The sequence below is a fragment of the Nocardiopsis lambiniae genome, from assembly GCF_031845465.1.
Taxonomy (GTDB): Bacteria; Actinomycetota; Actinomycetes; order Streptosporangiales; family Streptosporangiaceae; genus Nocardiopsis; species Nocardiopsis lambiniae.
In genome coordinates this window covers 344970-393973 of the sequence record NZ_JAVREP010000002.1, presented here as the reverse complement: position 1 = coordinate 393973, position 49004 = coordinate 344970, and the positions used below count along the sequence as shown (strand labels likewise).

Below are 49004 nucleotides of genomic sequence, written 5' to 3'. Positions count from 1 at the left end.
GTCACACCCGGTCTCATTCCGAACCCGGTCGTTAAGTCTCCTTGCGCTGATGGTACTGCCCTGTGGTGGGGTGGGAGAGTAGGTTGCCGCCACGGTTTTTCTTGGGGGTCGAGGCCCGTCTCTGTTGGGGCGGGTCTCCCTTCGTGGGTGGGGTTGGTGTGTGGGGGTCGCCGGGGGCGGCCCCCCTTTTTTTTGTGTTGGGGTGGGGGGTGGCCGGGAGCCACCCCCCTTTTTTCGTGTTCTTTTCGGCCACGGGGGGCGTGCGGGCCCCCGCACGCCCCCCATGGCCGGGAACATCGATGGCCGAGGAGTTCACCTGTGCTCACGCACTCCGGGACTCCAATGCCAGCAGGAACCTCTTGCGTTCCAGTCCGCCCGCGTACCCCGTGAGGGTGCCGTCGGCGCCGATGACGCGGTGGCAGGGGACGATGATGCTGATGGGGTTGCGCCCGTTGGCCATGCCGACCGCCCGGGAGGCGGTGGGGCGCCCGATCTCACGGGCGAGTTCACCGTAGCCGGCGGTCTCGCCGTAAGGAATGGTGGTGAGCGCGGCCCACACCTGCCGCTGCCAATCGGTGCCCGCCGGTGCCAGCGGAAGGTCGAAATCCCTCAGCTCCCCCGTGAAGTAGGCGCGCAGCTGGGTGATCGCGTCGGCGAGCACGCCCGTGTCGTCGTCCTCCCGGATCCAGTCGGTGGGAACGTGCCGTTCCTTTCCGTCCCTGGCCGGGGTGAGCACGCCGCCCAGGGCCTTTCCGTCGCCGTACAGGGTCAGCTCCCCGAGCGGGGAGTCCATGGTGGTGTACCGGGTCGGGCCGGGGGTGGGTCGCACGAGCACCACGGGGGTGCTGCGCGCGGGTGCGGGCATCTCGATGTCGAAGGGCAGCATGTCCATATCCGTGCTCATCTCCACGTCGTCGGTCTCCGTGTCCTTCACAGCGAGGCCCACAGGAGGTGGGTGGCGTACGACCGCCACGGGCTCCAGGTCTTGTCATCGGGGGTGCCGGTGAGGGCCTTCCTCACCCCGAGGTCGGTGCCCAGGAAGACGTCCGGATCGCCCAGGCCGCGCATGCGCACGTAGGCGGCGGTCCACGGTCCGATGCCGGGCAGTTCCAACAGGCGGTGCTCGGTGGCGTCGCGGTCGCAGCCCGGACCCAGGTCGACGCGGCCGGAGGCGATGGCGTCGTTCAGACCGACCAGGGTCGCGGCGCGACGTCGGGGCATCGGCAAACCCTCCGGATCGAGGGCGGCCAGGACGTCCGGGGTCGGGAACAGGTGGGTGAGGCCGCCGGTGCGCAGGGCCGGTGCGAGCGGTGTCCCGTACCCCTCGACGAGGCGGCCGGCGAGCGTGCGCGCCGCGGCCACGGAGATCTGCTGGCCCAGCACCGCGCGCACGGCCAGTTCGGCCGGGTCGGTGTGGCCAGGGGAGCGCAGCCCCGGGAACCGGGCGGCGAGCGGACCGAGCAGGGCGTCGGCGGCGAACACCTCGGTGACCGCCTGCGGATCGGCGTCCAGGTCGAGCAGGCGACGGCAGCGGCGCACCGCCCCGGTCAGGTCGCGGGTGTCGGTCAGGCGCAGTCGGCACACCGCGTGCCCCGGGCCGGCCGACAGTTCCACCGTGCCGGGGCCGTGCGGCAGCGGAAGGGTGCGCCGGTACACGCCGTCGCGGTACTCCTCGATGCCCGGGACGGCGCGGGTGCCCAGGAATCCCAGGGCCCGCTCCAGGTCGATGGGCTCCCGGTAGGCGAGACGGAGCGTGATCGTCCCGGAGCCGCCGCGGGCGGTCCGGCAGCCGCGCATCTCGCCGGGTGCCCGGTCGAACACGGCCCGCATGGTCTCGTTGAACTGCCGCACGCTGGAGAACCCGGACGCGAACGCGATGTCGGTCATCGGCATGTCCGTGGTCTCCACGAGCGTGCGCGCCGTCCTGGCCCGTTCGGTGCGGGCCAGGGCCAGCGGGCCGGCGCCGAGTTCGCCGGTGAGCAGCCGGTTGAGCTGGCGTTCGCTGTAGCCGATCGCGTCGGCCAGGGCGCCGACGCCGCCGCGGTCCACGGCTCCGTCCTGGATGAGCCGCATCGCGCGGCCCACGACGTCGGCGCGGATGTTCCACTCGGGTGAGCCGGGGGTCGTTTCGGGGCGGCAGCGCTTACAGGCCCGGAATCCCGCCTCCTGGGCGGCTGCGGCGGTCGGGTGGAACACGACGTTCTCCCGTTTCGGGGTGCGCGCGGGGCAGCTCGGGCGGCAGTAGATCCCGGTCGTTCGCACGGCGATGTAGAACATCCCGTCGAAACGGGAGTCCCTGCCGTGTACGGCGCGGTAGCGCTGGTCGTCGTCCATCACGACTCCATGGTCGCCGATCCCGGGCGTCCGGACCGGCGGTTTTCGGACATCGCGGTCAGGCCGGTGTGAGTGCCGTCCTCACGCCCCGCCGGGCGTCACTCCCGCTCGCGCAGGTAGTCGATGTAGACGGGGCGCAGTGCCTCCTGGACCTCGGGGTCGTTCTCCGCGGACAGCGCCTCGTACACGAATCCGGAGAGCTGGGCGACGCTGGCGTCGCTCGCCTCCTGGTTGCCGGCGATGGCCTGGGCGGCGGGGATCAGTCCGAGCAGCTTCCAGAAGAAGCGCAGGTCCCACTGTTGACGTGCCAGTTCGACGGCGCGCTCACGCAGTTCATCGGTGTCGAGCCGATCGAGGTCCTGTTGCTGTGTCATGTTCCGGACGATACCCGTCCCCGCACCCGGCCGACGGCAGTGACCTGGGTTACTCTTCACACCATCGGAATGTTCTCGCACAAGGGTCCTCACAAGGGGCCGTGAGGGGTTGGACCATGGCTGGTGCAGCACGGGTCGTCGTCGCCAAACCGGGACTGGACGGACACGACCGTGGAGTGAAGATCGTCGCCCGAGTGCTGCGCGACGCCGGTGTCGAGGTCATCTACACGGGGTTGCGGCAGACACCGGAGATGATCGTGGCGGCAGCCCTCCAGGAGGACGCCGACGCGATCGGCCTGTCGGTGTTGTCGGGGGCGCACATGACCATGTTCTCCCGGGTGCTGGAACTGCTGCGGGAGAACGACGCGCAGGACATCCGGGTGTTCGGCGGCGGGATCATCCCGGACGAGGACATCGAGGAGCTGGAGCGGCTGGGGGTCGCGAAGATCTTCACACCCGGCGCCCCGACGGCGGAGATCGCCGCGTGGGTGAAGGAGAACGTACGTCCCGCGCACGCCGCCTGAGGGGCAGCGTGATGTTCATCGCACGCCCGTTCCGTGTCGTTCCGGGACCAATGGTCGCCTTCGGGGTGTTATAGAGCGTGGCGCTGATCACAGATTTTCCCATGGGGGACCCCTTCAGGGCCGCGTGTGCGGCGTTCGGCGGGGTGGGACGCCCGGGGAACGCGCCCCCGGTGTCCGGCGGTCGGATCTCGGGCGACTAGGCTTTGTGCATGTCGCGGGTGGCTAAGACGCCGCGGCGATCTCGATCTCTGTAGACGGCTCGCCCCACCGGGGCGCCCGCGTCGTGTGACACGCATCAGTGGTCACAGCCGGATCCGGACGAGGCCACCCCGGTAGACATCCTGAGCCAGCGAGTTACAAGGACGGACCCTCGTGGACCTGTTCGAATACCAGGCGAAGCAACTCTTCGCAGAGTACGGGGTTCCCGTACCCCAGGGGAAGGTGGCGAGCACGGCCGCCGAGGCACGTGCGATCGCCGATGAGTTCGCCGCTGCCGGCAAGCCCCGCGTCGTCGTCAAGGCGCAGGTCAAGACCGGTGGTCGCGGTAAGGCCGGTGGCGTGAAGGTCGCCGAGGGCCCCGAGGACGCTCAGGCCAAGGCCGAGCAGATCCTCGGCATGGACATCAAGGGCCACACGGTCCACCGTGTCCTGGTCGAAGAGGCCTCCGACATCGCGGAGGAGTACTACTTCTCCTTCCTGCTGGACCGGGCCAACCGGAACTTCCTCTCGATCTGCTCCGCCGAAGGCGGCGTGGAGATCGAGGAGGTCGCCGAGACCGACCCCGACGCCGTCGCCAAGATCGCGATCGATCCGCTGACCGGGGCCCCCGAGGCCGTCGCGGCGGAGATCGTCAAGGCCGGTCGCCTCCCCGAGGCCGCCGTCGCCGGCGCGACCGAGGTCGTCACCAAGCTGTGGAAGGCCTTCGTCGGCAAGGACGCGACGCTCGTCGAGGTCAACCCGCTCATCCTCACCAAGGACGGCCGTGTCGTCGCCCTGGACGGCAAGGTCACCCTGGACGAGAACGCCGAGTTCCGCCAGGACCTGGAGAGCCTCGCCGTTCCCGAGGAGGGTGACCCCCTGGAGGTCGCCGCCAAGGAGAAGGGCCTCAACTACGTCAAGCTCGACGGCGAGGTCGGCATCATCGGTAACGGTGCCGGTCTGGTCATGTCGACCCTCGACGTGGTCGCCTACGCCGGTGAGGACTTCGGCGGCGTCAAGCCCGCCAACTTCCTCGACATCGGTGGCGGCGCCTCCGCCGAGGTCATGGCCAACGGTCTTGAGATCATCCTCGGCGACCCGGCCGTCAAGAGCGTCTTCGTGAACGTCTTCGGTGGCATCACCGCCTGCGACGCCGTCGCCAACGGCATCGTCCAGGCCCTGGAACTGCTCGAAGAACGTGGCGAGGACGTCACCAAGCCGCTGGTCGTCCGACTGGACGGCAACAACGCCGAACTGGGCCGCCAGATCCTCACCGATCGCGCCCACCCGGCGGTGCGACAGGTCGACACGATGGACGGCGCCGCCGCGCAGGCCGCCGAGCTCGCGGCTAAGTAGGGGGACCGACACACCATGGCCATCTTCCTCACCAAGGACAGCAAGGTCCTCGTTCAGGGCATGACAGGCTCTGAGGGCACCAAGCACACCCGCCGCATGCTCGCGTCCGGCACCAACATCGTCGGCGGCGTGAACCCGCGCAAGGCCGGCCAGAAGGTCGACTTCGACGGCACCGAGGTGCCGGTGTTCGGCTCCGTCGCCGAGGGCATCGAGGCGACCGGCGCCGACGTCACCGTGATCTTCGTTCCGCCGAAGTTCACCAAGGACGCCGTCGTCGAGGCCATCGACGCCGAGATCGGTCTGGCCGTCGTCATCACCGAGGGCATCCCGGTGCACGACACCGCCGAGTTCTGGGCCTACGCCCAGTCCAAGGGGAACACGACCCGCATCATCGGCCCGAACTGCCCCGGTCTCATCACCCCGGGTCAGTCCAACGCCGGTATCATCCCGGCCACGATCACCAAGCCGGGTCGCATCGGTCTGGTGTCGAAGTCGGGCACGCTGACCTACCAGATGATGTACGAGCTGAGCGACATCGGCTTCTCCTCCGCCGTCGGCATCGGTGGCGACCCCATCATCGGTACCACCCACATCGACGCCCTGGCGGCCTTCGAGGCCGACCCGGACACCGACGTGATCGTGATGATCGGTGAGATCGGCGGCGACGCCGAGGAGCGCGCAGCCGCGTTCATCAAGGAGAACGTGACCAAGCCGGTCGTCGGCTACGTCGCGGGCTTCACCGCCCCGGAGGGCAAGACCATGGGCCACGCCGGTGCCATCGTCTCCGGTTCCTCCGGTACGGCCGCCGCCAAGCAGGAGGCCCTGGAGGCCGCCGGCGTCAAGGTCGGCAAGACCCCCAGCGAGACCGCCAAGCTGGTGCGCGAGCTGTTCTAGTCTCGACGGTCGTCACGGCCCCGTTCCACCTCCGGGTGGGCGGGGCCGTCGCCGTTCCCGGGCTCAGCCCCGGGTGACCTCGCCGGGGCCGGGGTCGTGCCGACGGCGGCGGCGGGCGAGGGCGGTGATGAGGCCGGGGACCACCATCAGGCAGAAGAAGCCGAGGAAGACGCTGATGGCGGTGACGTTCCCGGAGACGAACGTGGGGACGCCCCACACGAACAGCAGGAAACCGCCCCATCCCAGCACGCCGGCGAGGTTGTCGCCGTCCTTCTTCTTCCTTCTCTCGACCTTCGCCGCGGTCGCGGCCAGGTCGACGGGTCCGGACTCGGAGGCGGGTACGGCCAGGGCGGCCGGGCGCGGGCGCAGGTGGTCGGGCAGATCCTCGAACAGGGGGACCAGGTCCAGGTTGGTGACGGCGCGCAGGGCCGTCGCGGAGCGCTCCTCGTGTTCGTCGAGGGTGAGCCGTCCTTCTTGGACCGCGGTGCGCAGTGACTCCAGCGCCTCGTCGCGTTCGCCGTCGGAGATGCGGTAGGAAGCGGGTTCTGGGCCTGCCATGGGCGTCCATTCGAGCGGGGAACGATCCGGTCTCTCATGGTAGGACGGGCATTCCGGTCAGGCGGTTCCACCGGGACGGGGAAGTACGACACGCCCGGGTGAGGATGGCGCGGAGCATTCCCGTCCCTGGCAGCATAAGTCGGGTGAGCACGCCAGGATCTCCCCCCGAAGCGCCACGGCCGATCTACTCCACCGGTGGTGTGGCCGCCGCGACCGCCGCCGGTATCGGATTGGCGATCATCGTCACCCTCACGATGATCGGGTGGGTGGCCGCGCCCCACGACACGTTCGGCGAGGAGATCGTCGACCTGTTGCAAGGGGCGGTGCTGGCCTGGCTTGTCGGCCACCACGTGTCGTTCTCCGTGCCCGACGGGGAGATCAGCCTGCTCCCCCTCGGCTTCGTGCTGCTGCCGGGGCTGCTGCTGTACCGGTCGGGCCGGTGGGTGGCCCGCAACTGTGAGATCGCCCGGCTGCGGCACGTGCACCGGGCGGCGACCGCGATCGCCGGGCCCTACGCGGCGATCGCCGGAACGCTCGCGCTGCTGGCCCGCACCGACGTGGTGGAGCCGAGCATGCCGCGCGCGCTGCTCATGGGTTTCGTCATCGCGTTCCTGGCCGGCGGGCTGGGCGTCCTGCGCCAGCTGATGCGTGACAAGGGCGTGGTGGCCCGGGACCTGTTGGGGTTGATGCCGGCCCGTTCGCGCTCGCTCCTCGTGGGGATGCTGGCCTCGACCGGGACCCTTCTGCTCGGTGGGCTGCTGCTGTTCACGATCGCTTTGGCGGTGAGCCTGCCCGAGGCGGTGGAGACCACCCGCCTGCTGGGTCCGGGCTGGGTGGGCGGGGTGTTGCTGATCCTCATCCAGCTCGCGTACCTGCCCAATGCCGTGGTGTTCGCGGTCTGCTACGCCTTGGGTCCGGGGTTCGCGGTGGGGGAGATGACGGTGGTGGCGCCGACCGGGGTGTCGGTGGGCCCTTTGCCGATGCTGCCGATGCTGGCGGCCCTGCCGGAGAACGGGGCGGCCCCGGTGGTGTCGTTGTCGGCGCTGTTGGTGCCGTTCGTCGCCGGAGCGGTGGGCGGTGCGCTCACCCAGCGCAGTGCCCCGGACGTGGTGAGCGAGGCCGCTCCGCTGTGGGGCTTCGTGTGCGGGGTGACCACGGGCCTGCTGTGCGCGGCCCTGGGCGCGCTCGCCGGGGGATCCCTGGGCGGGCAGCGGCTGTCCGACGTCGGACCCTCGGCCTGGCAGGTGGGTCTGGTGGCCGCCTTGGAGGTCGGGCTGGCGGCGGCGATCGCGGCCTGGGTCGCGAACTGGTGGTACACCCGCGCCGGGCTCGCCACGGCGGAGACCGGGGCGGCCGAGAAGCCCGCGGCCGAGGCGCCCGCGGCACCCCGCCCGACGGTGGAGTTGCCCGCCGACGTCCCCGTCGGCAAGGGGTTGGCCACCGTCACGCCGCTGCGCCCTCGGGAGGACCCGCCGGAGGAGCCCGTACGGGACAGTCCGGTCCCGGAGGAGGCGGCGCCCTCCGCGGAGGAGGAGCGCGAGAGTCGGGAGCGGGAGCGCCGCGAGCGTGCCGAGGCCAGGGCGGCCCGCAAGGCCGCCAAGGCGGCCCGCAAGGCCGCCAGGGCGGCCCGCAAGGCCGCCAAGGCGGCCGAGCGCGAGCGGCGGCGCCGGGAGCGGGCCGAACGCCCCCGGTGGTGGCGTCGCGGACCCGCCGAGGAGGACTCCGAGGACCTGTACGGCATCACCTACGAGGCCGACCCCGAGGAGGTCGAGACCCCCCGGAACTGAGCCCCGGCCCGGTGTCCGGATCGCCGTCCGCGACGCGCGGGGCCCTCCGTCGAAGCGGAACGCCCGTTGCCGCCCGCCGTCACCGTCGACGACCCCCGCCACGCGACGCGGGGCCGCCCCCGTGGGGACGGCCCCGCCACTGGGCCTCTCAGTCGTTCGGGATCGGCGGCTTGCGCTTACCCGGCTCGAAGATCGCCGCGACCAGTTCCGAGCACCACGCCAACAGCTCCAGGTCGCGCAGCGGCTTGCCGCCCATGCCGCCCGCCTTGGGCACCGGCACCAACAACGTGCGCGTGACCTCCTTGAGCAGCGACTTCGGGTACATGCGCCGCAGCCGCAGCTCCTGCGACTCCCTCAGGTCCACCGGCGTGAACCGGATCTGGTTGCCCTGCAACACCACGTCCTGCAACCCGGCCGATCGCGCCAGCACCCGGAAGCGGGCCACCGCCATGAGGTTGTCCACCGGTTGCGGCGGGGTGCCGTACCGGTCCGTCAACTCCTCGTAGGCGGCCAGCACGTCCTCCTCGCACGTGACACCCGCGATCCGCTTGTAGGCCTGCAACCGCAGTCGCTCCCCCGGCACGTAGTCGTGCGGGATGTGCGCGTTGACCGGCAGTTCCACCCGGGTCTCGGTCTCCTCGGCCGCGCCCTGGCCGCCGTCGCCCTTGAGCTCGGCGACGGCCTCGCCCACCATGCGCACGTACAGGTCGAAGCCGACCCCGGCGATCGTTCCCGACTGCTCCGCGCCCAGGATGTTGCCCGCGCCCCGGATCTCCAGGTCCTTCATCGCCACGTACATGCCCGCACCCGTCTCCGTGTGCTGGGCGACCGTCGCCAACCGCTCGTAGGCCATCTCGGTGAGCGGCTTGTCCTGCGAGTACAGGAAGTACGCGTAGGCGCGCTCGCGCCCCCGCCCTACGCGTCCCCGCAGCTGGTGCAGCTGCGACAGTCCGTAATTGTCGGCGCGGTCCACGATCAGGGTGTTGGCGTTGGGCACGTCCAGCCCGGACTCGACGATGGTCGTGGAGACCAGTACGTCGAAGTTCTTCTCCCAGAAGTCCACCATGACCTTTTCGAGCTGCTGCTCGTTCATCTGACCGTGGGCGTAGGCGACCCGCGCCTCGGGGACCAGCCGCTGGATGTCGGCGGCGACCTTGTCGATGGACGCCACCCGGTTGTGCACGAAGAACACCTGGCCCTCGCGCATCAGCTCCCGGCGGATCGCCGCGGTGATCTGCTTGTCCTCGTACGGCCCCACGAACGTCAGCACCGGGTGGCGCTCCTCCGGCGGGGTGAGGATGGTGGTCATCTCCCGGATGCCCGTCAACCCCATCTCCAGGGTGCGCGGGATCGGGGTCGCCGACATCGCGAGCACGTCCACCTGGGTGCGCAGCCGTTTCAGCGACTCCTTGTGCTCGACGCCGAACCTCTGCTCCTCGTCGATGATGACCAGGCCCAGGTCCTTGAAGCGGGTCTCGGACGACAGCAGCCGGTGGGTTCCGATGACCACGTCGACCTCGCCGTTGCGCAGCCCCTCCCTCGTCAGCTCCACCTCCGTGTCCGTCTGGAACCGCGACATCGGCTTGACCGTCACGGGGAACGACGCGTACCGCTCGGTGAACGTGGACAGGTGCTGCTGCACCAGCAGGGTCGTGGGCACCAGCAGTGCCACCTGCTTGCCGTCCTGCACCGCCTTGAAGGCGGCGCGCACCGCGACCTCCGTCTTGCCGTAGCCGACGTCGCCGCAGATCAGCCGGTCCATGGGGACCGACCGGGCCATGTCCTTCTTGACCTCCTCGATGGCGGCGAGCTGGTCGGGCGTCTCCACGTAGGGGAAGGCGTCCTCCAGTTCCCGCTGCCACGGGGTGTCGGGGCCGAAGGCGTGCCCGGGTGAGGCCTGGCGCGCCGAGTACAGCCGGATGAGGTCGCCGGCGATCTCGCGGACCACCTTGCGGGCGCGGCTCTTGGCCTTGCTCCACTCGGCGCCGCCCATCTTGGACAGCGTGGGCGCGTCGCCGCCGACGTACCGGGTGACCTCGCTCAGCTGGTCGGTGGGCACGAACAGGCGGTCACCGGGTTGGCCGCGCTTGGAGGGCGCGTACTCGATCAGCAGGTACTCGCGTGTGGCGCCCTGGATCTGGCGGCTGACCATCTCCAGGTAGCGGCCCACACCGTGCTGTTCGTGCACCACGTAGTCGCCGGGCTTGAGCTGGAGCGGGTCGACGGTGCCCTTGCGGCGGCTGGGCATGCGCCGCATGTCGCGGGTGGAGGACTTCTGCCCGGCCAGGTCGGTCTCGGTGAGCACCACGGTGTGCACGGTGCGCAGGAGGAAACCGTGGTCCACCAGTCCGGTCGTCACGGTGGCGACGGCCGGCGCGGGCGGTTCGGTCAGGTCCTCGACCAGGTGGGCGCCCAGCCCCGCGTCGCGCAGCATCGCCACGAACCGCTCGGCGGGCCCGTGCCCCTGGGTGACCAGGACGACACTCCAGTCGTCGTGCAGCCAGCCCTTGATGTCGGCCAGGGCGCGCTCGGTGTCGCCGCGGTAGGACTCGGCGGGCACCGCGCCCACCACCACCGCGTCGTCCTCCTCGGTGCTCGCGCCCTCGCCCGCGCTGAACGGGGTCAGGCCCCACCAGGGAAGGTCCTGCTCGGCGGCGATGGAGCGCAGGTCGGCGATGGACATGTACGCGGAGGCGCCCAGGTCGATGGGGGCCTCGCCGCCGGACGCGGCGTTGATCCAGGAGGCGTCGAGGAACTCGGCGCTGGTGGCCTCCAGTTCCACGGCACGGGTGCGGATGCGCTCGGGGTCGCAGCCGACCACCATCGCGCCCTCGGGCAGCAGTTCCAGCAGCGGTTCCATCCGCTCGGCGAGCACGGGGGCGAACGCCTCCATGCCCTCCACCGCCACGCCGTCGGCCATCTTGGTGAGGGTCTCCGCCAGCGACGGGTGTTCCGCGGCCAGGGCCCGGGCGCGCTCGCGCACCGTGTCGGTGAGCAGCAGTTCCCGGCAGGGCGGCGCGAACAGCCCGGACGCGGCGTCACCGTGGCCACCGGCGCCCTCCCCGGCGGTGATGGATCGTTGGTCGGCGACCTGGAAGTAGCGGATGTCCTCGACGTTGTCGCCCCAGAACTCCAGGCGCAGCGGGTGCTCCTCGGTGGGCGGGAACACGTCGAGGATGCCGCCGCGCACGGCCATGTCGCCGCGTTTCTCCACCAGGTCGACCCGGGAGTAACCGGTGTCGGCCAGCGCTTGGACCACGTCTTCCAGGGCGATCTCGTCGCCGGGGCGGACCCGCACCGGTTCCAGGTCGCCCAGCCCGGCCACCAACGGCTGGAGCACGCCGCGCACGGGTGCGACGATGACCCGCAGTGGCATGGTCAGCGGGTCGGAGGGGTCGGGGTGGGCCAGTCTGCGCAGGACCGCGAGGCGTTGGCCGACGGTGTCCGAGCGCGGGGACAACCGTTCGTGCGGCAGGGTCTCCCACGCCGGGAACGACGCCACGGAGTTCTCGGGCAGCAGTGACCCCAGGGCGTCGGCGAGGTCGGTGGCCTCCCGCTCGGTGGCGGTGATCGCGAGCACCGGTCGTCCCGCGCCCACGGGGCCGTCGGCGGCCAGCGCGCCCACCATGAAGGGGCGCAGGGCCGCCGGGGCGACGAGGTCGAGGTGGGGATCGTGGCCGCCGCGGGCGGTCTCGATCGCGCTGTGCAGTGCCGGGTCCCGGGAGACGTCGGCGAGAAGTCCAATGAGGCTCATAGCACCAAAGAAAGGAAGAAGAAGGTCCGGTTCAGGCGGATGTTCGCGGCCTGCACGGTGAGGGGGCGGCGGCACGGACAGGAGGCGCCGCCCAAGTCTGTTCAGACATGTTCAGAGTATCGAGTCCGGGGCTCGCGCGCGGGCGGGGTGTGGACGGACGGTGGTGGGTTCCGGCTCCGTGGCGGCTGTGGACCGTCCCCGGGCGGACCGGGCGGTGCCTTCATGGGAACCTCTCATGACCTGCCGGTATTCCGTTCGGAGTGGTTCGGCGCGGTCTCCTGGAACGGGTCGGGCATACGCTAGTGGCGATTTCGGTGAACTCCGATGGGACCGTGGGAGAGGAAGCGCGTGGTGAGTGCCGAGAGGCGTGGGAGTGCGTCGGACGGGGCCGTGGGTCGGCCGGACGCACCGGTCTTCACCCCAGGTCCGGACGCGCTCGCCCACCTGGAACTGATCCTCAGCGGGGCCTACCCGCTGCCGGGTTTCATGACACGTGAGCAGGCCGTGTCGGTGGAGCGCGGCGGTCGGCTGCCCGACGGGCGGCCCTGGCCGGTTCCGGTCACCCTCCCCGTCCCGGCCGACCTCGCCGCCGACACCGACACGGTGGTCCTCACCGACCCCGAGGGCGCCCCGCTGGCCGAGCTGGTGGTCGCCGAGCGTTGGGAGGACGACCGGGGGCGGCCTCACCTGGCGGGCGACGTGTCGTTGCTGCGGCCGCCCACCTACGGTGTGCTGCGCGAGCTGCGGGCGACCCCGGCGGAGGTGCGCGCCCGTCGCGACCTGGAACGGGGGTCGTCCGGCCCGCTGCTGGCCGTGGTCACCGACCGGCCCCTGCATCACCGGGCCCTGCACCAGATCCGGGCGGAGGCCGAGGCGCTCGGTCGGGCCCCGGGCGTGGAGGTGGACCGGGCCGAGGTGCTCGTCCTCATCGACACCGGCCTGGAGGAGGAGGGGATGACGGCGGCGGTGCTCGCGGCCCGGCCCCTGCTGCCGCCGCGCACCTCCTTCGTGGTGTGCACGTTGCCGCGCGCGGCGGACCGCGTGAGCGGGCCGTTCGGAGGCCCGTGGAACGACCGGACGGTCCTGCTGGCGGCGCACGTGGCCGCCGCCCACGGGGCCACCCACCTGATGGTGGAGGCCGGGGAGCGGGGACCGGACGTGGAACGGGTCATGGCCCGACGTCCGCCGGTGACGGTGCTGGACCCCGAACCGTGGCGGTTCGACGCCGAGGAGGGGCTGTGGGAGTCGTTGACCCGGGTGGATCCGGTGCGTGCCCGCCGTGACCTGACCGACGACGAGGTGGAGACGGAGTTGGCGCACGGGCGTGAGCTGCCGGTGTGGTTCACCCCGGCCCGGGTGGGCGCGGAGCTGGCCCGGTTGCGGCCGGCGCGTACCCGGCGGGGTCTGACCGTGTTCTTCACCGGTCTGTCGGGGTCGGGCAAGTCGACGATCGCGCGCGGTGTGCGCGAGGGGATCCGGCGGTCGGGGCGGTCGGTGACGCTGCTCGACGGCGACGTGGTCCGGCGCATGCTGTCGCACGGGTTGACGTTCTCCCGTCAGGATCGGGAGCTGAACATCCGCCGTATCGGGTACGTGGCCGCCGAGATCGGCCGGCACGGCGGGGTGACGGTGTGCGCGCCGATCGCCCCGTACGCCCGTGGGCGGGCCGAGGTGCGGGCGCTGGCGGAGGAGGCGGGCGGCGACTTCTTCCTGGTGCACGTGGCGACCCCGCTGGAGGTGTGCGAGGCTCGCGACCGCAAGGGCCTGTACGCCAAGGCGCGGGCGGGGGAGATCCCCGAGTTCACCGGGATCTCCGATCCCTATGAGGAGCCCGTCGACGCCGACCTGGTGGTGGACACCGTGGACACCGCCCCGGCCGATTCGGTGGCGGTGGTGCTGTCGGCGCTGCGCGCGGGCGGCTGGCTGCCCGAGCAGGACCACTGAGCCCCCTTCCCGGATTCGGCGCCCCCCGTAACCCCCGAGACACGGACACGAGGACACGACGCATGACCGAACCCCAGCCCGTCGGGCACCGTCTGCTGCGCCTGGTCGAGGTGATGGACACCCTGCGCCGCGCGTGCCCCTGGGACCGGAGCCAGACCCACGAGAGTCTGGCGAAGTACCTCATCCAGGAGGCCTACGAGACCCTGGAGACCATCGAGGAGGGCGACGTCGCGCTGTTGCGCGAGGAACTCGGCGACGTGCTGTTGCAGGTCGTGTTCCACGCGGCGATCGCGGCCGAACGCCCCGAGGGGGACCCGGAGCGGTTCACGGTCGACGACGTCGCCGACGCCATCATCGACAAGATGACCCGTCGCCATCCGCACGTGTTCGGCGGGGTGGAGGTGTCGGGCACCGACGAGGTGTGGTCCAACTGGGAGGCCATCAAGGCCGCCGAGCGGGCCGCCAAGGCCGAGGCGAGGGGCGGCGCCGAGGAGGTCTCCGTCCTGGACGGGGTGCCCTTCGCCCAACCGGCCGTGATGTTGGCGGCCGAGGTGCAGGGACGTGCGGTGCGCAACGGTTTTCCCGCGGATCTGGTGGGGGACGACGGCGGTGAGGGCGGGGGGCTGTTCGCGGCGGTGGCCGCCGAACGCGATCGCGACCGTGACGCCGAGACCGACCTGCGGGCGGCGGCCCGGCGCTTCGACGCGCACGTGCGGGCGGCCGAGGCGGCGGCCCGGGCCGACGGTCGCGATCCCCGTGATCTGTCGGAGGGGGAGTGGCGGTCCTACTGGGCGGCCACCGCCTGAGGGGCGTCGGGCCGTGAGGCCCGGTGCCGTGCCCGTCGGTGGGTGATCGTCCCCGTGTCCCGGGGAGCGGGCCCCGAGGGCCGCGTCCGGGCCCGTGGGCGGCCGGTGCGGCGCGTGCGACCACGGCCGCCGTGGGGTGCGGCCGGTGGGCGAGGGCGGGTGGCGACGCCCGCGCCGGAGATCGGGACGTCGCCCACGGCGGTCATGGAGGTCCCCCACGGGGGTGCGGCGTGAGGTGCCGTGCTCTCCACGGTGGAGGACCACCCACCGGCCGTGAGGCGACGTACCGGTCGGAAGACCGGGGAGGGGCTCGTCGCACCGGGTGGCGGCAGAACGAGGGGACATCGGTGCCCGGAGCGCACGGGGACACCGAGACCGGGATCCGAGGAGCGGCCCTGGACCTCTTCCGCAGGCAGGGCTGTGAGAAGACGAGCCTGCGCGAGATCGCCGCGCGGCCGAACATCACCCAGGCCGCGCTCTACCACCACTTCCGCTCCAAGGAGGACCTGCTCCGGGCCCTGGGCGGCATCCGGGACGTCGCCGTCCTGATCCCGTCCGCGGGGGCCCCGGAGCACCGTCGACGGGCCGTCGCGATCGCCACGGCCGCGCTGCCGGAGGGGACGGGCGGAAGAACGCCCGGTATGGACTAGACCAATTTCGCAGGGTGGGCGCGCTCACACCCGAAGCGGGTCGCTAGTCTCGTTGTCGGGTCCTGGAACAGCGGTTCCGAGAAACCGAAGAACACCGAAGAGACGGAGACAGACCTTGGCGTCCATCGAGGCAGTACAGGCGCGAGAGATCCTCGACTCCCGCGGCAACCCGACCGTCGAGGTCGAGGTCATGCTCGACGACGGCATCATCGGGCGCGCCGGTGTGCCCAGCGGTGCTTCCACCGGCCGGTTCGAGGCCGTCGAGCTCCGTGACGGCGGCGACCGCTACGGCGGCAAGGGCGTGACCAAGGCCGTCGCGGCCGTCAACGACGAGATCGCCAACGAGCTGCACGGCTTCGCCCCCGACGACCAGCGCCTCGTCGACCGGGCGCTCATCGAGCTCGACGGCACCCCCGACAAGTCCCGGCTCGGCGCCAACGCGATCCTGGGCGCCTCCCTGGCCGTGGCCCGTGCCGCCGCCGACGAGGCCGAACTCCCCCTGTTCCGCTACATCGGCGGTCCGAACGCGCACGTGCTGCCCGTGCCGATGATGAACATCCTCAACGGTGGCGCGCACGCCGACAGCAACGTCGACATCCAGGAGTTCATGGTCGCCCCCATCGGGGCGAGCACCTTCTCCGAGGCGCTGCGCTGGGGCACCGAGGTCTACCACTCCCTGAAGTCGGTCCTCAAGGCGCACGGCCTGGCCACCGGCGTCGGCGACGAGGGCGGCTTCGCGCCGAACCTGGAGAGCAACCGCGCCGCCCTCGACCTCATCGTCGAGGCGATCGAGAAGGCCGGTTACACGCCGGGCACCGACATCGCGCTGGCCCTGGACGTCGCCGCCACCGAGCTGTACGCCGACGGTGTCTACACGTTCGAGGGCAAGCCGCGCACCTCCGCGGAGATGTCCGCCTACTACGCCGAGCTGGTCGAGGACTACCCGCTGGTCTCCATCGAGGACCCCCTCGACGAGGAGGACTGGGACGGCTGGAAGAAACTCACCGACGACATCGGCGACAAGGTCCAGCTGGTCGGCGACGACCTGTTCGTGACCAACCCCGAGCGGCTGGCCCGCGGCATCGGGGAGGGCACCGCCAACTCGCTGCTGGTCAAGGTCAACCAGATCGGCACCCTCACCGAGACCCTGGACGCCGTCGCGCTGGCCCAGCGCAGCGGTTACACGGCGATGATCAGCCACCGCTCCGGCGAGACCGAGGACACCACCATCGCCGACATCGCGGTGGCCACCAACGCCGGACAGATCAAGACCGGTGCCCCGGCGCGCAGCGAGCGGGTCGCCAAGTACAACCAGCTGCTGCGGATCGAGGAACTGCTGGAGGACGCCGCCGTGTACGCGGGCGTGTCGGCCTTCCCGCGCTTCGCCCGACGCGGCTAGTCTGCCCCAGTGTCCCGCGAATCGCAGCAGCCGCCCGCAAAGGCCCGTAAGGCGAGCAAAGCCGACAGGCCGCGCGGTCGTGCCGGCCGTGCGCGGCGGGACACGGGGACCCCGGAACGGAAGGGGAGGGCGCCGGGCCCGGCGCCCTCCCCGCCCCGTGTCCGGGTGCGTCCCATGCTCACCAGCCGGGCGGCGATCCTGGCCCTGGTCGTGTGCGTGATCGCGCTCAGCCTGGCCTACCCGCTGCGCGAGTACGTGGCCCAGCGCGCCCAGATCGCCCAGCTCCAGGAGGAGCGGTCGCGCATGGAGGAGAGCGTGCGCGACCTGCGCGAGCGCGAGCAGGCTCTGGGCTCCGACGAGTACGTCGAACGCGAGGCCCGGCTGCGCCTGCACTACCGGTACCCGGGCGAGATCGCCTACATCGTCATCCGACCCGAGGACGAGGCCGATGACGGCGTCGAGGCGGGCCCGGGCGAGCCCTGGTTCACCGCGCTGTGGCGTTCGGTGCGGGCGGCCGACGACCCCTCCGTCGGCGCCGCGCCCTGACCCGGCCCCGGGCGGGAACGCCGGCGCGCCGGTGGCCCTATCCTGGATCGGTCATGACTTCCGCAGATCAGCCCGCACCCGGGCGTACCGGGGACGCCGTCGCCGAGCGCGACCTCGCCGCCATCGAACTCCAACTGGGCCGTGTCCCGCGCGGCGTGCGCGGTGTCGCCCACCGCTGCCCCTGCGGCCTGCCGGACGTGGTCCGCACCGCTCCGCGGCTGGAAGACGGCACGCCCTTCCCGACGTTGTACTACCTGACGTGCCCGCGCGCCGCCTCCGCCATCGGCCGGATGGAGAACTCCGGCCGCATGCGCGAGATGCAGGACCGCCTGGCCGAGGACCCGGACCTGCGGGCCTCCTACACCAGGGCGCACGAGTCCTACATCGCCGAGCGGGCCGAGCAGGCGCGCCGCGACGGCGTCGAGCCGTTGCCGGAGGGGATGCAGAGCACCGGGGGCATGCCCGCCCGGGTGAAGTGCCTGCACGCGCTGGTCGCCCACGAGTTGGCCGAACCGGGCGTCAACCCCTTCGGCGCCGAGGCGCTGGAGGAGCTGCCGCACTGGTGGGACAAGGGGCCGTGTGCGTGCGTCGACGAGAACGCCCGTGAGGGCTCTGAAGGGAACGGTTCATGAGCGGTGTCGCGGCGATCGACTGTGGGACCAACTCGATCAGGTTGCTGATCGCCGACGTCGTGCACATCGACGGCGATGAGGTCCAGGTCGTCGATGTCGACCGGCGCATGGAGATCGTGCGTCTGGGCGAGGGCGTCGACGAGACCGGGGCGTTCGCCCCCCAGGCCCTGGAGCGCACCTTCGACGCGCTGCGCACCTACGCCGAGGCCATCGAGGCGCACGGCATCGAACTGGGGCCGGACGCGGTGCGGATGGTCGCCACCAGCGCCACCCGGGACGCGAGCAACCGTCAGGTGTTCATCGACGGCGTGCGCGAGATCCTCAAGGTGGAGCCGGAGGTGGTCACCGGCCTCGACGAGGCCGAGCTGTCCTTCGTGGGCGCCACCGCGGAGTTCGCGGCCGAGGCGGCCGAGGGCGGTCCCACCGACTTCGCGCCTCCGTTCCTGGTGGTGGACATCGGCGGCGGGTCCACCGAGTTCGTCCTGGGCGCCGAGCCCGGATCGGACGAGGACCTGGTGCGGGCGGCGTTGTCGGTCAACATCGGCTGTGTCCGGATGACCGAGCGACACCTGCGCGGCGACCCGCCCACGGCCGAGGAGATCGCGGCGGCGACCGCCGACATCGACGCGGCGTTGGACGAGGTCGAGCGGGTCGTGCCATTGCGCGAGGCCGGGTCGGTGGTGTGCGTCGCGGGGACCGCGACCACGGTCGCGGGGATCTTCCTGGACCTGCCGGAGTACGACTCGGAGCGGATCCACCACTCGCGTGTGCCCGTGGCCGAACTGGACCGGATCACCGAACGGTTGCTCGGGTCCACGGCCATGGAGCGTTCGGAGATCGGCGTCATGCACCCGGGTCGGGTCGACGTGATCGGGGCCGGCGCGCTGGTGCTGTCCCGCGTGCTCGCCCGGACGGGTGCCGACGCGTTCACGACGAGTGAGCACGACATCCTGGACGGCGTGGCCTGGAGCCTGGTGGTCTAGGTACGGCTTTCACCAGGGTCTTTCAGGGTGCGGACAAGGGCCCTTCGGGTGAGACGTGTCACCCCCACAGACCCTTGTGAATGCTTTCACAACCGCCCTGACCTGCGAAAACACATTTCCGTCAGGTCGGAAAGTGGTGGGAAGGTGAGCTTGTGTGAACCTTCTCTGTGGGTAGATGCTTGTGAAAGAATGCACAAGCAGCGACAAAAAGGTCGGGGTCCCGTAACAGCCACGACTCGCAGTACCGAGTGGCGACCCCCACCCCCCGCACGAGCAGGGGGCGAGAAAGAAACCGTTAGGGCGGATATGCGATGACCGAGAGCAGGAACTACCGGCTGGTGCACGGCGGAGGGGACGAGGCGGAGATCCCGCACATCCTCATCGTCGGTGGCGGTTACCTCGGGATGTACACCGCGAAGCGGCTGGAGAAGAAGCTCGGGGCCGGCGAGGCGCGGATCACCGTCATCGACCCCAACTCCTACATGACCTACCAGCCGTTCCTGCCCGAGGCGGCGGCCGGGAGCATCTCCCCCCGCCACGTCGTCGTTCCGCTGCGCAAGGTCTTCAAGCGGACGCGCGTCCTCGGCGGCCGTGTGGTGCGCATCGACCACGCCGACCGCACGGTCCGCTTCGAGCCCAACGTGGGCGAGCCCGAGACCATCGCCTACGACCACCTGGTCATGGCGGCCGGCGCCGTCTCGCGCACCCTGCCCATCCCCGGCCTGGCCGAGTGGGGCATCGGCATCAAGACGGTCGAAGAGGCCGCCTACCTGCGCAACCACGTCCTCGACCAGCTGACGATCGCCGACTCCACCGACGACGAGGACGTCCGCCGCAAGGCGCTGACCTTCGTGTTCGTCGGCGGCGGCTTCGCCGGCGCCGAGGCCATCGCCGAGCTGGAGGACATGGTCCGCGACGCGGTCCGCATCCACCCCTCGATCGACCAGTCGGACGTGCGCTTCTTCCTCATCGAGGCCGCCGACAAGATCCTGCCCGAGGTCGGCCCCGAGGTCGGCACCAAGGCCCTCAACCAGCTCCGTCGCCGCGGCATCGACGTCCGCCTCAAGACGTTCCTGGAGTCGGCCGTCGACCAGCGCATCAAGCTCAGCGACGGCGCCGAGTTCGACGCGGGCACCCTGGTGTGGACCGCCGGCGTCAAGCCCAGCCCGGTCGTCGCCGCCAGCGACCTGCCGCTCGGCCCCAAGGGCCACATCGACACCGGTGAGAACCTCACCGTCAACGGTGTGGAGAACGCCTTCGCCGGTGGCGACAACGCCCAGGTGCCCGACGGCAACGGCGGCTACTACCCGCCCAACGCCCAGAACGCGGTCCGTCAGGCCCCGGTGCTGGCCGACAACGTCATCGCCACCCTGCGCGGCACCGAGCTCACCGCCTACCGCCACAAGAACCTCGGCGCGGTCGCCGGTCTGGGCGTGCACAAGGGCGCCGCCCAGCTGTTCGGCAAGATCAAGCTCAACGGCCGGCTCGCCTGGTACGCGCACCGCTCCTACCACCTGCTCGCGGTCCCGACCTTCAACCGCAAGCTGCGGGTGCTGTCGGACTGGACGCTCGGGTTCTTCCTGCGCCGCGACTTCGCCGCGCTGCCGGAGATGGTCGAGCCCCGCCAGGCCTTCGCCGAGGCCAGCAACCCGCAGGCCGTCGAGGGCGGCAACCTGCGTCGCGTGAGCTGACCGACGAACGACGAGAGCGGCCGTCCCCCCGCGGGGGGACGGCCGCTTCGCGTGTCCCGTTCCGGCCAACGAGAGCCGAATGCGCGGCCGGTCCGGCCGGTATGATGGGCTCGCCCTCGTAGCCCAATGGTAGAGGCAGGCCCCCTAAAAGGGTCACAAGTGTCGGTTCGAGTCCGACCGGGGGTACTCGTACGCCTTTCCGGGTGCCCGCGCTCACTTCGCGGGACGATCCCGTTCCATCATCAGCTGAAGCTGGGTGAACAGCCGTTCCCCCGGGTCGGACAGGTCGATGCCGCTGATCTCCGCGGCGCGTCGCACCCGGTAGCGCAGGGTGTTCGGATGGATGTGCAGCCGATCCGCCGCCGCCCTGGCGTCCCCGAACTCCTCCAGGTACGCCGACAGCGACCGCACCAGCTCCGACCCGCCTCCCCGGTCGTACTCCACCAGCCGGTCGACCCGGGGATCGCGCAGCGACGGGTCCTCGCGCAGGCGCGCCAGCGTCTCCCGGATGAGCACCCGCGAACGCACGTCGTCGATGGTCGCGACCTCCCGGTCGGCGTCCCCCCGCATCGCCTCCAACACCCGGTCGGCCTCCTGCCGTGACTCCGGCACGTCCGCCAACCGGCCCACCGGCGATCCGACCGCGGCCCGCACCCGCGACCCCAACGCACCCCGGGCCGCCTCCACGATCTTGCCGCTCAACGTCACCACCGACCGCTCCGGCCCCCCATGGTCGTGGATCAGGTCGGGCAGCAGGACGTACACCCGCCCGTTCAACTCCGTCACCAGCGAACTGCGTCGGTAGGCGGCCGTGTGCACCGACACCAGGTCGATGAACCGGCGACGGCGCAACTCCCGTTCCGGACGATCGGCCCGCTCGCCCCCCTCCTCCCCGTCGAGGGCGAACGCCACCACCAGCGCGGCCCGATCACTGCGCACCTCCACGGTGTCGGCCAGCGCGGCGGCGTCGATCCGTCCCTCCAACAGGCTGGAGAGCAGGTCCTCGCGCAACCGCAGCCCGGCGCTGGCCCGCGTACGTTGGCGGATCATCTGGAGCGCCGTGGTGCGCGCCGCGCCCAACAGGGCCTCCTCGGCGTGCTCGGCCAGGGGCCGGGACCCCTCCTGCACCCAGATCGCGCCGAGCGGCCGGTCACCGGCGTGGATGCCCACGGCCAGGCGCCGCCGGATGCCCAGGTCGGGGTGTTCGTCGATGCGCACCACCTCCTCGCCCGCGCGCAGGGTGGCGAACACCCCCCACTCGCGCAGCAACGCCAGGTACGACTCCGGCCCCCGACGGCCCAGCACCGACAGCCGTCGCAGCTCGTCCACCTCCGCGCCACTGGAGTAGGCCAGCACCCGGCTCGCGGAGTCCTCGATGCTCACCAGCCCGCCGGTGAGCTGTGCGATCGTCTGCGCCATCGAGAACAGGTCGCCGTCGGCCTCGCCCACGTCACCGCCGTCGAGCAGCCGGGCGTCGTCCACGATGCCCTGGCACACCGCCTGGAACCGGTCCCAGCGCACCTCCGGGCGCACCACCAGCAACGTGATGCCCGCCTCCTGGGCCTCCGCCCGCAGCGGTGCCAGATCGTCCCCGCCGATCCGAGGACGCCCCCGGGCGGGGGCCTCCTCCCGGTCGTGCGGGGGCCCGCCCTTGACGGCGACGGCGGTGGCGCCCCGCTCGGCGATCGACCGGACCAGTCGGCGGGCCGAGCCGCCCCGGGCTCCGATGAGCAGCACCAGGTCCCCGGCGCGCACCTCGGTCCGGTCCTCGGGGTCCATGATGAGGACGTTGTCCACCTGGACATCCAGGCCTGCCGGAGCGGCGGCCACGTCCACGATCGGGTCGCCCAGGGCGAGCAGGAGCCCGCGCAGGGGCACCCCCGGGCGCGGATCGTCCGAATCTCTGTCTTGACCAGCGGTGATGGAGGATGTCACGGAGGGCTCCGTTGGCGGTCGTCGAACGTTCGTGCGCGTGCGGTGTCGTTGGTACGTCGCTGGACCTTCGAGTTACATTTTGTCCCAAAGGACAAACAGCTCGGGCAAAGAGTGGCCCGTCCCACAAGGTTCGCACGGGCTCGCTCTGCGAACGTTGGATGAGACAGCCCCTGCGTGATTCAGGGATACGACTTTCAGGGAGGTGCCCATGGACGCCGTGACCAACGTCCCGATGCCGCAGAACGAGCCCGTTCTGTCCTACGCGCCCGGCAGTGCCGAGCGCGCGGAGCTCGTCGCCACGCTGGAGGAACTCGGCAAGGAGCGCATCGACCTGCCGATGCGCATCGGCGGCGAGAGCCGCATGGGCGGTGGCGAGCCCATCGACACGGTGCAGCCGCACAACCACGCGGCCGTGCTGGGCACCATGCGCAACGCCACCCACCAGGACGCCCGCGACGCCATCGCCGCCGCCAAGGCCGCCGCCCCCGCGTGGCGCGCGATGTCCTTCGACGACCGCGCCGCCATCCTGCTGCGCGCCGCCGAACTGCTCTCCGGTCCCTGGCGCGCCACCATCAACGCCGCCACCATGCTCGGCCAGTCCAAGACGGCCCAGCAGGCGGAGATCGACGCGGCCTGCGAGCTGATCGACTTCTGGCGCTTCAACGTCGCCTACGCCCGTGACCTGATCGCCCAGCAGCCGCTGAGCGTCAAGGGCGTGTGGAACCGCATGGAGCAGCGTCCGCTGGAGGGGTTCGTCTACGCGATCACCCCCTTCAACTTCACCGCCATCGCGGGCAACCTGCCCACCGCCCCGGCCCTGATGGGCAACGTGGTCGTGTGGAAGCCGTCCCCGACGCAGCAGTTCTCCGCCGAGCTGACCATGCGCCTCCTGGAGGAGGCCGGGATGCCCCCGGGCGTCATCAACATGGTCACCGGTGACGGTCTGGCCGTCTCCGACGTCGCCCTCAACGACCCGGACCTGGCCGGTGTGCACTTCACCGGTTCCACCCGCACCTTCCAGCACCTCTGGAAGACGGTCGGCGAGAACATCTCCACCTACCGGAGCTACCCGCGGATCGTCGGCGAGACCGGCGGCAAGGACTTCATCGTCGCCCACCACACCGCGGACCCGGAGATCCTGCGCACCGCCATCGTGCGCGGCGCCTTCGAGTACCAGGGCCAGAAGTGCTCCGCGGCCTCGCGCGTGTTCGTGGCCCGTTCGGTCTGGGAGAAGATGGGCGACGCCCTCATCGCCGAGACCGAGGCCCTGACCATGGGCGACGTCACCGACCTGTCGAACTTCATGGGCGCCGTCATCGACCGCCGCTCCTTCGACAAGCTGGCCGGGGTGCTGGAGGACGCCAAGTCCGACCCGACCCTGGAGATCGTCGCCGGCGGCACCGCCGACGACTCCGTGGGCTACTTCGTGCGACCGACCATCATCGTCGGCACCGACCCGTCCAACGACGTGTTCCGCACCGAGTACTTCGGCCCGGTCGTGGCCGTCCACGTCTACGAGGACGACCGCTACAGCGAGATCCTCAAGGTCGTCGACGAGGGCTCGGCCTACGCCCTGACCGGCGCGGTCCTCGCCAACGACCGCACCGCCGTCGCCGAGGCCGAGGCGGCCCTGCGCTTCACCGCCGGCAACTTCTACATCAACGACCGGCCGACCGGCTCCGTCGTGGGCCAGCAGCCCTTCGGCGGCGGTCGCGCCTCGGGCACCAACGACAAGGCCGGGTCCGCGCAGAACCTGTCGCGCTGGTCCAGCCCGCGTTCCATCAAGGAGACGTTCGTCGCCCCGACGACCTCCTCCTACCCCCACCAGGGATGATCCGCCCACCCCTACAGGGGTGATCACCGGTTCCGCACCCCTCCCGTCCTGAGGGGTGCGGACCTCCCGCCCCCCGAGGAACCACTGGCGCGGCCGGGCCGATCCCCGGCCGCGCCCCACCCGTCGCGGCGCGTCCGTCCGCGCTTGTCTTCTTCGAGGTCACCATGCTCCGCAAGCCTCTGCTTCTCGCCGCCAGGTCCACCACCTGCCGCCGGATCGTCGAGCGCACTCCCATCACCCGTGCCATGGTCCACCGGTTCGTCGCCGGTGAGGACCAGGTCACCGCCCTGCCCGTCGTCGAGGCCCTCGGCCGGGACCGCCTGGTCACGCTGGACTTCCTCGGTGAGGACACCGAGGACCGGACCCAGGCCGAGGCCACCGTCCTGGCCTACGAGGACCTGTTGGCCGCGCTGGGCGAGGCGGGTCTGGGCGACCGCGCCGAGGTCTCGGTCAAGCTCTCCGCGGTCGGTCAGTTCCTGGACCGCGACGGCGAGAAGATCGCGCTGGAGAACGCACGTCGCATCGCCGAGGCCGCCGAGGCCATCGGCACCACGGTCACCCTCGACATGGAGGACCACACCACCACCGACTCCACCCTGGGCATCCTGCGCGAGCTGCGCGAGGACTTCCCGTTCGTGGGCGCGGTGCTCCAGGCCTACCTGCGCCGCACCGAGGCGGACTGCCGCGACCTGAGCGGCGCCGGCTCCCGCGTGCGCCTGTGCAAGGGCGCCTACGACGAGCCCGAGTCCGTGGCCTTCCGCGACAAGCACGAGGTCGACAAGGCGTACGTGCGCGCCCTGCGCGTCCTCATGGAGGGCGACGGCTACCCGATGGTGGCCTCGCACGACCCGCGGATGATCGCCATCGCCGGTGAGCTGGCCGTGGCCAACGGCCGTACCGCGGAGGACTACGAGTACCAGATGCTCTACGGCATCCGGGACGAGGAGCAGAAACGCCTGGCCGCCGAGGGGAAGCGCATGCGCGTCTACGTTCCCTACGGCACCGAGTGGTACGGCTACTACATGCGCCGTCTGGCGGAGCGTCCCGCGAACGTGCTGTTCCTGGCGCGCTCGCTCATCACGCGCGACTAGACCGCGGGACCGCGTGGTCGACGGGTGCACGGGCCGGGGTCCCCGCCCCGGCCCTTCCCCTCTGTCCGGGGAACTCCGTTTCCCAACGGTGACCAGAGCCGTGGAACGTCGGCGAAAGCCCGTACGTTACCTTGTGGGCAGTAATCCACGGTATTTCGAAAGGTCTTGACTGGACATGCGGATGCGCAGCTCCAACCCCGTTCTCAAGCGGGCGCTCCAGCAGGCCGGCCCGGCAGGGTACGGCCAGCAGGGCTACGGTCAGCAGGGTTACGGACAGCCGTACCCGCAGCAGGGCTACCCGCAGCAGGGTTACCCCCAGCAGGGCTACGGCCAGCCCTATCCCCAGCAGGGGCACCCGCAGCAGTCGTACCCGGGCGGTCCCGCCCAGGGCTTCGGCGAATCGCGGATGACCATCGATGACGTCGTCGTGCGCACCGGGATGTCGCTCGGTCTCGTCGTCGTCACGGCCGTCATCAACTACTTCCTCTTCCAGTCCTCTCCGGGCCTGGCCATGCTCCTCGCGATCGTGGGCGGCCTCGGCGGACTGGTCCTGGGCCTGGTCGTCGGTTTCAAGGGCATCGCCAACCCCGTCGCCACCCTGGTCTACGCGGCCCTCGAAGGCCTGCTCGTCGGTGGCCTCACCGCCATCCTGGCCGGCACCCTCGACGCCACGCAGGGCGCCGGCTCGGGCGGTGTGCTCGTCACCCAGGCCGTGCTCGGCACCTTCCTGGTGTTCGGCGTCATGCTGGCGCTGTACAAGTTCCGCATCATCAAGGTGACCGACGGTTTCGTCAAGGTCGTCGCCTACGCCTCCATGGGCGCCCTCGCCCTGATCCTCGTCAACTTCGTCGCGAGCTTCTTCATCTCCGGTGGCATCGGCATCCGTGAGCCCAGCCCGCTGGGTCTGATCGTCAGCCTGGTGTTCATCGTCATCGCGGCCTGCACCCTGGCACTGGACTTCCGGGGCATCGAGGAGGGCATCAACGCCGGTGTCCCCGACAAGACCGCCTGGCTGTTCGCCTTCGGTCTGACCGCCTCGCTGGTCTGGCTCTACATCGAGATCCTGCGCCTGCTCTGGATGCTCAAGACGATGTTCGGCGAGTAGCACTCCCCGGAGTCGATCCACGAGGGGCCGTCCCGGCGATGCCGGGACGGCCCCTTCGTCGTTCCCCGGTGCCCCCGAACGGGGGTGGGGGTCGCTTCGGTCAGGCCGTTCGCGGGCTCGACTCGCGTTCGCGGCGCGGCGCGGGGATGGAGCGGTTCCGGCGACGGCGGTCGTATTCGGTGACGAGGGCCTGGGCGTACCACGGGGGCAGCTCGTACTCGTCGGCGAGCCAGTTGGCCCGGTCGGAGCAGCGGAGCAGTCCCGGACCCTGGTCGAGGGCGTCGAACCACTCGTGGATTTCGCGGCCGGTGACGGCCGGGATGCGTTCGATGAGCTTGGCGTGGATCTCCGGCGAGTGGGTCACCGGCATGGGCACCTCCGGCAGTGCGTGTGGAGTAGGACGCTTACCAGCGACACTGCATCAGGATCACGATATGGACAAGTGCTGGACGCCGGCTTTTACCTTGTGTGTGCGGGAACGTTTGCGGAGATGCACTAAGCAACCGATCCCGGTGGGACTGTCCGGCGCACGCACGTGTTCCGGAGTCCTCGAAGCGGAAGGGGCGAACACCTCGAAACCGCGATGGTGTCCGAAAAAGGAGAAGAGGGCCCGGGGCGTACGCCCCGGGCCCTCACCGTGTGAGGGGAACGGTCAGCTCAGGCGCTCGAAGACGGCCGCCATGCCCTGGCCGCCGCCGACGCACATGGTCTCCAGACCGAAGGTCTTGTCGTGGAACCGGAGACCGTTGATCAGGGTGCCGGTGATGCGCGCACCGGTGCTGCCGAACGGGTGGCCGATCGCGATGGCGCCGCCGTTGACGTTGAGCCGGGAGTCGATGTCCACGCCCAGCCGGTCCGCGGAGGGCAGGACCTGCGCGGCGAACGCCTCGTTGATCTCGACCAGGTCGATGTCGCCGATGGCCATGTTCGCGCGGGCCAGGGCCTGCTTGGAGGCCTCGACCGGACCCAGGCCCATGATCTCCGGGTTCAGACCGGTCACACCGGTGGACACGATCCGGGCCAGCGGGGTCAGACCCAGCTGCGCGGCCTTGGTGTCGCTCATGATGACCACCGCGGAGGCGCCGTCGTTGAGCGGGCAGGCGTTGCCGGCGGTGACGGTGCCGTCGGGACGGAAGACCGGCTGGAGCTGGGAGACCTTCTCGTAGGTGGTGCCGCGGCGGATGCCGTCGTCGGTGGTGACCACGGTGCCGTCCGGCAGGGTGATCGGGGTGATCTCGCGCTCCCAGAAGCCGTTGTCCAGGGACTTCTCGGCGAGGTTCTGGGACCGGACGGCGAACTCGTCCTGGCGCTCGCGGGAGACGCCGGTGATCTGGGCGACGTTCTCGGCGGTCTGGCCCATCGCGATGTAGGCGTCGGGCAGGGCGCCGTCCTCGCGCGGGTCGGTCCAGGCCGGGGCGCCGGCCTCCGCGCGCTTGGCGGTGCGCGCCTTGGCGTCGGCGAAGAGCGGGTTCTCGTTCTGGGGGTCGTCGCTGCTGCCGTGGGCGAAGCGGCTCACGGTCTCCACCCCGGCGGAGACGAACACGTCGCCCTCTCCCGCCTTGATGGCGTGGAGGGCCATCCGGGTCGTCTGGAGGGAGGAGGAGCAGTAACGGGTGATGGTGGTGCCCGGCACGGTGTCCAGGCCGAGCTGCACGGCGACCACGCGTGCCATGTTGAAGCCCTGCTCACCGCCGGGCAGACCGCAGCCGAGCATGATGTCGTCGATGGTGGTCGGGTCCAGCTGGGGGACCTTGGCCAGGGCGGCGCCGATGACCTGTGCGGCGAGGTCGTCGGGGCGGATGTCCTTGAGCGAACCCTTGAAGGCGCGCCCGATCGGGGACCGGGCGGTGGCGACGATGACGGCTTCGGGCATGGCTGCGTCCCTATCGGAGTGGTGCTACGGGCGTGACCGCTCGGTGCCCGGGCGGGCGGTGATGCCGGTCACGGCATGTCTTGTTACCAGTCAGTAAACCCGGAGGTCGCCCTCCCGCGCCACCCGGGGTCGGGGTTGTCCGTGATCTCACCGATCCCGGAATTCGGTGGACGCCCCCTCGCCGGAGCCGCCCGTGTCCGCCGACACCGGCTCCTGCCGGTCGCCGGACGGCTCCCGCGGGGGCCACAGCGGTCGGCGGACCAGCGCGGCCCACCGGCCGCGACGGCCCCGCGTCGGGTCGCCGGCACGTGACACCTCCGTGCCCGGGTTCTCCGCGGCGACCACGGCGGCCCGGTCCACCGGCAGGATGCCGCCGACCGGGAGCGTATCGAACTCGGGGAGCAGCCCCAGCGCCGCGCACACCGACGGCAGCAGGGCGGAGGCCGCCTGGGCGTATCCGTGTGCCGACGGGTGGAACCGGTCGGGGCCGAACATGAGGGAGGGGTCGTCTCGGAAGACGTCGACGAGCAGGTCGCTCAGGGACACCGTGCGACCGCCCACCTCGGTGACCGCGATCGTCTGCGCGGCGGCCAGTTGGCGCGAGGCGCGGCGTGCCACCGAGCGCAGCGGCCACCCGATGGGGCGCACCGTGCCCAGGTCGGGGCAGGTCGCCACCACCACGGCCGTGCCGTGGTCCACCAACGATCGGCAGGCCTCGCGCAGATGGGACACGGCGTCGCTGGGCCGCACCCGGCGGATGACGTCGTTGGCGCCGATGAAGATCACGGCCACGTCGTAGCGGGTGGCCTCCGCCAGGGCGCCGGACCGTTCGATCTGCCCGGCCAGAGTGGCCGAGGTCGCCCCGGGGAACGCCGTGCAGCGCAGCCGCACCGGCCGGTCGGCCGCGTTGGCCAGCCCCGTCGCCAGCAGGACGCCGGGCGTTCGGGCGGCGGTCTCCACCGCGAAGCCCGCGGCCGTGGAGTCGCCCATCATGAGCATGCGGATCGGTGCCCCGGAGCCATGGCCGTGGATCCCGTCGACGGGGGGCCGCGCCCACTCGGTGACACCCACCGCCCGGCGGGCCAGCCGGGCCTGGAGGTAGAGCAGGGCGAGCGTGCCACCGCCCACCAGTGTGAGTCCGCCACCGCCGAACGCGGTGGCCGCGGCTATCCGCCGTGCGCGTGCGGCACGCAGCATGGGACGACCTCCACGGCCTCTGACCCCCGCCCCGCGACCCTGTGCGGCGAGCCGGTCGGACCCCTGAGGTTACCGGCGGTGAACGGCGCGGTCACGTACCACGGCGGAACGGGGTTCGAACTCCGGGGGAGGCTCTCCCTCACCTCGGGGACACCCCCTTGCCGCTCCACCGGACCACCTCGTCCCGCGGTCGGCGAACGCGCTGATCGGGGACGTTAGAGTCGGGTTGAGACGGGCCGGACCGGCCCCACGGCCCCGGGGCCACGCCTTCCGGGGCGTTGAGGAGAACGGCGGGCCGACGACCCGGTCGCCACGATGCAAGGGAGCATGAAGTGCGGGTATACGACTCACTGATCGATCTGGTGGGGAACACCCCGCTCGTCCGGTTGAGGAAGGTGACCGAGGGCCTGGGGCCGAACGCGCCCACGGTGCTGGCCAAGGTCGAGTACTTCAACCCCGGCGGTTCGGTGAAGGACCGCATCGCGCTGCGCATGGTCGAGGCCGCGGAGAAGAGCGGGGAGCTCAAACCGGGCGGCACCATCGTCGAGCCGACCTCCGGCAACACCGGCATCGGCCTGGCCATCGTCGCCCAGGAGAAGGGCTACCGCTGCGTCTTCGTCTGCCCGGACAAGGTCGGCCCGGACAAGCTCTCCGTGCTGCGCGCCTACGGGGCGGAGGTCGTGGTGTGCCCCACCACGGTCGCCCCCGAGCACCCCGAGTCCTACTACTCGGTCTCGGACCGGTTGGCCGGGGAGATCCCCGGAGCCTGGAAGCCGAACCAGTACGAGAACACGAACAACCCCGAGTCGCACTACCACTCCACGGGTCCGGAGATCTGGGAGCAGACCGAGGGCCGCATCACCCACTTCGTGGCGGGCATCGGCACCGGCGGCACCATCAGCGGCACCGGTCGCTACCTCAAGGAGATCTCCGGCGGCGCGGTGAAGATCGTGGGCGCCGACCCGGAGGGTTCGGTCTACTCGGGCGGCTCCGGTCGTCCCTACCTGGTGGAGGGCGTCGGCGAGGACATCTGGCCGGGCACCTACGACACGGGGATCTGCGACGAGATCATCGCTGTCAGCGACAAGGACTCGTTCCTGATGACCCGCCGCCTGGCCCGTGAGGAGGCCCTGCTGGTGGGCGGTTCGTGCGGGTTGGCCGTGCAGGCCGCGCTGCGGGCGGCGCGGAACGCCGGCCCCGACGACGTGATCGTGGTGCTGCTGCCCGACGGCGGACGCGGTTACCTGGGCAAGATCTTCAACGACGAGTGGATGGCCGACTACGGCTTCCTGTCCGCGGAGACCGAGGAGGCCACCGCGGGCGAGGTGCTCGCCGCCAAGGGCGGGGAGCTGCCGGACTTCGTGCACGCCCACCCGGACGAGACCGTGGGCACGGCCGTGGCGATCATGCGCGAGTACGGCGTCTCCCAGCTCCCGGTCATGAAGGAGGAGCCGCCCGTGATGGCGGCCGAGGTGGTCGGTTCGATCGCCGAGCGCGACCTCCTGGACGCCCTGTTCGACGGTCGGGCCCAGCTGGCCGACCAGGTGGAGGATCACATGGGCCGCCCGCTGGCCACGGTCGGCACCGGTACTCCGGTGGGCGACTGCGTGCGCCTGCTGCGCGACTCGGGTGCGCTGGTCGTGCTGCGCGACGGCAAGCCCGTGGGCATCCTCACACGTCAGGACCTGCTGGCCCACCTGTCGAACTGACACGGCATCGCCGCGCGGGGCCCGGACGGCGCTCGGAACCGAGCGTTGTTCGGGCCCCGGTGCGAACGTATCGGGCATGGATGCGCATACTCGAACACTGTTAATGTTCGCGGCGAAGCTACTGGCAGGTAATACATGGGGGCTCGCGTGTCGCGGCTGTTGTCCTGGATCATCCGTTCCCTCTGGTCGTACGCGCGCGGTCACGCGGAGATCCGTTCCGGCTCCAGGGCCGCCCGCAGGTTCGCGGGGTTCGGTGACGGCTCGGCCATCGCCTTCCCCACGGCCACCCTCTACGGCGAGCCCTGGATCGAGATCGGGGCCTTCACCGTCCTGGGCGGGGACATGACCCTCGCCGCCGGGATGGGCCCCGACTACGACCTGGGCCCCGGCACGGTCGTACGTATCGGCTCGGGATGCGCCATCGGGCGCGGCTCGCACATCGTCGCCCACAAGTCCATCGACATCGGTGACCACGTGTACACCGGCCCCTACGTGTACATCACCGACCAGAACCACTCCTACGCCAGCACGGAGATCCCGGTCGGCCTCCAGTGGCCCGTCGACGACCCCGTCAGCATCGGCGCCGGCACCTGGATCGGCGCGAACGCGGTGATCCTGCCCGGCGTCCACCTGGGCCGCAACTCCGTCGTGGCGGCCGGCACCGTGGTCCGCCCGGGCACCTACCCCGACCACGCCGTCCTCGCGGGCATCCCCGGTAAGGTCGTGCGCACCCACGACCCCGAACTCGGCTGGCAGCCGCCGCTGCGCGACATGGGCACGCCGACCCGGGTGCCCACCCCCGCCGCCGGGCCGCTCCCGAGCGCCCCCGCCGATCCCCCGCGGCCCGGTTCGCCGACCCGGTTCCCGCCCGCCTGATCCGTTCCGCTTCGCACCTCCGCTCCGCGTCGGCCCCGCCCCTCGCCCACGACCGCGCCCCGAGGCCTTTCCCACGCCGGGCTCCGGTGGACGCCCTGACGGGAGGCCGGCGGCCCCGGGCCCGAGGCGCCGGATCGGCGCGTTGACGCAGGAGGGGGCCCTTGTGGAAAACGGGTCGGAAGACGCCCGTGGGCACTATCGTGATCCCATGAAGTTCGATGGATTCGAGACGCTGGCCATCCACGCGGGCCAGGAACCGGACGCCGGTACCGGGGCCGTGGTGGTGCCGATCTACCAGACCAGCACCTACGCCCAGGACGGTGTGGGCGGGCTGCGCGAGGGCTACGAGTACTCGCGCACCGGCAACCCCACGCGAACCGCGCTGGAGGAGTGCCTGGCCGCGCTGGAGGACGGCGCGCGCGGCCTGGCGTTCGCCTCCGGCATGGCCGCCGAGGACACCCTGCTGCGCACGGTGCTGTCCCCGGGCGACCACATCCTCATCCCCGGCGACGCCTACGGGGGCACCTTCCGTCTGGTCTCCAAGGTGGTGGAGCGCTGGGGCGTCACCTGGGACGCGGTCGACCAGAGCGACATCGAGGCGGTGCGGGCGGCGGTCCGGCCGCAGACCAAGGTGATCTGGACCGAGACGCCGACCAACCCGCTGCTCAACATCACCGACATCGAGACGGTCGCGCGGATCGCGCACGACGCGGGCGCGATCCATGTCGTGGACAACACGTTCGCCTCGCCCTACCTGCAACGGCCGTTGACCCTGGGCGCGGACGTGGTCGTCCACTCCACCACCAAGTACCTGGGTGGGCACTCCGACGTCGTCGGCGGCGCGCTCGTGGTGTCCGACGCCGAACTGGGCGAGCGGCTGGCCTTCCACCAGAACACCATGGGGGCCATTCCGGGCCCCTTCGACTCCTGGCTGACCCTGCGCGGGGTGAAGACCCTGGGCGTGCGGATGGACCGGCACAGTGCCAACGCCGAGCGTGTCGTGGCCGCGCTGGAGGGCCACCCGGCGGTGCGGCGGGTCTACTACCCGGGGCTGGACGCTCATCCGGGGCACAAGATCGCCGAACGGCAGATGCGGTCCTTCGGAGGGATGGTCTCCTTCGCTCTGCGCGACGGGGAGAAGGCCGCTCTGAAGGTGTGCGAACGGACGCGGGTCTTCACCCTGGGCGAGTCCCTGGGCGGGGTGGAATCCCTGATCGAGCACCCGGGGCGGATGACGCACGCGTCCACCGCCGGTTCCCCGCTGGAGGTTCCGGCGGACCTGGTCCGGATCTCCGTGGGCATCGAGTCGGCCGACGACCTGGTGGCCGATCTGTCGCAGGCGCTGGAGGGCTGAGGACCGTGGTCCCGCGGGTCCTCTCCCGGGGGACCCGCGTCTCGATCCCGGGGGACCGCGCCGCGGTCATGCCGCGCGGGCTCTGCGGCGACGTTGCCGGGCCCGACGCGGCGCTCCTGCTCTGTCGGCGACACCTCGTCGTGCCGCGAGGGCGACGCTCCTGGAGCGGCCTCCGGTCAGACGGTGGTGGGCGTACGGTCTCGTCCGGTGGCGGGCGTGGGAGCGGTGACGCGTCGGCGGGGAGCGGTGTTGGCGAAGCGCAGGCCGACCACGAGGCTGCCGGTGCGGGACAGGGGGCTGTTGTCGTCCTCCTCTCGGAGGGAGCGGTAGCTTCCCCGGTTGTCCTGACGGCGGATGCCGATCGAGATGGCGAGGAGGAAGCCGGCCGCCACGGCCAGCAGGACGACGCCGACGAGGGCGATGAGGATGGGGATCATGACCTGGTCTCTCCGGAGTGTGGGTTCCTTGTCCATTCGGGGTGCCGCCACCGGTCGGTGGGGCCCGGTACCGCGAGTGCGGATCCGTCTGCGTGCGAGGGGTGATCGGTTCCGGTTCTGAGATCGTCCCTTTTCTTCGTGGCCATCGGGGATCGCCGCCGTGTACTCAGGGTGGCCTTCACATAAGATGGGTTCATTCAAACTGGACGAACCTGTTTGGCTGGTGTACCGATCACCTTGTTGGTACAAGTTAGGTTGTTGGTCTAGTGCTACCCCCTTGAGGGCTGATTCATGCGGGCAGAAAGCAGATATCGACAGATCGCCCGGGCGTTGCGGCGGGAGATCCACGAGGGGAGTCTGCCCCTCGGTGGGCAGCTGCCCTCGGAGAAGCAGCTGGAGGAGCGTTTCGACGCTTCTCGCAACACCGTCAGGCTGGCCCTCGGCATGCTCCGCAACCAGGGCCTGATCGTCAGCCGTCCCGGTCGCGGGCACTTCGTCCAGGACGTCGTCCCCGAGACCTTCCACGCCAACCGGCCCAAGGGCGCCGACCGGTTCAACGAGTCCAACATGGCCGGACAGACCCTCGAAGAGCTCCAACTCCTCAGCGCCAACGCCGACCTCGCCAGCCGGTTGCGGGTTCCCGAGGGGGAGATGACCGTGGTCCGGAGGATGTACCGCTTCTCCGGCGAGATCTCCGGTTCCATCAGCTCCGCCTACTACCCCATGGACCTCGTCCAGGGCACCCCGCTCATGCTGCCCGAGGACGTGGAGAGCGCCCTGTCGGTCCTGGCCGAACACGGGCACCGCCAGGTCGGGTTCGTCGACGAGCTGGAGACCCGCATGCCCAACCCCACCGAGGCCTCCCAGCTGGAGCTGCCCCCGGGGGTCCCGGTCCTGTGGGTGCACCGCACCGACCTGTCCGAGGAGCGCCCGATCCGCGTGGTGGAGACGGTGTACGCCGGGCACAGCATCCGCTACCAGTACGAGCACGGTGACATCAGTGCCTACCACCGCGACTGACCCGCCCCTCGCCCACCATCACCCTCGACGGACGGCCTTCGTGCGGTGCTCCGGCCCGTGCGTCCGGGAGGGGTCCGTCCCCGAGGGGCGGATGTTCCTCCGGTGGGCTGCACTCCCCGGAACGGAGAACCCCGGGCGGGTACCGTCCGTTGAGGGTGCGAGGGAACGGGGATCGTGCGCGCAGCGCGGGACCGGGCGCACGTGCCCCGACGGCCAACGACGACCGGACGAACGGGACCGAGTACACGCATGAGCACGTCGAAGAAGACCGTGGTCGCCGACCATCTGCGCGAGGCCCTGTCACGCGGTGAGTACCGGCCGGGCGAGCGCCTACCGGGGGAGGAAGAGCTCGCCGAGCAGTTCGGCGTGTCCCGGGCCACCGCCCGACTCGGTATGCGGATCCTCCAGGACGAGGGGATCATCGCCATCCAGGCCGGGCGCGGCGCCTACGTCGCCGACCACCGGCCCATCATCCACCTGGCCACCCCGGTGTCGGGCGGTACCGACTCCGAACGTTTCGAGGACGGCTACCAGCCGCACCTGCGCGAGGCCGGATACGACCAGGTCGAGCAGCGGATCAAGGTCAGCCTCGACACCATGCGGCCCAAGGTGACCAAAAGGCTGCGATGGGGCGGCGCGGAGCAGGGGCCCAACGGAGGGCTGGTCGTCATCCGCTCCTGCGACCGTTTCGTGGAGGGCGGCCTGTGGCAGTCCCAGGTCACCTATTTCCCTTTCACGATCGCCAGCAACACCCTGCTCATGTCCCCCCAGCACATCGAACAGGGCGTCGCGTCGGTGCTCCAGGAGCTCGGCCACCGGGAGGAGTGGAACTGGGACATCGTCGGTGCCCGCATGCCCTCCCAGGACGAGGCGGACTCCTTCAACCTGGGCCCGGGCATCCCCCTGCTCGTCCACGAAAGGGTGGTCTACGACGGCGACCGACCCTTGCGCTTCACCGAGACGATCATGCCCGCCAACCGCCACCAGCTCCTGTACTCCGGCGGTGACGCCCCCGAGGAACTCCTGTTGATGGCCTCCGACGTCAACATCTTCGAACGCTGAACCCGCCCGTGCGCGCGCACGGGCGTTCGCCTCATGCGCGCGGCCACGAACGGCCTCCCAGGTAGGTCTCCAGCAGCACCGGGGCCAGCGCCGCCGCGTCGGCGGCCACCGCCTCCACCCCACGCCGACGCACCACCAGGTCGCGGAAGGCGCGCAGCCTCGGGTCGTCGGACAGCAGGAAGAACGACACGCGCGATCCCTCCCGCAGGGCCGCGTCCAGCTCGGCCACCGTGACCTCCACCGTGCGCGGACTCGCCGGCCACGAGAACCGGGCGTCGCCGTCCTCCCCCAGATGGGCGGTGGGTTCCCCGTCGGTGACGACGAGGATCCGGTGTGCCAGGCCCGGGTGCCTCCGCCGGTGCCCGCGCGCCAGCCGGAGCGCGTGGTGCAGGTTGGTCCCGGGCACCCGCCCCCAGTCGTGGGCGACCAGCGCCGCCGGGTCGATCTCGTGGGCGACGTCGCCGAACCCCACCCACCGCACCCGGTCCTCGGGGTGCCGTCGCACCAGCGCGTCCAAGGCCAGCGCGGTGCGCGTGGCGGCCTCGTGCAGCGACCGCGTGGTCATGGAGTGGGACAGGTCCACGAGCAACGACACCGCCAGCCCGCCGGTGGGCTCGGTCTCGGCCGACCGCAGATCGTCGGCGCGCAACGCCGTGTCGGTGGGGTCGGACGCCCGGCGCACCATGGCCCGGCGCAACGTGGCGACGGCGTCCAGCGGTCGATCCGACCGGTAGGGGACGTCGTGCCCGGTCGGTTCGCCGCCGGGGCCGCCCTCCCGACCCCCCGGGCGTCGGCCCGGGCGTGGCGCGTCCCGGGCGTCGCGCAGGGCCACCTCGCCCAGACGCCGCAGCTCGCGCGGGCTCAGCCCGTGATCGGCGCGGTCCAGCCGGTCCCACAGTTCCCGGGCCCCGGCGCCCAGGGCGCGGCCGAGCAGGCCGCCGGTCGCGGAGTCCACGGACTCCAACGCGGTCCGGTCGCCCTCCGCGTACCGGGCCACCGCCTTCTCCACCGCGGTGATCGCGTCGTCGGCACCCTCTGCCCCGGCCAACGGTTCGAGGAGTTCGCGGGCGATCGCCACGGCCTCCTCCGGTGGGGGATCGGGCTCGGCCAGGGGGTCGGGTCCGCCCATGTACGCCCGGTACCGGAACCTCACAGGGACTACCTCTCACCAGGAAGCACGACGAACCGTTATGTTCCCGGCTTTCAGAACCGGTAGACCCCTCCGTCGGCAACGATGTCCTTCGACAGACGTCGTTCCAGGTAGAGGCCCTCCAAAGCGAACTCCACCACGGCGGCGGCCAGCCCGGGGGAGGCCGGTCCGTCCTCCTCCTCGGGCGCGGCGGCCGTGATCATCGCCGCCAGCCCGGGCACCGCGCCGATCCGGTTCAGCAGTTCGGCGGCGCCCACCAGGTCGCCGCTCTCGACGGTCCCACCCGCGGAGAACCGGTCGGCGAGCGGGGCCAGGTCGGCCTCACCCAGCCGGGCCCGGAACGTCTCCGCCACGGCCCGGCGCAGCAGTCCCCGCAGGGTCGCCTCACCGTCGTCCTCGTGCCCCATCGCGAACTCGACCTTGCCCAGCAGCGGTTCCACGACGGCGTCCAGGTCGCACACCCGTGCCACCGGCGCCTCCTCGCCCGTCAACGCCGCTCGGCGCAGCGCGGAGGCGGCCACCGTCTCCAGCGCCGACACGGAGAAGCGCACCGACACGCCCGAACGGGCATCGACCTTTTTCGAGCCGCGGACCAGTCGGGCGAAACGGGCGACGGTCTCCCACAGGTGGCCGGGGACGACGGTCCCCTCCGGGATCGCCGCCTCCTGCCGCAGCACGTCCCGTTCGTCGCCGAGGGTCGGCGGGTAGTGGGTGCGCACCTGGGCGCCGAAGCGGTCCTTGAGCGGGGTCACGATGCGCCCCCGGTCGGTGTAGTCGTCGGGGTTGGCGCTGGCCAACAGCACCAGGTCCAGCGGCAGCCGTAGCGCGTACCCGCGGATCTGGAGGTCGCGCTCCTCCAGCACGTTGAACAGCGCCACCTGGGCGCGGGCCGGCAGGTCGGGCAGCTCGTTGACGCAGAACACGCCCCGGTTGGCACGCGGCACCAACCCGTAGTGGACGGTCTCGGGGTCGCCCAGGGAACGCCCCTCGGCGAGACGGGCCGGGTCGATGTCGCCGATGAGCTCGGCCGTCCCGGTATCGGGGGTGGCGAGCTTCTCCCCGTAGCGTTCGTCCCGGTGACGCCACGTCACCGGCAGGCTCCCGCCCTCCTCGGCGGCCCGGCGCACGCAGGTCGGACACACCGGCGCGTAGGGGTGATCGTTCACGGAACATCCGGCGACGGCCGGGGACCACTCGTCCAAAAGGGTGGCGACGGCGCGGATCAGTCGGGTCTTGCCCTGACCGCGCTCGCCGAGCAGCACGACGTCGTGCCCGGCCAACAGGGCCCGTTCCAGCGTGGGCAGCACGGTGTCGTCGAATCCGTGCATCCCGGGGAAGCGGGGCAGACCCGCCGTCATACGGGCCAGGAGGTTCTCCCGGATCTCGACCGCGACGGTGCGGTGCGCGTGTCCGGACCCGCGCAGGGCGTCCAGGGTCCGGGGCAGGGCGGTGGGAGGCGGTGGCGTCACCCTCCAGAACCTATCCCCGACAAGGGTCCGATGGTGGCCGAAGCCGGTCGGAAACGGGCTCCTCGGCCCCTGTGGGGTGGGACAATGACGGAGGGTGGCACCCGCGTTCGGCGGGTCCGGTGACGAGGAGGAGTCCAGCCGGTGGCGCGGTTCGGCGATGCACTGACGACCGGTGCCGATCTGGTGAACGCGGCCGAGCGGGCCGCCCTCGCGGCCCTGTCCCGTCTCGACGGCCCGGCCGACCTGGTGTGCTTCTTCATCTGCGGCGCGGATACCGAGGAGGTCTCCCTGGCCGGGGCCCGGGTGATGGAGTTGGCGGGCGGCGCGGCCACCCTGGGGTGCAGCGCCAACGGGGTCATCGGCGGTGGCCGGTCGGTCGAGGGCCAAGGGTCGGTCAGCGTCTGGTGCGCCCGGCTGACCGGGGTGGAGATCACCCCGTTCCGGCTGGACACCGTGGTCGAGGGAGAGCGGCTCACCGTGGTGGGGATGCGCGAACCCGGTCCGCGCGACCGTGCCGCGATCCTGCTGGTCAATCCCTACGAGTTCCCCGCACGCGAGTTCGTGCGCGAGTCCACCCGCGCGTTCGGCGGGCTGCCCCTGGTCGGCGGCATGGCCGACGGGATGCTCGGTGAGGGTTCGGTCCGGTTGTTCTGTGACGGTTCGGTGGCCGAGAACGGCGCCGTGGGCGTGCTCATCGGCGGCGAGGGCGTGCTGGGCACCCTGGTGAGCCAGGGGTGCCGGCCGATCGGCCCGGCGATGACCGTCACCGGGGCGCGGGACAACGTGGTGGAGGAACTGGCCGGGGTCCCCGCCTACACCCGCCTGGAAGAGCTGCTGGAGGAACTTCCCGACGATGACCGGGAACTGGCGGTGCACGGTCTGCACATCGGCATCGCCATGAACGAGTACGTGGACCACCACGAACAGGGGGACTTCCTCATCCGGTCGTTGACCTCCGCCGATCCCGAGGCGGGCACGCTCAGCGCCGACGACGCGATCGAGGTCGGTCAGACCGTCCGCTTCCAGCTCCGGGACGCGGGCACCGCCGACGAGGACCTGGACCGGCGGCTCACCGACTTCGGGGACCGGCATCCGGTGGGGGCCGGACTGTTGTTCTCCTGCAACGGGCGGGGCGCGGCCCTGTTCCCCCACGCCGATCACGACGTGCTGGCGGTGCGCCGGGTGCTGGGCGCGGAAGCCGTCGCGGGTTTCTTCGCGGCGGGGGAGATCGGTCCGGTCGGCGGGGTCAACCACCTTCACGCGTTCACGGCCTGCCTGCTGGCCTTCTCCTGACGAAACCCCGGGAAACCGGACCTTTGCCGTCGCATCACCAACACTCGGCGCGAGTCGTCTTGAGTGTGCGCATACCAGGGCGCTTACTGAGAGTGAATCTCTTGCTTACTCAGTGTGGTGAACGGGAAGGTCGGTCATGCCCGAAAGACGGTGTGCGCACACGTCGAACCGCGGGGGACGGTGGGCGGTGATGGGGGCGCTGATCCTCCTGCTCCCGGTCGGCCCCCGGCCGGCCCTGGCGGAAACCGGGTGGGTCTCCCAGGAGCTGACCTCCGCCGACCGGATCGGCCTGGTGCTGGACGCCGGATCGCTGCGCGTGGGCGAGGCCGGCGCCGACAACGGCGCCTCGCTGCGCAAGGACCAGGGCGCGCGGGCGGTCGGCCTGGCGACCTTCCCCGAACACCGCCTGGACCGGGCCACCGACACCATCGACGTGCGGGTCGGTTCCGCGGGTGACCCCGAGGACGTCCTGGCCGAGGTGCGCGGTGTCCGCGTCGACGGGATGTGGACCGAATGGCATCCCGCCCCGGAACGCGGAGGCCGCGTCACCCTGTCCGACGACGTGACCCGGGTGCAGCTGCGCGTGGGTATCGACGGGGCCGACACCGCCGTCACCGAACTCGGCGTACGCCTCCCGGAGGGCACCGGCGACATGCCGTCCGCCGGCCTTCCCGACGACCTCGCGCCCCAGCACGGACCCCGGCCCGACGGCGAGGGGGGCGGGGGTGACGAAGGGTCCGGCGAGAACGACGGCGGCGACCCGCCCGAGAGTGGGGTCGGCCAGGGCGACGACATCCCCGAACGGCCCTTCTCGGCCCGTCTGTTCGCCACCCGCATCGGCCTGGTGGGGGGCACCACCGCCAACGGGCACATCATCCGCCCCGACGACCATTTCGTCGCCCTTCCCTCCCGGCGCGGCCTGGCCACGCGGGGCGGCGGCGAGTACACCGTGCGGGTGTGCACCACCGGCGAGCTCGGGCCGGAGGGCAAGGGCGACACCGAGGGGCACACACCCCGCTGCGCCTACCTGCCGGTGTGGGACGTGGGCCCCTGGAACATCACCGACGATCACTGGAACGCCGACCGCCAGTCCTGGCGCGACCTCGACCGGGGGCGTCCCCAGGCCCAGGCGGCCTACGCCCAGGGCCACAACGGCGGGCTGGACGGCTTCGGCCGTCGGGTGCGCAACCCCGCCGGGATCGACCTGGCCGACGGCGCCTTCAACGCGGGGCTCCAACTGCCCACCAACGGATGGGTCCAGGTCGACTACCTGTGGACGGGCGAGTACCGCCACCGCACCGAGATCGGCACGGCCACCCGGCGCGACCCGGTCGTGTTGCGCTCCGGGCCCGGCCCGGAGCACCCCACGGTCGGTCTGGCCGCGCACAAGGCCAACATCGACGTGATCTGCACGGTGACCGGGGCGTCGGCGACCGGCCCACAGGGCACCGACGACACCTGGTACCGGATCGGTGAGGACCACTACGTCCCGGCCGTGTTCGCCGACGGCGGCGGCGACGCCCCCGTCTGCGCCGAGCCGGTCGAGCCGGTCGAGCCTACCGAGCCGGGCGATCCGGTCGAGGCCGCCGGACCGGCGGAGCCGGAGGGCTTCTGAGGCGGCCGGGTCAGGTGCGGACGACGACGGTCCCGGACATGCGGTCGTGCAGCGCCCGGCGTTCCTCGCCCAGGGCCGCCATGCTCTCGATACCGCTGAAGACGTGGCCGACGCAGGGCAGGCACTGGGGCAGGCCGAACACGGCCGCGCGCCCCATGGCCTGGCCCTGGGTGAGCCGTCCGCCGTCCATCCGGACGACCTTGATGCCGAGCATCATCTTGCCGAGGGTGCGGCCCCAGGTGACCAGGTACAGCCAGTCGTAGAAGAACAGCAGCACGCCCCAACCGAACAGGAACAGCCAGGCCCACACCTCGCCCTGGGCGTCGGAACTCTCGTCGTCCCCGGTGATCAGGACGATGACGAGGGCCATGAAGACGAAGAACGCCGCCGCCGCGAACACCACCAGGACGTAATCGATGAGGCGGGCCGACAGGCGCCGGCCGAACGAGGCCCGCTCCGGACCCGACGGAACGGGTCGGGCCGGGGGCGTCGGCCCCCAGGCGCCGACGGGCACCGGGGGAGGCCCCATCGGAGGCGGTCCCACCGGACCCCACCCGCTCCGGGGAGGGCGGGCGCCGTACGCGGGATCGTTCGGGTTCCAGTAAGGGGAGGACATCGACGGATGCTCTTCCTTGTCCGTGGGGTCGGGGGCGCCGGCCGGCGCCCTCAGAGACTACGACGCGCGCAACCCCTCCGGGGATGCGTCACATCCGTTGTCTCCCGCAACAAGCGGTGAGGGGCGGCCGATGCCGCCCCTCACCGCTTTCGACCCCTTGCGGGGATCGACCTACATGCCGCTGTAGGGAACCGCCTCGATGATCTCCACTCCGAGGCTCTTGCCGCTGGGGAGCTGGTAGGAGACCTCCTCGCCGACGGCCTTGCCGTTGATCGCCGAGCCGAGCGGCGACTTCGGGGAGTACACGTCGATCGGGGAGCCGCTCTCCTCACGGGAGGCGAGAAGGAAGGTGACCTCCTCGTCGTCGCCCTCGAACTTGACGGTGACGGTCATGCCGGGACCGACCACGCCCTCCGTTCGCGGGGCCTCGCCGACCCGCGCGGTGCGCAGGATCTCGGTGAGCTGGAGGATGCGGGCCTCCATCTTGCCCTGTTCCTCCTTGGCGGCGTGGTAGCCGCCGTTCTCCTTGAGGTCACCCTCCTCGCGGGCCGCCTCGATCTTCTCCGCGATCTCGATGCGCCCGCTCCCGGTCAGGTGGTCCAGCTCGGCCTTGAGCCGGTCGTACGCCTCCTGGGTGAGCCAGGTGACGTTGTCATCGCGGGTCTGGGTCACGGGAACTCCTTGTGTACTAGTAGCAAAGACCACCAGGCGGCCAGAGCTGAACTTACGAGAATATCACCGTGTGTCATGGCGCACGGTTCCCGAAGATCCGGCTCCGTAGCCCGGACCGGCAGGGTAAGGGGTTCGTCGGTCAGTCCTGCGAACCTTGTTCCCTGCACGAGGCCACTTCTACCGTCGAAGCCTGACGAACCGTCTCAACGGTCGTGGAGACCATGTGGTTCCCCGGCTCGGTCGTCACACTGAGCTGCCCGACCTCCACGAAGCGTTCGTCCAGTGCGCGGATCAGGCACACCGCCCCGTTCCGGCTGTTCACCTCGTAGCTGACGGCGACCTCGCCGGGCGACTTCACCGACGAGGTGATCACCTGGTGGTACACGCCACCGCCCAGACCGGTGTAGCTCATGACGGAGTAGCCCCACCCGACCGCGCACAGGACCGCGAAGATCGCTCCGATGACGAAGAACACCGGGCCGTTGCCGTGGTGTCGCCGCAGGGCGGGCGCGATCTCCTCGTCGGTGACGGCCGCGTCGGCGGCCGGCTCGTCGGCGCTCTTCACGGCGTCTTCCTCCGGGGTGCTGGGCATCGGGAATCTCCGTACAAGGGAACGGTGTTGTCTAAGATATCCCCGACCTGACAACCCTCCCACGCGGCCTGCTCGCAAGTCGCGGATGTGCCGTGATCAGGGGCGTCGGACGGACACGCCCCTGTGTCCGTCGACCGACTCAAGGAGAACCCTTCGTTGTCCGAGCGCCTGCGGCTCATGGCCGTACATGCCCACCCCGATGACGAGTCCAGCAAGGGCGCCGCCACCATGGCGCGTTATGTCGCCGAAGGAGCGGACGTGCTGGTCGTCACCATGACCGGTGGCGAACGCGGTGACATCCTCAACCCCGCGATGGAGCGCCCCGACGTCCGGGAGGACATCGCCGCGGTCCGCCGCCGGGAAATGGAACGGGCCCGCGAGATCCTCGGGGTCCGGCAGGAGTTCGCCGGTTTCGTCGACTCCGGGCTGCCCGAGGGCGACCCGCTGCCGCCGCTGCCGGAGGGCTGCTTCGCCCTCACCCCGGTGGAGGAGGCCGCAGCCCCCCTGGTGGAGTCGATCCGCCGGTTCCGGCCCCACGTGATCCTCACCTACGACGAGAACGGCGGTTACCCCCACCCCGACCACATCATGACCCACAAGGTGTCGATGCACGCCTTCGACACGGCCGGGGACCCTGACGCCCATCCCGACGCCGGAGACCCCTGGCAGCCGCTCAAGCTGTACTACTTCGTCTCCTTCCCGCCCGAGCGGTTCGAGGCGCTCGCCGCGCTCTTGGCCGAGCGGGGGTTGGAGAATCCCTTCGAGGAGTGGATGGAGCGGTTGAAGGACCGCGAACGACCCAGGTGGGAGATCACCACCCGGGTGGAGTGCAGCGAGTACTTCGACGTCGCGGAACGGGCCCTGAAGGCGCACGAGACCCAGGTCGACCCCAACGGGTTCTGGTTCGCCGTGCCCAACGACGTCGTCGCCGGAGCCTGGCCGACCGAGGACTACCACCTGGTGCGGTCCCTGGTGGACACCGAGATCCCCGAGACGGACCTCTTCGCGGGTGTCCGGGACACAGTGAGAGTATGAGTCCATGAACACCCTTCTCGCGTCCGCCGCGGCGAACACCACCACGTTCACCCTGGACAAGTACACGGTGACCCCGGGCGTCCTCGGGTTCCTCGTCATCTTCTTCATCGGCGTGTGCCTGTACCTGCTCATGCGCAGCATGACGAGCAGGCTGAACGCCGTGCGGGGTGTGCGCACCATCGACGAGCCGGTCGACGTCGCGGCGGCCCCGATCCTGATCGAGGCCGACACCCCGCAGGCCCCGAAGAACCCGGCCGACACCGCGGACGGCGAAGCGAAGGCCTGACGGGGTCGGCCCCGCCGCACCCGAGGCGGGGCCGACCCGTCCGGCGTCCCACGACGTCCGCCCGCGCCCGGTGCGGACCGCGGCGGCGGGCCGCACCGGTGGCAGAGTGGGACCATGCCCAACCGTCTGAGCGACGCGACCAGTCCGTACCTTCTACAGCACGCCGACAATCCCGTGGAGTGGTGGCCCTGGGGTGAGGCCGCCTTCGCCGAGGCGCGCCGCCGCGATGTGCCCGTGCTCATCTCCGTGGGGTACGCGGCCTGCCACTGGTGCCATGTCATGGCCCACGAGTCCTTCGAGGACGAGACGACCGCCGCCAGGATGAACGACCTGTTCGTCAACATCAAGGTGGACCGGGAGGAGCGCCCCGACGTCGACGCCGTCTACATGGAGGCCACCCAGGCCATGACGGGCCAGGGCGGGTGGCCGATGACGGTCTTCGCCACTCCCGACGGCGCCCCGTTCTACTGCGGCACCTACTTCCCGCGCGATCACTTCCAGCGGCTGCTGGAGGGCGTTTCCCAGGCCTGGCGGACCAGGCGCGACGAACTCCTCGACCAGGGCCGCCGGGTCGTCGACGCCCTCGGCGCGCCCCGCACCCTGCCCGAGGCGCCGCCGCCGGACGCGACCGTGCTCGACCTGGCGGTGCGGGCGCTGGTGCGGGACTACGACACCGCCGCGGGCGGGTTCGGGGACGCGCCCAAGTTCCCGCCGTCGATGCTGCTGTCGTTCCTGACCGCGCACGACGAGCGGACCCGTCCGCTCCAGAGCGCCGACGAGCCCACCCCGTCGTGGCTCATGGCCGTCGGTACCGCCGACGCCATGGCCCGGGGCGGCGTCTACGACCAGATCGGCGGAGGGTTCGCACGCTATTCGGTCGACCGCGAGTGGATCGTGCCGCACTTCGAGAAGATGCTGTACGACAACGCCCTGCTGTTGCGCGCCTACGCCCGCATGGGCCGCCGACCCGCCGACCCCGGCCCGGCCGGGGAGGCGAACACGGCGCTGCTGCGACGGATCGCCGGGGAGACCGCCGACTGGATGCTGCGGGACCTGCGCACCCCCGAGGGCGGGTTCGCCTCCGCGCTGGACGCCGACAGCGACGGGGAGGAGGGCACCTACTACGTGTGGACGCCGACGCGACTGCGCGAGGTGCTGGGAGAGGAGGACGCCGCCTTCGCCGCCGAGGTGTTCGGCGTCACCGAGGAGGGCACCTTCGAGCACGGTGCCTCGGTGCTGCGCCTGCCGGCGTCACCCGCCGACACGTGGCGGTACGAGCGGGTCCGCGCCGCCCTGCTGGCCGCCCGGGGGGAGCGCACGCCCCCGGCCCGCGACGACAAGGTGGTGGCGGCCTGGAACGGGTTGGCGATTGCGGCCCTGGCCGACGCGGGGATCCTGTTGGACCGTCCGGAATTCGTCGAGGCCGCCCGGGAGACCGCCGAACTGCTGCTCGCCGTGCACCTGCGCGACGGCCGGTTGACCCGCACCTCGCGCGACGGTCGTCCCGGCGGCAACCCCGGGGTGCTGGAGGACTACGCCGACGTCGCCGAGGGGCTGCTCGCCCTGCACGGCGCCACCGGTGAGGCCCGTTACGCGCACACGGCCGGGGAACTGCTGGAGGTCGTCCTGGAGCGCTTCATGGACGAGGACGGCGGGTTCTACGACACCTCCGACGACGCCGAGAAGCTGTTCAGCCGCCCGCAGGACCCCACCGACAACGCCGTCCCCTCGGGGCGCAGCGCCGCCGCGTCGGCGCTGCTGACCTACTCCGCGCTCACGGGCTCCCGCCGTCACAGGGAGGCCGCCGAGCGGGCGCTGGCCCCGGTGGCCCTGCTGGCGGAGAAGGCGCCCCGGTTCGCCGGTTGGGCTCTGGCGGTCGGCGAGGGTCTGCTCAGCGGCCCGTTGGAGGTGGCGATCGTGGGCGATCCCGCCGATCCCGTCACCTCGGAACTGGTGCGCACGGCCCTGACCTGGGCGCCGCTCGGCACCGTGCTGTCCCGGGGCGACGGTCTGGACGACGGGGGAGTGCCGCTGCTGCGCGACCGCGTCCGGTTGGACGGCCGACCCACGGCGTACGTGTGCGAGGGCTTCGTGTGCCGCCTTCCCGTCACCTCTCCGGACGAACTGCGCGCCCTCCTCGCCCGGAAGGTCTAGGGCGTGTTCCGTGCGTGCTCCTTCGCGCCCTCGGGGCGCGAGGGCGTCCACGGGGTTCCGGAGGTCGGCGGAGGAGACGTCCGAGGAACGGGGACGGGACCGCGGGGCGCGGGTCAGCTCAGGACGGTGCGGTCGATGATCTCGTTCACGAGGTCGGGGCGGTAGTCCGGTTGCCGGATCTCCATGTACACCGTGGTGGGCACCCCCGGCTGGTGCACCGCGGCGCTGGTGAAGGACCCGTTGCCGTTGCACTCGGGCCAGTCCCACACGGTGCCCTCCCAGGAGTCGGTGCGGACCTCGCGGCGGTCGGGTGTCCCGGGGCAGGGGTCGGGGTCGGCGACCCGGTCCAGGGCGCGGGAGCCGGGCACCACGGTGGCGTACACACCGTAGGAGGGCACCTCGGTGGAGTGCCAGTCCTCCGTGTCGGTGGCCACGAGCAGGCCCGGCCCGGCCCCGGCCTCGGCCGCGGCCGGCCGGGCCTCCAGGTCGGTGTGGAACTCCTCGGCCCATACCGAGGGCACCCCCATGCGGATGCCCTGCGCCGTGTGGCGCACCGTGGTCAGCGACACCCCCGGGGCGCCGGTCGCCCCGGTGAGCACGCCCATCCCCACGACGGCGGCGGTGACGAGGGCCGCGGCCCGGCGCCACGGCATGCGGTACCGACGCCACCACGGGTCCGCCTTGGTCAGGTCGGGCGCCGTACGGATGGCCCTGACCCGGTCGGTGAAGGTTTTGGCGTCACCGGGGCGACTCTCTCGGTCGACCGAAAGGGCCGACAGGATGAGGTCGTCCAGCTCTCGGGGCAGGCCTGGCCGGATCCGGCCAGGCGGGATCCGCACCGGCGGGCGCGACGGCGGCTTGCCGGTGATGAGCTCATAGGCGACCGCCCCCAGCGAGTACACGTCCGAACGGACGTCCAGGTCGCCACCGGGAATGCTCTGCTCGGGCGACATGTACCCCGGGGTGCCCGCCGCCGCGGTGAACCCGGAGGCCTCGTCGATGGCCTTGGCGAACCCCAGATCGGCGACGAGCACGCGCTGGCCCACCGGGGAGGATTGGAGCAGCACGTTGGAGGGCTTGATGTCCCGGTGGATGGTGCCGTGGTTGTGCAGCACCGTGATGCCCTGGCCGATTTCGGTCAACAGCCGCAGCGCCTCGTCCAGCGGCAGCGGCCCCCGACGGATGAGATCGGCCACGCTTCCCTGGTCGGCGTAGGTCATCACCATGTACGGACGCCCGTCGGCGAGAACGTCCACGTCGTGCACCGCGACCAGCCAGGTGGAGTCGGTCTGGCGCAGGATGCGCGCCTCCTCCAGGAACCGGTGCTGGATGTCCATCTGGTGCGCCCAGTTCTCGGCGAGTACCTTGATGGCCACCGGATAGTTCAGCAGGTCGTCCTGCGCGAGCCAGACGGTGGCGAAGGAGCCGGAACCCAGACGTCGGATGACGCGGTAACGGCCGAAGGCCTCCGGTTGGCTCATTTCCGCCTCGGTCTGTCAGGGGTGAATACGCGGTCGTTGCCCACTAATACACCATCTACACCTTCCCATTGACCCTTGCGGATATGATCCCCTCTCCGGGTAGCGCGGACCACGCCGGGGATGGAAACTGGTGGGTACCCTCACCGGGTTCCCGTCGTCATGAGAATGGTCGTACGGGATGCGAACCCTCTGAACCGGGGGACTCCGTGCCGCGGGGAACCGAGAGGGCGGAAACGAGACGGAGCCGAAGGGGGCCCGAGGGCGTCCCATAGGACGTGCGAGCCTCGAATCGTGGGCGCACAGCGCCGAGAGCGGACGGCCGGACGTCTGCCGCCAGTCAGGGAGAGACCAGCCATGCGCAGTAGTGATCACACAGAGCACGAGGAGACCCCCGCGCCGCGCCGGCGGGTGGCGAGCAACGTCGACGAGGAGCTGGAGGAGCTCGCCCGCAGGTCCCGGGACGGCGACGCCGCCGCCCTGGACGAACTGCTCCGCCGGATCCAGCCCGAGGTCCTGCGCCGCTGCTCCCGCTTCCTGCCCTACCGGCAGGACGCCGAGGAGGCGTGCCAGGACGCCCTGCTGCGGGTGGCCCGCAAGATCGACAGCTTCAAGGGCGACTCCCTGTTCACGACGTGGCTGTACACCGTCGTGTCCAACTCCGCCCGCCAGACCTACCGTTCCATGAAGCGTCGCGCCAACGAGTTCCCCACCGAGGCCG

At 71.2% G+C, this 49004-nt stretch carries 42 protein-coding genes, 1 tRNA gene and 1 rRNA gene (1 of these 44 only partly in view); 28 read left to right on the top strand and 16 right to left on the bottom strand.

Translation table 11 applies throughout. The features are described 5' to 3' along the window. Positions 1-95 (top strand): 5S ribosomal RNA (rrf, locus tag RM479_RS06085); the annotation flags it as partial. Positions 96-322: 227 nt separating this feature from the next. Here the strand turns inward: rrf and RM479_RS06080 are convergent. The 3 genes from RM479_RS06080 to RM479_RS06070 form a co-directional block, all read right to left on the bottom strand. Next, on the bottom strand, positions 323-904 hold the full coding sequence (locus tag RM479_RS06080) for a methylated-DNA--[protein]-cysteine S-methyltransferase (RefSeq protein ID WP_311510714.1): 582 nt from the start codon (positions 902-904) through the stop codon (positions 323-325). A gap of 26 nt (positions 905-930) precedes the next feature. Beyond that, a complete protein-coding gene (locus RM479_RS06075; protein WP_311510713.1) occupies positions 931-2334 on the bottom strand; it encodes an AlkA N-terminal domain-containing protein in 1404 nt (467 codons plus the stop codon). A 98-nt stretch (positions 2335-2432) separates the two neighbouring features. Further along, positions 2433-2708 carry a hypothetical protein gene (locus RM479_RS06070; RefSeq protein ID WP_274809366.1) on the bottom strand — a complete coding sequence of 92 codons (276 nt, stop codon included), beginning with the start codon at positions 2706-2708 and terminating at the stop codon, positions 2433-2435. A gap of 116 nt (positions 2709-2824) precedes the next feature. On the opposite strand from RM479_RS06070, the gene RM479_RS06065 reads away from it, so the two are divergent. The 3 genes from RM479_RS06065 to sucD all read left to right on the top strand — a co-directional run bounded on the left by RM479_RS06065 (position 2825) and on the right by sucD (position 5680). After that, positions 2825-3232 carry a cobalamin B12-binding domain-containing protein gene (locus RM479_RS06065; protein WP_311510712.1) on the top strand — a complete coding sequence of 136 codons (408 nt, stop codon included), beginning with the start codon at positions 2825-2827 and terminating at the stop codon, positions 3230-3232. 372 nt (positions 3233-3604) lie between these two features. Beyond that, positions 3605-4786, top strand: coding sequence for an ADP-forming succinate--CoA ligase subunit beta (gene sucC, locus RM479_RS06060; protein ID WP_274809364.1), 1182 nt, complete (start codon positions 3605-3607; stop codon positions 4784-4786). 15 nt (positions 4787-4801) lie between these two features. Beyond that, entirely contained in the window at positions 4802-5680 is an 879-nt protein-coding gene (gene sucD / locus RM479_RS06055; protein WP_311510711.1) for a succinate--CoA ligase subunit alpha, read from the top strand. A 63-nt stretch (positions 5681-5743) separates the two neighbouring features. On the opposite strand, the gene RM479_RS06050 is transcribed toward sucD, so the two are convergent. Beyond that, a complete protein-coding gene (locus tag RM479_RS06050) occupies positions 5744-6238 on the bottom strand; it encodes a DUF1707 SHOCT-like domain-containing protein (protein ID WP_311510710.1) in 495 nt (164 codons plus the stop codon). 104 nt (positions 6239-6342) lie between these two features. Here RM479_RS06050 and RM479_RS06045 point away from each other — a divergent pair, with 104 nt between their 5' ends. Beyond that, a complete protein-coding gene (locus RM479_RS06045; protein WP_397221444.1) occupies positions 6343-8025 on the top strand; it encodes a cell division protein PerM in 1683 nt (560 codons plus the stop codon). A 148-nt stretch (positions 8026-8173) separates the two neighbouring features. On the opposite strand, the gene mfd is transcribed toward RM479_RS06045, so the two are convergent. Continuing rightward, entirely contained in the window at positions 8174-11779 is a 3606-nt protein-coding gene (mfd, locus tag RM479_RS06040) for a transcription-repair coupling factor (RefSeq protein WP_311510709.1), read from the bottom strand. A gap of 348 nt (positions 11780-12127) precedes the next feature. Between mfd and cysC the strand changes: the two genes are divergently transcribed. The 9 genes from cysC to RM479_RS05995 all read left to right on the top strand — a co-directional run bounded on the left by cysC (position 12128) and on the right by RM479_RS05995 (position 20616). Then, positions 12128-13723, top strand: a complete 1596-nt coding sequence (cysC, locus tag RM479_RS06035) for an adenylyl-sulfate kinase (RefSeq protein WP_311510708.1) — start codon at positions 12128-12130, stop codon at positions 13721-13723. Positions 13724-13785: 62 nt separating this feature from the next. Next, entirely contained in the window at positions 13786-14529 is a 744-nt protein-coding gene (locus tag RM479_RS06030) for a MazG family protein (protein ID WP_311510707.1), read from the top strand. Between the two features lie 347 nt (positions 14530-14876). Continuing rightward, a complete protein-coding gene (locus tag RM479_RS06025; protein ID WP_311510706.1) occupies positions 14877-15179 on the top strand; it encodes a helix-turn-helix domain-containing protein in 303 nt (100 codons plus the stop codon). Between the two features lie 115 nt (positions 15180-15294). Continuing rightward, entirely contained in the window at positions 15295-16578 is a 1284-nt protein-coding gene (gene eno / locus RM479_RS06020; RefSeq protein ID WP_311510705.1) for a phosphopyruvate hydratase, read from the top strand. A 174-nt stretch (positions 16579-16752) separates the two neighbouring features. Beyond that, positions 16753-17124, top strand: a complete 372-nt coding sequence (locus RM479_RS06015; RefSeq protein ID WP_311510704.1) for an FtsB family cell division protein — start codon at positions 16753-16755, stop codon at positions 17122-17124. Positions 17125-17177: 53 nt separating this feature from the next. After that, complete coding sequence (locus RM479_RS06010) at positions 17178-17756, top strand: DUF501 domain-containing protein (RefSeq protein WP_311510703.1); 579 nt, start codon at positions 17178-17180, stop codon at positions 17754-17756. After that, positions 17753-18739 carry a Ppx/GppA phosphatase family protein gene (locus RM479_RS06005; RefSeq protein ID WP_311510702.1) on the top strand — a complete coding sequence of 329 codons (987 nt, stop codon included), beginning with the start codon at positions 17753-17755 and terminating at the stop codon, positions 18737-18739. Before RM479_RS06010 ends, RM479_RS06005 begins: the two co-directional genes overlap by 4 nt. A gap of 311 nt (positions 18740-19050) precedes the next feature. Beyond that, positions 19051-20430, top strand: coding sequence for an NAD(P)/FAD-dependent oxidoreductase (locus tag RM479_RS06000; RefSeq protein ID WP_311510701.1), 1380 nt, complete (start codon positions 19051-19053; stop codon positions 20428-20430). 112 nt (positions 20431-20542) lie between these two features. Beyond that, a tRNA-Leu gene (locus RM479_RS05995) sits at positions 20543-20616 on the top strand. 27 nt (positions 20617-20643) lie between these two features. Here RM479_RS05995 and RM479_RS05990 read toward each other — a convergent pair. Then, positions 20644-22308, bottom strand: a complete 1665-nt coding sequence (locus RM479_RS05990; RefSeq protein WP_311510700.1) for a helix-turn-helix domain-containing protein — start codon at positions 22306-22308, stop codon at positions 20644-20646. A gap of 265 nt (positions 22309-22573) precedes the next feature. Here RM479_RS05990 and pruA point away from each other — a divergent pair, with 265 nt between their 5' ends. From pruA to RM479_RS05975, 3 genes are all read left to right on the top strand, one after another. Continuing rightward, a complete protein-coding gene (pruA, locus tag RM479_RS05985) occupies positions 22574-24199 on the top strand; it encodes an L-glutamate gamma-semialdehyde dehydrogenase (RefSeq protein ID WP_311510699.1) in 1626 nt (541 codons plus the stop codon). 164 nt (positions 24200-24363) lie between these two features. Next, positions 24364-25290: a proline dehydrogenase family protein gene (locus tag RM479_RS05980; protein WP_311510698.1), complete on the top strand. Its 927-nt coding sequence runs from the start codon at positions 24364-24366 to the stop codon at positions 25288-25290. Positions 25291-25465: 175 nt separating this feature from the next. Further along, positions 25466-26395 carry a Bax inhibitor-1/YccA family protein gene (locus RM479_RS05975; RefSeq protein WP_274809349.1) on the top strand — a complete coding sequence of 310 codons (930 nt, stop codon included), beginning with the start codon at positions 25466-25468 and terminating at the stop codon, positions 26393-26395. Positions 26396-26495: 100 nt separating this feature from the next. On the opposite strand, the gene RM479_RS05970 is transcribed toward RM479_RS05975, so the two are convergent. The 3 genes from RM479_RS05970 to RM479_RS05960 form a co-directional block, all read right to left on the bottom strand. Continuing rightward, positions 26496-26765 (bottom strand): DUF4287 domain-containing protein, encoded by a 270-nt coding sequence (locus tag RM479_RS05970; RefSeq protein ID WP_274809348.1) that lies wholly within the window; start codon positions 26763-26765, stop codon positions 26496-26498. A 282-nt stretch (positions 26766-27047) separates the two neighbouring features. After that, positions 27048-28268 (bottom strand): acetyl-CoA C-acetyltransferase, encoded by a 1221-nt coding sequence (locus RM479_RS05965; protein WP_311510697.1) that lies wholly within the window; start codon positions 28266-28268, stop codon positions 27048-27050. A 147-nt stretch (positions 28269-28415) separates the two neighbouring features. Then, positions 28416-29465 (bottom strand): SGNH/GDSL hydrolase family protein, encoded by a 1050-nt coding sequence (locus RM479_RS05960; RefSeq protein ID WP_311510696.1) that lies wholly within the window; start codon positions 29463-29465, stop codon positions 28416-28418. A gap of 332 nt (positions 29466-29797) precedes the next feature. Between RM479_RS05960 and RM479_RS05955 the strand changes: the two genes are divergently transcribed. From RM479_RS05955 to RM479_RS05945, 3 genes are all read left to right on the top strand, one after another. Then, positions 29798-31174, top strand: coding sequence for a cystathionine beta-synthase (locus RM479_RS05955; protein WP_274809345.1), 1377 nt, complete (start codon positions 29798-29800; stop codon positions 31172-31174). Positions 31175-31309: 135 nt separating this feature from the next. Beyond that, positions 31310-32050 (top strand): acyltransferase, encoded by a 741-nt coding sequence (locus tag RM479_RS05950; RefSeq protein WP_274809344.1) that lies wholly within the window; start codon positions 31310-31312, stop codon positions 32048-32050. A gap of 208 nt (positions 32051-32258) precedes the next feature. Then, positions 32259-33404, top strand: coding sequence for a cystathionine gamma-synthase (locus RM479_RS05945; protein WP_311510695.1), 1146 nt, complete (start codon positions 32259-32261; stop codon positions 33402-33404). 176 nt (positions 33405-33580) lie between these two features. Here the strand turns inward: RM479_RS05945 and RM479_RS05940 are convergent, their stop codons facing one another. After that, positions 33581-33841 (bottom strand): hypothetical protein, encoded by a 261-nt coding sequence (locus RM479_RS05940; protein WP_311510694.1) that lies wholly within the window; start codon positions 33839-33841, stop codon positions 33581-33583. A 291-nt stretch (positions 33842-34132) separates the two neighbouring features. On the opposite strand from RM479_RS05940, the gene RM479_RS05935 reads away from it, so the two are divergent. After that, the gene (locus tag RM479_RS05935; protein ID WP_311510693.1) at positions 34133-34861 is read left to right on the top strand and encodes a GntR family transcriptional regulator; all 729 of its coding nucleotides are present in this window, start codon (positions 34133-34135) and stop codon (positions 34859-34861) included. A gap of 249 nt (positions 34862-35110) precedes the next feature. Continuing rightward, positions 35111-35923, top strand: a complete 813-nt coding sequence (locus RM479_RS05930) for a GntR family transcriptional regulator (RefSeq protein ID WP_311510692.1) — start codon at positions 35111-35113, stop codon at positions 35921-35923. A 31-nt stretch (positions 35924-35954) separates the two neighbouring features. Here RM479_RS05930 and RM479_RS05925 read toward each other — a convergent pair whose 3' ends face one another. Together RM479_RS05925 and RM479_RS05920 are read right to left on the bottom strand one after the other, a co-directional pair. After that, positions 35955-37076: a vWA domain-containing protein gene (locus tag RM479_RS05925; RefSeq protein ID WP_311510691.1), complete on the bottom strand. Its 1122-nt coding sequence runs from the start codon at positions 37074-37076 to the stop codon at positions 35955-35957. A gap of 50 nt (positions 37077-37126) precedes the next feature. Next, a complete protein-coding gene (locus RM479_RS05920; RefSeq protein WP_311510690.1) occupies positions 37127-38542 on the bottom strand; it encodes a sigma 54-interacting transcriptional regulator in 1416 nt (471 codons plus the stop codon). Positions 38543-38683: 141 nt separating this feature from the next. Here RM479_RS05920 and RM479_RS05915 point away from each other — a divergent pair, with 141 nt between their 5' ends. Next, entirely contained in the window at positions 38684-39835 is a 1152-nt protein-coding gene (locus RM479_RS05915) for an FIST signal transduction protein (protein ID WP_311510689.1), read from the top strand. A 190-nt stretch (positions 39836-40025) separates the two neighbouring features. After that, entirely contained in the window at positions 40026-41450 is a 1425-nt protein-coding gene (locus tag RM479_RS05910) for a hypothetical protein (RefSeq protein WP_311510688.1), read from the top strand. A 10-nt stretch (positions 41451-41460) separates the two neighbouring features. Here RM479_RS05910 and RM479_RS05905 read toward each other — a convergent pair whose 3' ends face one another. The 3 genes from RM479_RS05905 to RM479_RS05895 all read right to left on the bottom strand — a co-directional run bounded on the left by RM479_RS05905 (position 41461) and on the right by RM479_RS05895 (position 43330). Further along, entirely contained in the window at positions 41461-41979 is a 519-nt protein-coding gene (locus RM479_RS05905) for an RDD family protein (protein ID WP_311510687.1), read from the bottom strand. 258 nt (positions 41980-42237) lie between these two features. Beyond that, positions 42238-42738 (bottom strand): transcription elongation factor GreA, encoded by a 501-nt coding sequence (gene greA, locus RM479_RS05900; RefSeq protein WP_274809332.1) that lies wholly within the window; start codon positions 42736-42738, stop codon positions 42238-42240. Positions 42739-42877: 139 nt separating this feature from the next. Continuing rightward, positions 42878-43330 carry a DUF4307 domain-containing protein gene (locus RM479_RS05895; RefSeq protein ID WP_311510686.1) on the bottom strand — a complete coding sequence of 151 codons (453 nt, stop codon included), beginning with the start codon at positions 43328-43330 and terminating at the stop codon, positions 42878-42880. A 156-nt stretch (positions 43331-43486) separates the two neighbouring features. Here RM479_RS05895 and mca point away from each other — a divergent pair, with 156 nt between their 5' ends. The 3 genes from mca (at position 43487) to RM479_RS05880 (ending at position 46805) form a co-directional block, all read left to right on the top strand. Further along, on the top strand, positions 43487-44365 hold the full coding sequence (mca, locus tag RM479_RS05890; RefSeq protein ID WP_311510685.1) for a mycothiol conjugate amidase Mca: 879 nt from the start codon (positions 43487-43489) through the stop codon (positions 44363-44365). 4 nt (positions 44366-44369) lie between these two features. Then, the gene (locus RM479_RS05885; protein WP_311510684.1) at positions 44370-44651 is read left to right on the top strand and encodes a hypothetical protein; all 282 of its coding nucleotides are present in this window, start codon (positions 44370-44372) and stop codon (positions 44649-44651) included. A 114-nt stretch (positions 44652-44765) separates the two neighbouring features. Further along, positions 44766-46805 carry a thioredoxin domain-containing protein gene (locus tag RM479_RS05880; RefSeq protein ID WP_311510683.1) on the top strand — a complete coding sequence of 680 codons (2040 nt, stop codon included), beginning with the start codon at positions 44766-44768 and terminating at the stop codon, positions 46803-46805. A 113-nt stretch (positions 46806-46918) separates the two neighbouring features. On the opposite strand, the gene RM479_RS05875 is transcribed toward RM479_RS05880, so the two are convergent. Further along, complete coding sequence (locus RM479_RS05875; protein ID WP_311510682.1) at positions 46919-48286, bottom strand: serine/threonine-protein kinase; 1368 nt, start codon at positions 48284-48286, stop codon at positions 46919-46921. Positions 48287-48640: 354 nt separating this feature from the next. Between RM479_RS05875 and RM479_RS05870 the strand changes: the two genes are divergently transcribed. After that, positions 48641-49004: the 5' portion of an RNA polymerase sigma factor gene (locus RM479_RS05870; RefSeq protein ID WP_311510681.1), read on the top strand. Its footprint extends 248 nt past the window's final position; 364 of the gene's 612 nt are visible here — the first part of the coding sequence; its start codon is at positions 48641-48643; the stop codon falls past the right edge of the window.

Excerpts from the sequence above, each read along its gene's own strand:
- RM479_RS06015 (WP_311510704.1), top strand. The coding sequence starts at position 16,753 with ATGCTCACCAGCCGGGCGGCGATCCTGGCCCTGGTCGTGTGCGTGATC.
- RM479_RS06080 (WP_311510714.1), bottom strand. The coding sequence starts at position 904 with ATGAGCACGGATATGGACATGCTGCCCTTCGACATCGAGATGCCCGCA.
- RM479_RS06070 (WP_274809366.1), bottom strand. The coding sequence starts at position 2,708 with ATGACACAGCAACAGGACCTCGATCGGCTCGACACCGATGAACTGCGT.
- mfd (WP_311510709.1), bottom strand. The coding sequence starts at position 11,779 with ATGAGCCTCATTGGACTTCTCGCCGACGTCTCCCGGGACCCGGCACTG.
- RM479_RS05940 (WP_311510694.1), bottom strand. The coding sequence starts at position 33,841 with ATGATCCCCATCCTCATCGCCCTCGTCGGCGTCGTCCTGCTGGCCGTG.
- RM479_RS06050 (WP_311510710.1), bottom strand. The coding sequence starts at position 6,238 with ATGGCAGGCCCAGAACCCGCTTCCTACCGCATCTCCGACGGCGAACGC.
- RM479_RS05970 (WP_274809348.1), bottom strand. The coding sequence starts at position 26,765 with ATGCCGGTGACCCACTCGCCGGAGATCCACGCCAAGCTCATCGAACGC.
- RM479_RS06005 (WP_311510702.1), top strand. The coding sequence starts at position 17,753 with ATGAGCGGTGTCGCGGCGATCGACTGTGGGACCAACTCGATCAGGTTG.
- RM479_RS06030 (WP_311510707.1), top strand. The coding sequence starts at position 13,786 with ATGACCGAACCCCAGCCCGTCGGGCACCGTCTGCTGCGCCTGGTCGAG.
- RM479_RS05910 (WP_311510688.1), top strand. The coding sequence starts at position 40,026 with ATGGGGGCGCTGATCCTCCTGCTCCCGGTCGGCCCCCGGCCGGCCCTG.
- RM479_RS05895 (WP_311510686.1), bottom strand. The coding sequence starts at position 43,330 with ATGCCCAGCACCCCGGAGGAAGACGCCGTGAAGAGCGCCGACGAGCCG.
- RM479_RS05965 (WP_311510697.1), bottom strand. The coding sequence starts at position 28,268 with ATGCCCGAAGCCGTCATCGTCGCCACCGCCCGGTCCCCGATCGGGCGC.
- RM479_RS06065 (WP_311510712.1), top strand. The coding sequence starts at position 2,825 with ATGGCTGGTGCAGCACGGGTCGTCGTCGCCAAACCGGGACTGGACGGA.
- pruA (WP_311510699.1), top strand. The coding sequence starts at position 22,574 with ATGGACGCCGTGACCAACGTCCCGATGCCGCAGAACGAGCCCGTTCTG.
- RM479_RS06000 (WP_311510701.1), top strand. The coding sequence starts at position 19,051 with ATGACCGAGAGCAGGAACTACCGGCTGGTGCACGGCGGAGGGGACGAG.
- RM479_RS05905 (WP_311510687.1), bottom strand. The coding sequence starts at position 41,979 with ATGGGGCCTCCCCCGGTGCCCGTCGGCGCCTGGGGGCCGACGCCCCCG.
- RM479_RS05930 (WP_311510692.1), top strand. The coding sequence starts at position 35,111 with ATGAGCACGTCGAAGAAGACCGTGGTCGCCGACCATCTGCGCGAGGCC.
- RM479_RS05875 (WP_311510682.1), bottom strand. The coding sequence starts at position 48,286 with ATGAGCCAACCGGAGGCCTTCGGCCGTTACCGCGTCATCCGACGTCTG.
- sucD (WP_311510711.1), top strand. The coding sequence starts at position 4,802 with ATGGCCATCTTCCTCACCAAGGACAGCAAGGTCCTCGTTCAGGGCATG.
- RM479_RS05980 (WP_311510698.1), top strand. The coding sequence starts at position 24,364 with ATGCTCCGCAAGCCTCTGCTTCTCGCCGCCAGGTCCACCACCTGCCGC.
- RM479_RS05935 (WP_311510693.1), top strand. The coding sequence starts at position 34,133 with ATGCGGGCAGAAAGCAGATATCGACAGATCGCCCGGGCGTTGCGGCGG.
- RM479_RS05975 (WP_274809349.1), top strand. The coding sequence starts at position 25,466 with ATGCGGATGCGCAGCTCCAACCCCGTTCTCAAGCGGGCGCTCCAGCAG.
- RM479_RS05945 (WP_311510695.1), top strand. The coding sequence starts at position 32,259 with ATGAAGTTCGATGGATTCGAGACGCTGGCCATCCACGCGGGCCAGGAA.
- RM479_RS06075 (WP_311510713.1), bottom strand. The coding sequence starts at position 2,334 with ATGGACGACGACCAGCGCTACCGCGCCGTACACGGCAGGGACTCCCGT.
- RM479_RS05885 (WP_311510684.1), top strand. The coding sequence starts at position 44,370 with ATGAACACCCTTCTCGCGTCCGCCGCGGCGAACACCACCACGTTCACC.
- RM479_RS05950 (WP_274809344.1), top strand. The coding sequence starts at position 31,310 with ATGGGGGCTCGCGTGTCGCGGCTGTTGTCCTGGATCATCCGTTCCCTC.
- RM479_RS06010 (WP_311510703.1), top strand. The coding sequence starts at position 17,178 with ATGACTTCCGCAGATCAGCCCGCACCCGGGCGTACCGGGGACGCCGTC.
- RM479_RS05960 (WP_311510696.1), bottom strand. The coding sequence starts at position 29,465 with ATGCTGCGTGCCGCACGCGCACGGCGGATAGCCGCGGCCACCGCGTTC.
- RM479_RS05880 (WP_311510683.1), top strand. The coding sequence starts at position 44,766 with ATGCCCAACCGTCTGAGCGACGCGACCAGTCCGTACCTTCTACAGCAC.
- RM479_RS06045 (WP_397221444.1), top strand. The coding sequence starts at position 6,343 with ATGGCGCGGAGCATTCCCGTCCCTGGCAGCATAAGTCGGGTGAGCACG.